Origin of the sequence: Sphingobium fuliginis (assembly GCF_004152845.1) — a bacterium.
GTDB lineage: Bacteria > Pseudomonadota > Alphaproteobacteria > Sphingomonadales > Sphingomonadaceae > Sphingobium > Sphingobium fuliginis.
The window spans coordinates 554,272-610,148 of sequence record NZ_SEON01000001.1; the positions used below are offsets into that span (position 1 = coordinate 554,272).

Consider the following 55,877-nt stretch of genomic DNA (forward strand, 5'->3'; position numbering starts at 1 on the left):
CGCGGGGCCGCTCGACATCCTCCTGCCGGTGCTGGCGACGCTGCTGGTGCTCGTCATCTGCGCGGCCAGTCCGGACCGTCCGGAACCGGCCGTGTCGCCCCTGCCGGCGGAGGTTCCCGACATCATCGCCCATCCCGATGCGCGCGGTCTGCTGGAGGGCATAGCCGACCCGCTGATGCTGATCGAACGGGGCCGCATCATCGCCGCCAACCGCGCCGCGCAGCGGCTGCTGGGCGCGCATATCGAGGGGGAGGACGCCCGCATCGCCATCCGCCATCCCGCCGCTGCCGAACGGCTCGCCAGCCAGGCGCCGCTGGCCGAACCGGTCATGATCGAGCTGGTGGGCCTGGGCACCCGCGACCAGCGCTGGCAGATGCGGATCGCGCCGGTGGGGGAGGACGGCCATGTCCGGCGGCTGGTCCATCTGGCCGATCATAGCGGCGCCCACGCGGCGGAGAAGATGCGCGTCGATTTCGTCGCCAATGCAAGCCATGAACTGCGCACGCCGCTGGCCGGCATATTGGGCTTCATCGAGACGCTGGCCGACCCCGACCTGGGCAAGGACGACGAAACGCGGCAGCGCTTCCTGAAGATCATGGACGGCGAGGCGCGGCGGATGCAGCGGCTGATCGACGACCTCATCTCCCTTTCCCGCATAGAGGCGGAGAAATATCGCCTGCCCGACAGCGCGGTCGACCTGTCCGGCCTGGTGGCCGAGGTGGTGGGCGTGTTCCGCACCAGCCATGGCGATCGGGGGCGGGAGGTGGAGATGGAGATCGCGCCCGGCCTGACCGACGTGCAGGGCGACCGCGCCCAACTGTCGCAACTGCTCCATAATCTGATCGGAAATTCGGTGAAATATGGCCGCGCGGGCACGCCGATCCACGTGTCCCTTTCCGACGGGCCGAGCGGCCTGTTGCGGCTGACCGTCGCGGATGAGGGCGAAGGCATCGGCCCCGATCACCTGCCGCGCCTCACCGAACGCTTTTACCGCGTCGATTCGGGGCGCAGCCGGGCGGTGGGCGGCACGGGACTGGGGCTGGCCATCGTCAAGCATATCGTGGAGCGGCATCGCGGCCGGCTGGACATCGCCAGCGTGCTGGGCAAGGGCACCACCATCTCCATCCTGCTGCCCCGCTTCGCCGTCGAGGAAAAGGCCGTCGCGGCAAAGGCTTGATCAAAAAAAGACAGCGACAGGCCGGGCTTCCGCCGTCAATGTCATAAAAGTGCAATCCCATTGTCACAAAGGCGCGACGTACCGCGGCTACGGCGCGTGCCCAGAGGGGGGCGGCGAGAAGCGAATCGCGGCCTTTGACGAAGGAGATTACCCGGTGAAGCATTTCGCTCTGATGGCCGCGACCGCCGCGGCGGCACTCACTCTTTCAGGCTGCGGCCAGCAGTCCGGCGGCGGGGCCGGCGGCACCCGCGACCAGATCCGCGCGGTCGGCTCCTCCACCGTCTATCCGTTCGCCACCGCGATTGCCGAGATGTTCGTTCAGGGCAATCCCGGCATGAAGTCGCCCATCGTCGAATCGACCGGCACCGGCGGGGGCATGAAGCTGTTCTGCGCGGGCGTCGGCGCCCAGCATCCGGACATCGCCGACGCCTCCCGCCGCATGAAGAAGTCGGAATATGAGGACTGCCGGAAGAATGGCGTCAAGGACATCATCGAAATCCAGATCGGCGTCGACGGTCTGGCCTTCGCGGAATCGAAGAACGGTCCGGGCCTGAAGCTGACCCCGAAGATCGTCTATGAGGCGCTGGCCGCCAATCCCTATGGCAAGGGTCCGAACAAGGCCCAGAGCTGGAAGGATGTCGACCCCAGCCTGCCCGCCACGCCGATCAGCGTCTTCGGCCCCCCGTCCACCAGCGGCACCCGCGATTCGCTGGCCGAACTGATCCTGACCAAGGGTTGCGAGACCGACCCGGCGATGGAAGCGCTCAAGAAGAAGAATGAGGACGAGTTCAAGGCCACCTGCACCCGCATCCGCGAGGACGGCAAATATGTGGATTCGGGCGAAAACGACAATCTGATCGTCCAGAAGCTGGGCGCCAATCCCAATGCGCTCGGCGTGTTCGGCTACAGCTTCCTGGAGGAAAACAAGGACACGCTGAAGGACGTTTCCATCAACGGCGTCGAGGCGACCTATGAAACCGTCTCCACCGGCCAATATCCCGGCGCGCGTCCGCTCTTCATCTATGTGAAGAAGGCGCATATGCAGGCCATTCCGGGCCTTCAGGCCTATCTCAACACCTTCGCCGCGAACTGGGACCCGAACGGCGCGCTGACCAAGCGCGGCATGGTCGCGGCGCCGGAAGGCGTGCGCAAGGCGAGCGCCGAGACCGTCAAGTCGCTGGCCGTGCTCGACGGTTCGCAGCTCAAATAAGACAGGCGATATGACAGGTCCTGCAATCCTTCTGCTGCTCGCCGGTCTGGGCGCCATCGCCTGGGTCAGCGCCCGCGCCCGCGCGATGCGGCTGCAAAGCGCCGCGCGGGCTTCGGGCCGCCGCGACGCCGTGCACAGCCTGCCGGGCTATCACGGCTGGTATGTCGCGCTCTGGACGCTGGTGCCCGCCGGCCTCTTCCTGGCGGTCTGGGCCAATGTCGCGCCCGGTCTCGTCACGCAGGACGTGCTGGGCAGTCCGGCGGCGCAGAGCCTGCCCGCCGACGATTTCTCACGCTCCGCCATATTGGGCGAGGCGCGGGCGATCGCCACGGGGATGCAGGCGGGGGCGTTCAATCCGCTCTCGCAGGGCCTGGTCGAACCCTATAGGGACGCCATCGGCCAATATGGCTTTGCCGGCGCCGCGCTGGCGCTGGTGCTGGCCTTTGCCGGCGGCGCCTATGCCTTCACCCGCGTGCGCCCGGATTTCCGGGCGCGCACGCGGGTCGAGCGGCTGGTGATGGCGACCCTGCTGATCGCATCGCTGCTGGCGATCATCACGACGCTGGGGATCGTCGCGTCGCTGCTGTGGGAAAGCTTCCGCTTCTTTTCCATGGTCAGCCCCGTCGATTTCCTGTTCGGCGCGAAATGGAGCCCGCAATCGGCGGCGCTCGGCTATGGCAATGACGACGCCTTCGGCGCGGTGCCGCTGTTCTGGGGGACCATCTTCATCGGCGCGATCATCGCCATGGCCGTCGCCATCCCGCTGGGCCTGATGAGCGCCATCTACCTGACCCAATATGCCAGCCCCACCTTCCGCAAGTGGATGAAGCCGATATTGGAGGTGCTGGCGGGCGTGCCGACCGTCGTCTACGGCTATTTCGCGGCGCTCACCATCGCCCCGGCCCTGCGGGATTTCGCGGTCATGATCGGCATCCACGGCGCCTCTTCGGAAAGCGCGCTGGCGGCGGGACTTGTGATGGGCGTGATGATCATTCCCTTCGTCTCCTCCATGGCGGACGACAGCATCGCCGCCGTGCCGCAGTCGATGCGCGACGGCAGCCTGGCCATGGGCGCCACCACCAGCGAGACGATCCGCCGCGTGCTGATCCCCGCGGCGCTGCCCGGCGTGGTCGGCGGCGTGCTGCTGGCCGTCAGCCGCGCCATCGGCGAGACGATGATCGTGGTGATGGCGGCGGGTCTGGCGGCCAACCTCACCTTGAACCCCTTTGCCAGCGTGACGACGGTGACGACGCAGATCGTCCAGCTTCTGACCGGCGACCAGGAATTCGACAGCGCCAAGACGCTGGCGGCCTTTGCTTTGGGGCTGGTGCTGTTCATCGTGACGCTGCTGCTCAACATCGTGGCCCTGCGGGTCGTGAAGAAATATCGCGAGGCTTACGAATAATGAGTGCCGAACGCCTTCCCACCGACTGGAAGTCGGACGCGATGCGCCGGCGGATCGCCCGTCGCTATGCATCGGAACGCCGCTTCAAGGCGGCGGGTCTGCTCGCCGTCGCGCTCTCCGCCGCGTTCCTCGCCTTCCTGCTGTTCAGCATGCTGGGCAACGGCCTGCGCGGCTTCACCCGGACGGAAATCGCGGTGAAGGTCGACTTCTCCGCCTCCCCGCTGCTGCTCGACCCCAATGCCATCACGGATCAGGCGCTCGCCAATGCGAACCTGCCGATGGTGACGGGGGCGGTCGTGAAGAAGGCGCTGGGCGCGGATGCCGAGGAATGGGTGTCGCCCACCGCCTGGACCGTGCTGCGCGACGCTATCAAGGCCGATCCGAAGATCCTCGCCCGGACCGTGACGGTCAAGCTGCCCGCCGCCACCGCCATCGACCTTGCCGCCAAGAGCAACGGTTCGCCCGAGGCGGAAGCGGCGGTAGCGCGGCTCGACAAGGCGGGCCTGCTGACTACCGGCATCAACTGGGGATTCCTGACCGCGAGCGACGGCACCGATCCGACGCAGGTCGGCATCTGGGGCGCGTTCAAGGGATCGCTGCTGACCATGCTGGTGACGCTGGCGCTGAGCTTCCCGGTGGGGGTCGCGACGGCCGTCTATCTGGAGGAATATGCGCGCAAGAACTGGCTGACCGACATCATCGAAGTGTCGATCAACAATCTGGCCGCCGTCCCCTCCATCATCTTCGGCCTGCTGGGCCTGTCGATCTTCCTGAACTTCCTGCACCTGCCGCGTTCGGCGGCGCTGGTCGGCGGCATGACGCTGGCGCTGATGACCATGCCGGTCATCGTCATCGCGGGCCGCAACGCCATCAAGTCGGTGCCGCCCAGCATCCGAGACGCGGCGCTGGGCATCGGCGCCAGCCCGGTGCAGGTGGTGTTCCACCATGTCCTGCCGCTGGCCCTGCCCGGCATCCTGACCGGCACCATCATCGGCATGGCCCGCGCGCTGGGCGAGACCGCCCCGCTGCTGATGATCGGCATGCGCGCCTTCATCGCCACGCCGCCGGGGGGGATCACCGATCCGGCGACCGTGCTGCCGGTGCAGATTTTCCTCTGGTCCGACGAAGTCTCCAGGGGCTTCGTCGAAAAGACTTCCGCCGCCATCATCGTCCTGCTGGTCTTCCTGCTCGCGATGAACGGCATCGCCATCTACCTGCGCAACAAGTTCGAAAGGCGGTGGTGACCGCGATGACAGCCATGATGCATGAACAACAGACGCTGACCCCTGCGGGCGAAACCAGGATGCCGGAAACGAAGATGACAGAAACCAAGATGACGGCCCGCGACGTCAAGGTCTTCTATGGCGAGAAGCAGGCGATCAAGGGCGTGTCGATCGATGTCGACATGGACAATGTCACCGCCTTCATCGGCCCGTCGGGTTGCGGCAAGTCGACCTTCCTGCGGACGCTCAATCGCATGAACGATACGGTCGCCTCCGCGCGGGTGGAAGGCACGATCACGCTGGACGGCGAGGACATCTACGCCCCCAGCATGGACGTGGTGCAACTGCGCGCCCGCGTCGGCATGGTGTTCCAGAAACCCAATCCCTTCCCCAAGTCGATCTATGAAAATATCGCCTATGGCCCGCGCATCCATGGCCTGGCCCATGCGAAGGCGGACCTGGACGTGATCGTCGAGAAATCGCTGCGCCGCGCCGGCCTGTGGGACGAGGTGAAGGACCGGCTGCATGACAGCGGCACCGCGCTTTCGGGCGGGCAGCAGCAGCGCCTGTGCATCGGCCGCGCCATCGCCGTCGAACCGGAAGTGATCCTGATGGACGAGCCCTGCTCGGCGCTGGACCCCATCGCGACGGCGAAGATCGAGGAACTGATCCACGAACTGCGCGGCCGCTACGCCATCGTGATCGTGACCCACAACATGCAGCAGGCCGCCCGCGTGTCGCAGCGGACCGCCTTTTTCCATCTGGGCGAGCTGGTCGAATATGGCGTGACGTCGGACATATTCACCAATCCCCGGCAGGAACGGACAAAGGATTACATCACCGGACGCTACGGCTGATCCGGGGGAGGAAAGACATGGCAGAACATACGATCAAGGCGTTCGACCAGGAAATGGACAAGCTCCGCGGTCTGATCGCGGAAATGGGCGGTCGCGCGGAATCCGCCATTGAGAAGGCGATGCTCGCGCTGCAACGCCATGACAAGGTGCTGGCGGCGGAGGTCGTGGCGGAGGACAAGCGCATCGACGCGATCGAGGCGGAGGTCGAGAAGCTCGCCATCGAGATCATCGCCCTGCGCGCGCCGATGGCCAACGACCTGCGCGACGTGATCGCCGCGCTGAAGATCGTCGGCGTGGTCGAGCGGATCGGCGATTATGCCAAGAACATCGCCAAGCGCGTGCCGCTGATCGCCGCCAACCAGCGGACGCAGGAGCCGATCGCGCTTCTTCCCTCCATGGGCCAGGTCGCGGGCGAGATGGTGCAGGACGCGCTGAACGCCTTTGCCGCGCGGGATGCCGACCTGGCCGTCGCGGTGGTGGAGCGCGATACGGTGGTCGACGATTTCTACAACAGCGTCTTCCGCACGCTCGTCACCTTCATGGTCGAAAATCCCAAGACGATCAGCGAATGCGCGCATCTGCTGTTCATCGCCAAGAATATCGAACGGATCGGCGACCATGCCACCAATGTGGCGGAGATGGTCTATTATGCCGCCACCGGCCAGACCCTGCCCGACCGCGAACGCGGCGGCGCGGCGGCGGAGGGCTGAGCATGGCGCGGGCCAAGATGCTGTTGGTGGAGGATGACGCGGCGCTGGCCGAACTGCTCATCTGGCATTTCAAGCGCGAGGATTTCGAGGTCGCGCACACGGTCGACGGGGAGGAAGCGCTGCTTCTGGCGCAGGAGAATGTGCCCGACATCGTGCTGCTCGACTGGATGGTGGAAAGCCTGTCGGGCATAGAGGTCTGCCGCCGCCTGCGCCGCATGAACGGCACGGCCAACGTCCCGATCATCATGCTGACCGCGCGCGGCGAGGAGGAGGATCGCGTGCGCGGGCTGGAAACCGGCGCGGACGATTATGTGACCAAGCCCTTTTCGCCCCGCGAACTGGTGGCGCGCGTCGGCGCGGTGCTGCGGCGCGTGCGCCCGGCGCTGGCCGGCGAGACGCTGACCTTCGCGGATGTCGAGATGGACACGGTCGGCCACAAGGTCCGACGCGGCGGTCAGGTGATCCCGCTAGGCCCCACCGAATTCCGGCTGCTCAAGCATTTCCTGGAACATCCCGGCTGGGTCTTCTCCCGCGAGCGGCTGCTGGACAGCGTGTGGGGGCAGGACAGCGACATCGAACTGCGCACGGTGGACGTGCACATCCGGCGATTGCGCAAGGCGATCAACGCGGACGGCCGCTATCACGACATCATCCGCACGGTGCGTTCAGCGGGCTATGCGCTGGATACGGACGGGGTCGCGTAAAAGGCGGTCGCGGACAGATGGGGTCCGGTAGCGGTCGTCACCCCGCTATGGACCGCGCCTCCCGCACGACCAGCACCGGGACGCCATCGCGCACCGGAAAGGCGAGCCCCGCCGCCTCGGACAGCAATTCGCCCTGTTCCGCATCCCAGCGCAGGGGCGTGCGCGTCACCGGGCAGACCAGCTTCGCGAGCAGCGCCGGATCGATCCTGCCGCTCATTGCATCGTCGCCCCGCCGTCGCGTTCGATCCGCCCGACGATCTGCATCAGCTGGATGATCCGGTCGGCCCGTTCGCCCAGCGTATCCGCCTCCAGCAGGGTCTGCTTGGCCGCCGGATCGAAGGGCACGATCTGCGCGATCCCGTTCACCAGCGCCATGTCGTCGAGCCGCGACACCGCCGTCCAGTCGACCACATAGCCCAGCGCATCGGCAAAGCGCCGCGATTCCTGCTCCAGCGCCGCCCGCTCCACGGCGGAGAGGATTTCATCCTCTTGCGCAATGGGCTCCACATCCGCCTCGATCTGGCGAAAGGCGGTGGGGACGTCCAGTTCCCGCACCACACGAAAGCGCGCAAGCCCCTTCAGCAGGATGTTGTACCGGCCGCCCTCCAACGCCTCGATATGGGTGATGTGGCCCAGGCAGCCCACATCGAACAGCGCGGGCTTCGTCCCTTCCTCCCGCGGCTGGATCATGCCGATGCGCCGGTCCCGCGCCATGGCGTCATGGATCATCGCCTGATAGCGCGGCTCGAAGATATGGAGCGGCAGTTCCATGCCCGGCAGCAGCAGCGCGCCCGGCAGGGGAAAGATCGAGACGCGCGACATGACGCCTGCGCCGGTCAGGAAAACAGGATCTGGGAAAGCTTGCGCCGCTGCCCCGCGACCCAGGGATCTTCCAGCCCCGTCGCCTCGAAAAGCTTGAGGAGCTGCGCCCGCGCCGCGCCGTCATTCCACGCCCGGTCGCGCCGCACCAGTTCCAGCAACTGCTCCGCCGCTCCATCGCGGTCGCCATTGGCCATCAGGCCGTTCGCCAGTTCGAAGCGCGCCTCATGATCGTCCGGATCGGCGGCGACCTTCGCCTCCACACCCGACAGGTCAGCCACCGGCCGGGCATCGCGCGCCAGCGCAATGGCGGCGCGTGCGCGCTCCACCGCCTGGTCCTTGGCCACATCGGCGGGCAGAGCGGCCAACGCCGCTTCGGCTTCGTCGAACTGTCCCAGCGCCACCAGCGCCCGCGCCGCGCCCGAAGCCACATCGGCATTGTCGGGCAGCATCTGATCGATCTGCCGGAACACGGACAGCGCCCGCTCCGCTTCGCCCCCGGCCAGCAATTCCTCGCCCATGGCGATCAGGGGCGCAATCTCCTCCAGCTGCGCCTTCTCCTCCGATTCGATCGGCAACTGGCCCAGCAACTGGTCGAGATATTGCTTGAACTGCCCCTCGGTCCGCGCCTGGCTGAGGTCGGCCACCGGCTGGCCCTGGAACACGGCATAGACGGTGGGGATCGACTGGACGCGGAACTGGGCGGCGATGAATTTGTCCTCATCGACGTTGATCTTGACCAGCTTGACGCCCTTGGCCGCATAGTCGGCGCAGACCTTCTCGATCACGGGCGCGAGCTGCTTGCAGGGGCCGCACCATTCGGCCCAGAAATCGACGATCACCAACTGGGTGCGCGAAGGATCCACCACATCGCGGCGGAAAGCCTCCACCGATGCCTTGTCGGCCTCGCTCAGTCCAAGGGTCGCCACTTCTCTTATCTCCTGCTGCAAACGCGGTTGCCAAGCCGCCCTCATACAGCGCCTTATGTGGGGCGTCACCCCATAGGAACAAGGGAGATCGGCCGGGGATCAACCGGAGATCAAAAGGTGTAGCCGACGCCGATCGCGCCGATCCACTGATTCCGGGAGCCCGCGACGGACACGATGGGCGAGGCGGCATAGTCGCCCAGGATCCGCGAATAGCTGGCCGCGGCGAAGATCGCCCAGCCATGGCGCAGGTCGCCCGACAGCGACTTGCCGCCCGCCAGGCTGAAATTCACCTTCTTGAATCCCGAACCATCGCCTGCCCCGCCATAGGCCGGCAGCCCCGATGCGGCAGCGCCCGCCGGATCGACGTCATAATAATAGCGGCCATATTTCCTGCCGACATAGTCCGCCGACACGCCCAGCCCGACGAAGGCCGTCTGCGACAGCGGCGTCATATATTCCACCGCGGGCGTGATGACATAGCTGCCATGCGCGCCCGCCACATCCCTGGTCACGGCGACGCGCGCCGACAGATTGTCATAGGCGCTGGTGATCACCCCGGTCTTGCCGATGCCGACGAAGCCGCCGACCTCCACCGCGATGTCGCGCTTGCCCAGCAGGCGCACGGCATCGTCCTTGATGTTCCTGCGGCTCGACCGGTCGAAGCGGACGTTGACCACCGGGCCGAGTTCGAAGTCGACGCCGTCGGGATCGCTGTTGGGGATCGCGTCGACATACAGGCCCGGACCGCGCGTCCAGAAGGCGAAGTCCTTCACCTTGCCGCGAAGCTGCGGGATGGGCAGCACGCGATAGTCGTCGGACCCTTCATAGCTCGGCGCGGCGGCCACGCCCACGCCGATGGTCAGGCTGCTGCGATCCTCCTGCTGGGCGAAGGCCGATGGCGCAAGGCAAATGGCCGCGACGGCGAACGCCGCGGAAAGGCGACAGCGATGATGCATGATGAGCCTGTTCAAAGAGATTGTCGGGCAAGATAATGTTTTTACGGCATTACCGTTCCGCACCGCGACATTCAGAGGAAATATTTGACCCTGATGTCCTGCCGCACCGCCGCCCCGGCCATGGCGAACTGCGCCGAGCGGAAGCTGGGCGCGCCGAAGCGGATCGCCGGATTGCGCGAAAAGCCCACCCCCTCGCGCGGAATGCCGGCCAGCGTGTCCAGCTTGCCATTACCATTCTCGTCATGAATGATGGCGATCGCATAGGTTCCCGGCTCCATCCGGCCGAGGGGCACGATACCGGCGGTCGCGGGGACGGTGAAATGCCGCCCGTCCGGATCGCCCCGGCAATCGGGGAAATGGTCCGCCTGCCGCGTCACGCAGATCAGGAAATTGCCCCTGGAGGACCGCAGGCCCTGCACGTCCATGCTGAGCGGCTGCGCCTGGTCGGCCACCGCCGCGCCCATGACCAGCGGGACCGCCGCCATCATCGCTGCCCTGCCCTTCACGCCCGTCCTTCCCTAAAAATGGCCCAATCCCCTGTCGGTCCCGCACAGCCGGTCCCAGATGCGGAAATACAGGCCGTAATTGCACGCATATTGTTCATGATGCCGCTGGTGATGGCTGGCGGTGATCAGCCAGCGGCCGGCCCGGCCCTGCACCATCCAGCGCGGAAACATCTCCCATCCCATATGGTTGCTGACGCCCATCACCGTCATGATCGTCAGCACCACGCCCAGCGCACCGACATGGATCGGAATCAGGAAGACCAGCGCCGGGATCACCACCGCGCCGGTCACCGCCTCCCATGGATGGAAGCTCATCGCGGCCCAGGCCGTCGGCGGGCGGCTGGCATGATGCACGGCATGGGCGATCCGGAACAGCCGGGGCCGGTGCATCCAGCGGTGGGTCCAGTAGAACCAGGCGTCATGGGCCGCAAGGTAAAGCAGCACGGACAGCGGCAGATACCAGAGGGGGAAGGCATGGACGTCGGCATAGACCCGCGTCCAGCCATGCGCCTGCCACCCCCAGGCGACGATGCCCGCCGGCACGCCGTAGATCAGTGCGGAGGCCAGCGACCAGGCGATTTCCCGCCGGACCTGCCGGTCCAGCCCGGCATAGAGGCCCGGCCTGCGATAACGGGTCGCCAGCGCGAAGGCGCCGCTCGCCAGCAGATAGCGCACGCCCACGATCACGCTCATGGCAAGGGCCGACAGAAGGATCGCGGTGAACATCGGCCCGACCATAAGCGGTCTGGAGCCCGCCGTCACGCCCGGGCGCTCAGGTGCGCGGCCGCGCCTGCCGGTAGCTGCCGAGTATCCGCACCCATTTGGTGTGGAATTCCAGCTCCGCCAATGCCCGGTCGATGGCCGGATCGCCCGGCATCCCCTCTATGTCGCAGTAGAATTCCGTCGCGGCGAAGCTGGCGCCGCGCTGATAGCTTTCCAGCTTCGTCATGTTGACGCCATTGGTGGCGAAGCCGCCCATCGCCTTGTAGAGCGCGGCCGGAATGTTCTTCACCTCGAACAGGAAGGTGGTCATCACCGGGCCCACCCCCGCCGCCGGCATCTTCGGCTCACGCGAGAGCACCAGGAAGCGCGTCATATTGTCGGCGCTGTCCTCGATATTCTCCGCCACCAGCCGCAGGCCGTAGAGTTCCGCCGCCAGATAGGGGGCGATGGCCCCTTCCCCGGCCACGCGGGTTTCCGCGACCAGCGCCGCCGCGCCCGCCGTGTCGGCATAGCTGACCGGCTGGATGCCGCGTTCCCGCAGATAATGGCGGCACTGGCCCAGCGCCTGCGGGTGGCTGACCGCGCTTTTGACGGGGGTGCTGTCGACCGCCATCAGGCAGTGCCGGATGCGCAGGAAATATTCGTCGACGATATGCAGCCCGGATTCGGGCAGCAGGAAATGCATGTCGGCCACGCGGCCATGCAGGCTGTTCTCGATCGGAATGATCGCCCGCGCGGCGCGCCCTTCCCGGACCGCATCGATCGCATCCTCGAACGCGAAACAGGGCAAGGGAACGCAATCGGGCGCATAATCCAGCGCCGCCAGATGCGAATTGGCGCCCGGCGCGCCCTGGAAGGCGACGGCGCGAACGGGATCGACGGCGGCCTTCGCGGCGAGGTCCGCGACCAGATCGCGGGCGGGGGCGGGATAGTTTTCCATGGGCGCCTGCGCGCTTATTCACTTCATCGCGCCCGCGCAAGCATCCTCTCCGGCCGCAAAGCCATGAAAAGCGTGCGCGATCCCGTTCAAGGCCGCTTGCACGTTCGCGCTTGCGCCATTATGGCAGCGCGCTAGAGGGGACGCGAACCAAGCGGCCAGAACAGAAATCCAGGGGAATCCGAGCGAATGGGCGATCGTTTCAACACCGCTGCCGGTTGGGCTTTGTTCGCGGGTATCATCGCACTGGGCGGTGCCATCGTCAGTTCCAAATTCTTCCATGAGGAACGGCCCGAGAAAATGGGCTACGCCATCGAGGGCGTCGAAGCGGAAGGCGAAGGCGGCGCGGCCAGCGGCCCCGGCCTCAACACCCTGCTCGCCAGCGCGGACGTCGCTGCGGGCGAGAAGGTGTTCGCCAAGTGCGCGGCCTGCCACACCGTCAACCAGGGCGGCGCCAACGGCATCGGCCCGAATCTCTACGCCACGGTCGGGGAACCGATCGGCCAGGGCAAGGGCGGCTTCGCCTTCTCCGACGCGCTCAAGAGCAAGGGCGGCAACTGGACCTTCGAGAATCTCGATCACTGGCTGACTTCCCCGCGTGAATTCGCGCCGGGCACCAAGATGACCTTCGCCGGTCTCGGCAACCCGGCCGACCGCGCGAACCTGATCGCCTGGCTGAACACCCAGGGTTCGAACCTGCCGCTGCCCGCCGCCGATGCGGCTCCGGCAGCCGGCGGCGACAATGCCGCGGCCGAGGGTGGCAATGCCGCCGCCAATGCGGCAGAGGCGCCCGCCGCCAACGCCGCCGCCAGCGAGTAAGAACTGGACGGCGAACCCATTCGGGTCGATGATCTGACGGGCGCGGCCTTGCTGGCCGCGCTCGACGCTTTGGCGGACCTGCGCATCACGGTCTTCCGCGCCTTTCCCTACCTCTATGACGGATCGGGCGAAGCGGGCCGCGCCTATGAGCGCGATTATCTCACCGCCTATGCGAACAGCCCCGGCGCGCTGATCGCCGGGGCTTTCGCGGGCGACCGGCTGGTCGGCGCCGCCACCGCCGCCCCCATGGCCGACCATGCCGCGGAATTCGCCGCTCCTTTCCGGGCATGCGGCATGGACATCGGCCAAATCTATTATTTTGGCGAATCGGTGCTGCTGCCGGAATGGCGCGGGCGCGGCATCGGCCACGCCTTTTTCGACCGGCGGGAAGCCAAGGCGCGGGAACTGGGATTCGCCATGGCCAGCTTCTGCGCGGTGATTCGCCCGCCGGATCACCCTGCCCGCCCCGCCGGCTATGCCCCGCTCGATCCCTTCTGGCGCGCGCGCGGCTATGCCCCGGTCGAGGGGCTGATCGGCCATTTCGACTGGAAGGATCTGGGCGACGACGCGGAAAGCCGCCATCCCATGCAATTCTGGGTGAAGCGTCTCATAGCCTGACGGGCGCGCTCGTCTGCCGTTCCTCCGTTTGAGATGCCCTTTTGGTCACCCCGGACGCGATCCGGAATCCTGCCTTTTTCTTTGACGGTGACTGAGAAGCAAGGGGGCCGGATCAAGTCAGAGGCGGCGAGCGCAGCAATGCCGGGTGTCAGCCGTTGCAAATCCCGATCACCCGCCGCATCTCGTCCAGCCTGATCGTCAGGTCCGCCCGGCCCGGCATCTCCTCCAGAATATGCTGGGTCAGCCGCTCATAATGCTGGACGAAGCGCGCAATCCGGGCATCCGGCATGCCGCCGCCAGCCTCCTTGCGCAGGTCATGCTCCTGCTGCGTCCGCCAGCGCCGGACGATCCCGAAGTCCGGCGCGGCCAGCAGCACCAGCCGGTCGAGCCGCGCGAACAGCGCCTGATAGTCCTCCGCCAGCGCCCGGTTTACAAAGGCGCGCCAGACGCCGTCCGCATCCTCCTCCCGCTCCAGGGCATTGACCGGCTCCACCAGCGCCGCCGCGCCCTGCGGCAGCGCACCGACGCACCAGCCCTCCAGCAGCAGCAACCGCGTGCCAGTCGCCGCCTTTTCCCATCGCCCTTCCGGCAAAGGATCGTCCGACGCCTTGTCGAAACGCGGCAGCAAGGTCGCCTCTCCCCGCTCCAACGCATCGATCACCCGCAACCCCAGCGCCACATCATGCGTCCCCGGCACCCCGCGCGTGCGCAGCAGCGGATGGATCGAACGGGCCATAGCCTCCCGCTCCGCCCGCGTGCGATACAGATCGTCGATGGAAAGGATCGCGGCCGGAATCCCGTCGCTCTGCAACCTCTGCCGCAAGCCCGCCGCCAGCGTCGACTTGCCGCTGCCCTGCGCCCCGCACAAGCCGATCACCAGCAGGCGACCGCCAGCCTCCTCCAGCGCCCGCCGCGTCAATCCCTCGACCGCGTCCAGCGCATCGTTCCGCATCCTATCGCTCCGCGATCAGCAGCTTGTCGATCTTGCGCCCATCCATATCCACGATCTCGAACCGCCAGCCCTGATCGTCGATGAAATCGCCCACTTCCGGCAAGCGCTTGAGCAGCCACAGCGCATGGCCGGCGACCGTCGCATAGTCGCGATCCTCCGGCAAGTCGATGCCGATCCGGTCCGCGAGCAGGTCCACCGGCATCTGGCCCGACACCAGCAGGCTGCCGTCCTCCCGCTCGACCAGGTCCGGCTCATCCTCGCTGTCCAGGTCGGACACGAAATGGCCTGCAATGGCGGAGAGCAGGTCGGCAGGCGTCGCAATCCCCTCGAAATGCCCATATTCGTCATGCACCATGACCATCGGCACCTCGGCCCGCCGCAGCACCTCCAGCGCGTCCATGGCGTCGACCTGATCCGGCACGACCTCCACCTTGCGCATCAGCCTTTCCAGGCTCAGCCCCTCGCCCCGGAACAGCGCGGTCATGATGTCGCGCGCCTGCACCACGCCGATGATGTCCTCCACCGTCCCCCGGCCCACCGGCAGGCGGGTGTGCGGCGTATCGAGCAGCTTGGCGCGAATTGCCTCCTCATCGGCATGGATGTCGATCCAGTCGACATCCATGCGCTGGGTCATCACCTCGCGCACCGGGCGGTCGGCCAGCCGCACCACGCCGGAAATGATGGCCCGCTCGCTCTCCTCGATCACGCCGGACCTGCTCGCCTCCGCCACGATCAGGTGCAGTTCCTCGGCCGTCACCTGATTTTCCGATTCGCGGGTCAGCCCCAGCAGGCGGAAGATGAGGGCGCTCGATCCGTCCAGCACCCACACGATGGGGGCGGTGACCTTCGCCAGCCACAGCATCGGCCCGGCGACCAGCACGGCGATGGGCTCCGGCGCGCGCAGGGCGAACTGCTTGGGCACCAGTTCCCCGACGATCAGCGAGGCATAGGTGGTAAGGCCGATCACCAGGGCGAAACCGGCATTCTGCGCGGCATGGGGCGACAGGCCCAGCATCGCCAGCCGTTCCCCCGTCGGCCCGCCAAGGCTGGCGCCGGAATAGGCGCCCGCGACGATGCCGATCAGGGTGATGCCGATCTGCACGGTGGAAAGGAACTTGCCGGGATCGCTCGCCGCCGCCAGGGCGGAGCGCGCGCCGCGCCGCCCGGCCTTTTCCATCGCCTGAAGGCGCGGCTTGCGGGCGGACACGATCGCCAGTTCCGACATGGCGAACAGGCCGTTCAGCGCGACGAGCGCCAAGATGATGACGAGGTCGACCCAGGGAAAGGGCGTCGGAGCGTGCGGGGGGATATTGGCCATGGCGGTCGGCGGCCACCTATAACCCTGATTCTTACAATTTCACAACCGCCGCATCATCTGCAGTTCAGTTCGCTTGTGGAACAAAGGCCTCCTCTCATCCATTGGGGGTGCATCCGCTCCGTTCGGGCGCACGAGAAAGGGAAATATATCCATGCGGAATTTTCATCGCATCATCGGCGCGGCCGGCCTGGCCGCCATGCTGGCGACCACGGCCTGCACCACCGATCCCAACACCGGCAACCGCACCATTTCCAAGGCCGCGATCGGCGGCATCGGCGGCGCGCTGGGCGGTTATCTGCTAGGCGATCTGGTCGGCGGGCGGCATGACCGCACCGAAAAGATCCTGGGCGCGGGCATCGGCGCGGTCGCGGGCGCGGGCATCGGCGCCTATATGGACGCGCAGGAAAAGAAATTGCGCGAAGAAACCGCCGGCAGCGGCGTGGACGTGATCCGCGATGGCGACAATCTGGTGCTGCGCATGCCATCGGGCATCACCTTCGCCACCGACAGTTCCGCCGTGCAGCCCCAGTTCCAGCCGACGCTGAACGACGTCGCATCCGTACTGGCGCAATATCCCAAGACCTATATCGACGTGTACGGCCACACCGACAGCGACGGCACCGATGCCTATAACCAGGCCCTGTCGGAACGGCGCGCCCAGGCAGTGGGCGATTATCTGACGAGCCATGGCGTGCAGTCGGCCCGCATCGCCACGCGCGGTTTCGGGGAAACCCAGCCGATCGCATCCAACGCCACGGCGGAGGGTAAGGCGTCCAACCGCCGCGTCGAAATCAAGATCGCTCCGGTGACGGAGCAGGATGTGCGTAGCTGAGACGGGCTGGGGGGGCCGGGAGGCCGGTCCCCGCCCGCTGTTCCTTCATGCCGCCCTATCCCTGCCAATCCAGGGCGAATTTCAGCAGCAGGGTGCGTTGGAAAAATTCGTGATTGTCGTCCGACGCGATCCAGACGATCCGGCGACCGCCTTCCCGGCTCAGGGCCAATCCTTCGAAATTGTCGGCCAACAGGGGCGGCGCCAGCCGGGCCAAGACGCGCGCCTTCAGCCGGTCGCCGGAGCGCGGCTCTTCCGGCAGCTCGATGATCGCCAGGGTCGCCGTGAACAGTTCCTGCAAGGTCAGCCGCCGGTTGAGGACCAGCACATGCCTGTCGTCCAGCGCGACCGCGTCGGTCGGGCGATAACCGCGCGGCGGCACATAGCGCAGGTGCATGGGCGCCGCCGTAGCGGCTTCGGCCGGGTCGCCCGCGAACAGCAGCGTGTCGTGGCTGCCGTCGGCGGTCATCCCCATTTCCGCCAGGACGAGGAAGCGGCCGCCGGGCAGCCGCGCCAGGGATTCGACCGATCCCGTTTCCGGCCAGGCCTCGATCTCCGGCCAGGTGCGGCAGGCTTCGACGCGGGCGAAGCCGGGGGAATAGCGGCAGATCATCTGTTGCAGTTCGAAGCCCACCCAATAGCGCCCTGTCGCCGGATCATGAGCCATCGCCTCCGAATCCCAGGCCCACCAGGGGCGCTCCCGATCCTGCGGGCGGATGGGAAGCGGGGCGATGAAGGGACGCCGTTCCGCCCTGCCCGGGCCGATGTGGAAACCCATCAGCGTGCCGGAATCGCTGAGCGCCAGAATCTGGCCGTCGGGTTCCGCCAGCAGCGAGGATATGCCGCCAAAGCCATGATGGGTGCTGCTGAGTTGCCATCCGCCCAGATAGTGCAGCATTCCAAGGTCGCGCTGGGCGGGATCGGCCGCGTTCAGGGACAAGGCGCGCGCCCGCACCAGCAATGGGCCGGGGCCGAAGGGTTCGGGCTTGTTCTTGTGCGGCGCGGGAAGCAGCAGGATCGCGAGCAGCAGGACGATCAGGATTCGGCGCATCGCCCTTGCCATAGGGGATAATCGGCCCCTGTGCAGGGTTTTTCGCGGCGCTGGCATCGACCGCCGAAAAGCGCGATAAGCGTTCCTGCCGGTTGCTCCAATGCTGAACGGCGGCTGACATCGCCATTCAGGCTTGGCTCAATGCGAATCGGGCAAAAGGGTCTCAATCGATGGTGAGTCCTCCGTGGAAGACCTGCCGTGATCGATGGCAAATGAGGAGCAACGCCATGAAGACGAAGTTTCTGATCAATCTGGGGGCGGCGCTGGCAATGGGCGCTGCCTCTCTGGCCGTCACCGCAACGCCGGCCATGGCCCGCGACGGCTGGGGCCGCCATTATGACCGTGGCGACTATTATCGCGGCGACCGCGGGTATCGCGGCTATCGCGGCGATGGTTATTACCGGGGCGGCGGCTATTATCGCGGCGACGGCTATTACCGGGGCTATCGCGGCTATCGCGGTGGCTATCGCTGCCGGGACAATGGCACGGGCGGCACCATCATCGGCGCGATAGCCGGTGGCCTGCTCGGCAATGAAGTCGGCAAGGGCAGCGGCCGCTACGGTCGCCGCGGCGACGGCACCACGGGCGCCATCATCGGCGCGGGCGTGGGTGCGCTGGCCGGGCGGGCGATCGACCGGGATTGCTGATCCACCGTTGAAGGATGAACGAAAAGAGGGCCGCTCCATCGGGGCGGCCTTTTTTTTGCCTTCTGACGCATCCTGTCCCTGCAACGCCAGGGCAGGCTCAGCCTGATGGAACCGACCGGCGCGAGTCAAAGAAAAAGGCCGCCCCGTTTCCGGCGCGGCCCATTCCAGACAATTCCCTTCTGGGAATTACATCGCGTTCGCGGCAGCGTTGCCGGCCGTGTTCGCAGCGTTCGAAGCGGCGTTCGAAGCATTGTCGGCAGCGTTCAGCGCGGCGTTCATGGCGTTGTCGGCAGCGTTCGAAGCGTTCTCCGCGGCATTGGCCGAAGCGTTGGCGGCATTTTCCGCACCGCCCGAGCAGGCGGCCAGGCCGAGCGACGCGGCGAGAACGAGCGAAAGAGCAATCGACTTGGTCATGGGTTAACCCCTCTCTGAGAATAATAACGGTGCAGACCACTCTCGGAGAAAAGTTCACCCCCCATTGCGTCTGCGCCGCGATTCGTAATGAATCCGGCGACTCATGGCAATCCCAATCATGCGTCAAGCCCGTGATTCGGGGCTGTCAGGGGTTGAACGGCGCGGTTCCGAACGACCATTGACGCATATAAAGATTTCTTTATATGATCCATGCATGAGCGCAGCAATCGACATTTTCCGGGCATTGGGCGACCCGACGCGGCTGCGCATCATCTATCTTCTGCGCGCCATGGAACTGGCCGTGGGCGAAATCGCGCAGGTCGTGGGGCAAAGCCAGCCGCGCGTGTCCCGTCATGTCCGCATCCTGGCCGAAGCCGGTCTGGTGGAGCGGCGCAAGGAAGGCAATTGGGTTTTCCTGCGGCTGGGCAAAGAGGCGGAAATCGGACCCTTTCTGACGCTTTTCGACCAACTCGTGCCGTCGGAGGGCGAACTGTTGTGGCAGAAGGCCGACCTCGCCCGGCTGGCGGCGGTACGGGCGGATCGCGCCCAGGCGGCGGAAAGCTATTTTGCCGAACATGCCGAGGAATGGGACGCGATCCGGTCCCTGCATGTGCCGGAGGGCGATGTGGAGGCGGCGATGACCGCCCTGCTGGGGGCGGAACCGATCGGCCATCTGCTCGACATCGGCACCGGGACCGGGCGAATGATCGAATTGTTCGGTCCGTCGGCGGAACAGGTGACGGCGCTGGACCGCAGCTCGGACATGCTGCGGCTGGCCCGCGCCAAGCTGCCCGAGGATGCGGGCGACAAATATGCGCTGGTGCTGGGCGATTTCAGCGCCCTGCCGCTGGAGCCGGGCAGCGCCGATACGGTGGTGCTGCATCAGGTGCTGCACTATGCCCAGGCGCCCGAGGCGGTGATCGAGGAAGCGGCCCGGGTGACGGCGGCGGGCGGCCGCGTCCTGATCGCCGATTTCGCGGCGCATGAACGGGAAGAGCTACGGCTGCGCGACCAGCATGCGCGGCTGGGCTTTTCCGACGGGCAGATCGAAAGCTGGTTCGCGGATGCGGGCCTGGAACTGGAGCGGGTGGAGGTGCTGCCCGGCCAGGAACTGACGGTGCAATTATGGCTGGGCCGCCGCCGTGGCGCGCGCGTCCTGCCTATCGAAGGACGACTTTCCGCATGACCTTGAGCTTTCCCTCCGTCGAAGAGGCCACGCGGGCTTGGCAAGCGCCGCTCTATGCCGATCTGACGGGAGACATTAATGTGAGCTTCGAATTCTTCCCGCCCAAGACGGAGAAGATGGAGGAGCAGCTCTGGTCCGCGATCCAGACGCTGACGCCGCTGGCGCCGAAATTCGTGTCGGTGACTTACGGCGCAGGTGGGTCGACGCGGGAGCGGACGCATAACACGGTGGCGCGGATCGCGAAGGAGACGCCCCTGTCGGCGGCGGCGCACCTCACCTGCGTGGCGGCAAGCAAGGCGGAGATCGACGGGGTGGCCGACGCCTATTGGGAAGCGGGCGTGCGGCATATCGTGGCGCTGCGCGGCGATCCGCCGGAAGCGGGCGCGAAGTTCGAGGCGCATCCGGACGGGTACAAGGGCGCGGCGGAACTGGTCGAAGGGCTGGTGAAGCGCCATCCCTTCGAGATTTCGGTGGCCGCCTATCCGGAGACGCATCCCGACGCCTTGAGCGCGCGGGGCGACATCGACAATCTGAAGCGCAAGCTGGATGCGGGCGCGACGCGGGCGATCACGCAATTCTTCTTCGAGCCGGATACCTTCTTCCGCTTCCGGGATACTGTGGCGGCGGCGGGGATCGACGCCGACATCATTCCGGGCATCATGCCGGTCAGCAATTTCGCGGCGGTCCAGCGCATGTCGGCCATGTGCAACACCGATGTGCCGGGCTGGATGGGCAAGCTGTTCGAGGGGCTGGACGACCTGCCCGCCGCGCGGCAGCTCGTGTCCGCGACGCTGGCGGCGGAACTGTGCCGCAAGCTTTATGCAGGCGGGGTGCGCGACTTTCATTTCTATACGCTCAACCGGGCGGAACTGAGCTATGCGATCTGCCATCTGCTCGGGCTGCGGCCGGCGACATTGGAGAAGACGGCATGACCGCCGAGGAACGCTTCCGCGCCGTGGCCGCGGAGAAGATCATGATATTCGACGGCGGCTACGGCACGTCGATCCAGAAACATGGGCTGACGGAGGCGGATTATCGCGGGTCGCTCGATCTGACGAAGGACCAGAAGGGCAATAACGACCTGCTCTGCCTGACCCGGCCGGACATCGTGGAGGGCATCCACACCGCCTATCTCGACGCCGGTGCGGACATGATCGAAACCAACACCTTCTCCTCCACCAAGATCGCCATGGCCGATTATGGCTGCGAACATCTGGTGCGGGAGATCAACATCGCCGCCGCCCGGATCGCCCGCAAGGCGTGCGAGGCGGCGAGCGCGAAGGATGGGCGGCCGCGCTTTGTCGCGGGGTCGATCGGGCCGACGAACAAGACGCTGTCGATCTCTCCGGACGTCAACGATCCGGCCTATCGCGAGGTCGATTACGATACGCTGAAGGCCGATTATCGCGAGCAGTGCGACGCGCTGATCGAGGGCGGCGTGGACTTCCTGCTGGTCGAGACCTGCTTCGACACGCTGAACGCCAAGGCGGCGGGCATGGCGGCGCGGGAGGCCGAGGCGGCGGCGGGGCGGCCGGTGCCGCTGATGCTGAGCTTCACCATCACGGATATGTCGGGGCGCAACCTGTCCGGGCATACGATCAACGCCTTCTGGTATTCGCTGCGGCATTTGAAGCCGCTGACCATCGGGGTGAACTGCGCCTTCGGGGCGGATCTGCTGCGGCCTTATCTGAGTGAGCTGGCCAAGAATGCGGATACGCTGATCCTGGCCTATCCCAATGCGGGGCTGCCCAATGAACTGGGACAATATGATGAGCTGCCGGAGACTACGGCGAACCTGATCCGCCAGTGGGTGGATGAGGGGCTGGTCAATATGGTCGGCGGTTGCTGCGGCACGACGCCGGCGCATATCGGCGCCGTGGCGAAGGCGCTGGCGGGGCACAAGCCGCGTCAGGTGCCGGAGCTGCCGGTGGTGACGCGGCTTGCGGGCCTCGAACCGATGCATATTGCCGCGTAAGATATAAATCCGTCATTCCCGCGAAGGCGGGAATCCATCTCCTGCCTTCTCCCCTGGTGCTATGTTGGGAGATGGATCCCCGCCTTCGCGGGGATGACGAAGAGAAGAGAAGCAGGGAATGACCCAATCGACCGCCACTTTCGTCAATATCGGTGAGCGCACCAACGTCACCGGATCGGCCAAGTTCAAGAAGCTGATCATGGCGGGCGACTATGCCGCGGCCATCGACATCGCCCGCGATCAGGTGGAGAACGGCGCGCAGATCGTCGACGTCAACATGGACGAAGGCCTGCTCGACGCCGTGGAGGCGATGACGACCTTCCTGAAGCTGATGACGTCCGAACCGGACATTGCCCGCGTTCCGGTCATGATCGACAGTTCCAAATGGGAAGTGATCGAAGCCGGCCTGAAATGCGTGTCGGGCAAGCCCATCGTCAATTCGATCAGCATGAAGGAGGGTGAGGAAGCCTTCCTCCATCACGCCCGCCTCTGCATGGCCTATGGCGCGGCGGTGGTCGTCATGGCCTTCGACGAGACCGGCCAGGCCGACACGAAGGACCGCAAGGTCGAGATCTGCGAGCGCGCCTACAAGCTGCTGATGTCCATCGGCTTCCCGCCGGAAGACATCATCTTCGACCCCAACATCTTCGCCGTGGGGACCGGGATCGAGGAACATAATAATTACGGCGTCGACTTCATCGAGGCCTGCCGCGAGATCAAGGCGCGCTGCCCCCATGTCCATATTTCGGGCGGCCTGTCGAACTTCTCCTTCTCCTTCCGCGGCAATGAGCCGGTGCGGCGGGCGATGCATTCGGTCTTCCTCTACCACGCCATTCCGGCGGGGCTGGACATGGCGATCGTCAATGCGGGCCAGCTCGACGTTTACGACGCCATCGACCCCGCGCTGCGCAAGGCGTGCGAGGATGTGCTGCTGAACAGCGATCCGGAGGCGGGCGAACGCCTGGTCGCGCTGGCGGAGAGTTTCAAGGGCAAGGATGCCGCATCGGAAAAGGCGGCGCAGGAATGGCGCGGCTGGCCGGTCGCCAAGCGGCTGGAACATGCGCTGGTCAAGGGCATCGACATGTATGTGGTCGAGGATACGGAGGAAGCCCGCCTCGCTGCCGCAAAGCCCATCGAGGTGATCGAAGGCCCGCTGATGGACGGCATGAATGTCGTCGGCGACCTGTTCGGCGCGGGCAAGATGTTCCTGCCGCAGGTCGTGAAATCCGCCCGCGTCATGAAGAAGGCGGTCGCCCACCTCCTCCCCTTCATCGAGGCGGCGAAGGAGCCCGGCGCCAAGGGCAAGGGCAAGGTCGTGATGGCGACGGTCAAGGGCGACGTCCACGACATCGGCAAGAACATCGTCGGCGTCGTGCTCCAGTGCAACGGCTTCGAGGTGATCGATCTGGGCGTCATGGTGCCGTGGCAGGACATCATCAAGGCGGCGAACGAAAATGACGCCGACATGATCGGTCTCAGCGGCCTCATCACCCCCTCGCTGGACGAGATGGTGACGGTCGCGGCGGAAATGCAGCGCGCGGATATGACCATGCCGCTGCTGATCGGCGGCGCGACCACCTCCAAAGTGCATACCGCGCTGCGCATCGATCCGGCCTTCACCGGGCCGGTGGTGCATGTGCTGGACGCCAGCCGGGCGGTCGGCGTCGCGACGGCGCTCGTCTCCGAAACCCAGAAGACCGATTTCGTCCAGAAGACCAAGGATGATTATGCCCATGTCCGCGCCGCCCGAGAGGGCAAGGGGCAGAGCAAGCTGCTCAGCATCGAGGAAGCGCGGGCCAATGCCTTCGAGATCGACGAGAGCCTGAAGCCCGGCAAGCCGCGCCTGCCCGGCGTCCACCGCTTCCCGGACTGGGATCTGAAGGACCTGCGCAACTATATCGACTGGACGCCCTTCTTCCGCGCATGGGAGCTGGCGGGCAATTATCCCGCGATCCTGGAGGACAGGGTGGTGGGCGAGAGCGCGACCAGCCTGTTCACCGATGCGCAGAAGATGCTCGACCGCATCGTGGACGAGAAATGGCTGACGGCGCGCGGCGTGGCCGGCCTGTGGCCCTGCCGCCGCGAAGGCGATGACATCATCGTCCATGTCGAGGATGAAAAGCATGTCCGCCTGCCGATGCTGCGCCAGCAGATCGCCAAGCGGGAGGGCCGGGCCAATATGTGCCTTGCCGACTTCATCAGCCATGATGGCGACTGGATGGGCGGTTTCGCCGTGTCGATCCACGGCATCGAGCCGCATCTGGCGCGGTTCAAGAACGCTATCGACGATTATTCGGACATATTGCTCAAGGCGCTGGCGGATCGTCTGGCGGAGGCCTTTGCCGAACGGCTGCACCATTATGTGCGCACCGCGCTCTGGGGCTATGCCGAGGGCGAGCAGCTTACCAACGAGGCGCTGATCAAGGAGCAATATCGCGGCATCCGGCCCGCGCCCGGCTATCCCGCCTGTCCGGAGCATAGTCTGAAGCCGCTGCTGTTCGACATGCTGGACGCGCATCACGCGACGGGCATTTCGCTGACGGAAAGCTTCGCGATGCTGCCGACGGCGGCGGTCAGCGGCTTTTACTTCGGGCATCCGCAGGCGGAATATTTCGGCGTGGCGCGGGTGGGGCGCGACCAGCTGGAGGATTATGCCGGGCGGCGCGGGGTGGATCTTGAGACGGCCGAGCGCTGGCTGCGGCCCAATCTGGATTGAATCCTACTCCGTCATTCCCGCCTTCGCGGGAATGACGGAAAGAAGACTAACGCGCCTCGTGGTTGGCCGCCACCGCCTTCGCCACCGCCTGCATCAACTGCCAGCGCGTCGGGATCGGTTCCGTCGTGCTGCCGATCATCACCGCGACCGCATAGCTGGTGCCGTCGGGCGCGGTCATGATGCCGATGTCGTTGAACCCGGTCGAACGCGCGCCCAGTTCCTGACCCGTGCCGGTCTTGTGCAGATAATGCCATCCCGCCGGCACGCCGCCCTTGATCCGCTGCGGCCCCGTCTTCGCCTCGCCCATGATCGAAAGCAGCAGTTGCGACGATGCCGGGGAAAGCATGTCGTTCTGCTTGAGCTTCGCCAGCGCCTGCACGATGGAGGATGGCGCGGCGCCGTCCGGCGGGCTGGCGAGATAATTGTCCAGCGCCTTCTGCCGCACCGATAGGGGCAGCCTGGCGCGGGCGGCGTAGAAGTTGCGGCCGATCGAATAATCCTGCCGCCATTCCAGGCCCGCCGTGGTGGATTGCAGCAGCCGTTCGCCGGGCCCGAAGCGGATGTCCCTGATATAGCGGCGCGCGAGATAGCTGCGCACCGCTTCCGGCCCGCCGACGGCGCGCAGCAGCGTGTCGTTGGCGGTATTGTCGCTCTGCGTCATGGCGCGGCGCATCAGGTCGGAATAGGTGGTGGTCCAGCCGGCATTGCCGACCAGGGCGGCGGTCGGCTGGTGGAAGAGGGTCAGGTCCTTCTTCGTGATGGTGGTGCTGTCGCTGAGGCGGATCTTGCCCCGGTCGACCGCGTCGAGGAAGGTCATGGACACCCAGAGCTTCGAAACGCTCTGCTGCGGGAAGAGCAGATTGCCGTTCCATGCAACGGTCCAGTCGCTGCCGATGCGGCGCACGGCGATGCCGACCTTGCCGTTGAAGCTTTGGCCCAGGTTGCGGATCACGCTGACCAGCGCGGGGGGCGGCGTTTCCCTTTGGTCGACCTTCAGCGCTTCGAAGGGCTTGGGCGGATTGGCGACCGGCTTGATCGGGAAGGTCGCGGTGGAAGGCTGCGGCCGCTGCTGGACCGCCGCATAGGGTTGCTGCGGCGCGCTGACGCAGGCCGAAAGCGCCGCCATCAACAGGACGAGCCGGGCCGAGCCGCTATTGCCGCCGCCATTTGGGCGCTTGCCGCGCCCTCCCTTGAAATTGGTCATCGAAATCCCCGCACTCTCCTTTCGCATTAGGGTTCAGACCCGCGCCGGGTGACAAGAATCATGCGATGAACGATTCCACAAATGCGATGTAAGGAGGCTGAACGAGGCGCGCCCTAGGCTCAGGACCCATTACGGCGGGTTCGAGGTTTGAGGCAAAATGGCTCAGGGCCAGAAGGCAAGGCGCAGGAATATGTCGATATTTCTAGCCTTGCCGACGCAGCACTGGGCCATTTTGGTCAAATCCCTGCGGGACGCCGAAATGGCTTCCATCTCGAACCGAAATGCGCTGGCAAAGGCAATGAGCCTTCGCGGCACGCATTTCGGCCCGATATGTTCGCCATTTCGACGCCTCGAACCCGCCAGTAAGGGGTCCTGAGCCTAGCTCAGTTGAGGTTCAGGCGAAGGACTGCAAGGAAGCGCCGATGAACCACATGCCGATGAACCACATGATGAACAGACGGACGATGATGCGGATGGCGACTGCGCTGCTGGCGGGCGGCATGTTGCCGGCACGGGCGTGGGCGGCGCCCTTCGCTTCGCGCCGCATTGCCGTGACGACTCGCGGCGCCGGTCGCGATGTCGTGCTGATCGCGGGGCTGGCGAGCGGGCCGGGGCTGTGGAACGGGGTGGTCGGCGCGCTTTCCGGTTATCGCTGGCACCTGGTCCACGTGCGGGGTTTTGCCGGCCTCGCGGCGGACGCCAATGCCAGCGGGCCGCTGGTCCAGCCGTTGGCGGACGAGATCGCCCGCTATATCGCGGCGGCGGGGCTGGAGCGGCCCGCCATCGTCGGCCACAGCATGGGCGGCACGCTGGCGATGATGCTGGGTTTGAAGGGGCTGGCGGGGCGGCTGATGGTGGTCGACATGCTGCCCGAAGGGGCGGCGATGGTCGGCGGCACGGCGCAGGGCATGGGATTTCTGGCCGATCAACTGGGGCAATATTTCACCGGAACCAGGGCGGGGCGCGCCTATCTGGCGCGGATGCTGGCGGAAATGCCGGGCGCCCGGGGCAGCGATCCGGATGTCGTCGCCAATGCGCTGCGCGATCTCGCCAATGTCGACCTGGGGCCGCAACTGGCGCGGCTGACCGCGCCGATGGAGGTGGTCTATGCCGTCGGCAGCGATGCGGCGCAGGTGGGCGAGATCGGCCGAACCTTCCGCGCCGCCTATGCCGCCAAGCGCGGCGTGCGGCTGGTGCCCATCGGCCCCAGCGGCCATGTCGTCATGGCGGATCAGCCGGCCCGCTTCAACGCGGTCCTCGGCAATTTTCTGAAGACGGTTTGACGCCGATCAAAGGCGCGGCGGGACAGCAGGGGTAAAAGCAATCCGACGCCTTCCTCCGCGTCACTCCTCGACTCATGGCGCAGCGCGATGGACGCTGCGCCACCTTTTTTCAGCTTCTTTCAGGGCGCCAGCACCGTATCGACCGCCTGCGGCAGCATCGCCGGATAATCGAGCGTATAGTGCAGCCCCCTGCTCTCCTTGCGATGCAGGGCGGAGCGGACGACCAGACGCGCGACCTCCAGCAGGTTGCGCAGTTCGATGAGGTCCGGCGTCACGCGGAAATGGCCGTAATATTCGTCGACTTCCTTCGCCAGCAGGTCGATGCGGTGCTTGGCGCGCTCCAGCCGCTTGGTGGTGCGGACAATGCCGACATAGTCCCACATGAAGCGGCGGATTTCCTTCCAATTATGCTGGACGATGACCTCTTCGTCCGAATTGGTGACGCGGCTTTCGTCCCAGGGGCGGATCGGCGGCGGCGCGGGCAGTTCGTCCCAATGGGCGCGGATGTGCCGGGCGGCGGCTTCCCCGAAGACGAAGCATTCCAGCAGCGAATTGGACGCGAGGCGGTTGGCGCCGTGCAGGCCGCTTTCGGTGACTTCGCCCGCCGCATAGAGCCCCGGCAGGTCGGTGCGGCCGTCAAGGTCGATGACCACGCCGCCGCAGGTATAATGCTGCGCCGGGACGACCGGGATCGGTTCCTTCGTGATGTCGATGTCGAGGTCCAGCAGGCGCGCATAGATGGTCGGGAAATGGGTGCGCACGAATTCCGGCGGCTTGTGGCTGATGTCGAGATGGACATAGTCGAGGCCGAGCCGCTTGATCTCATGGTCGATGGCGCGGGCCACCACGTCGCGGGGGGCGAGTTCGCCGCGCGGGTCGAACCGGGGCATGAAGCGTTCCCCGCCGCCGGGGACACCGGGGGGCAGCTTCAAATGACCGCCCTCCCCCCGAACCGCCTCCGTGATGAGGAAATTCTTGACCTCCAGATTGTAGAGGCAGGTCGGGTGGAACTGGTTCATCTCCATGTTGGAGACGCGGCAGCCCGCGCGCCAGGCCATGGCGATGCCGTCCCCGGTCGCGCCCCGGGGAGCCGTGGAGAAGAGATAGGTGCGGCCCGCGCCGCCGGTGCAGAGGATCGTCGCCTTGCCCAGGATCGCGTCGACATGGTCCGTCAGCCTGTTGAAGGCATAGACGCCCCATACATGCCCGTCGCCCGAATAGCGCTCGCCATGGCGGCTGGTGATGAGGTCGATGGCGACCCTGTCCTCCAGCAGCGTGATGTTGGGATTGGCGCGGGCGGCCTTCAGCAGCGCGACCTGCACGGCATGGCCGGTGGCGTCGTCGACATGGACGATGCGGCGGTGGCTGTGACCGCCTTCGCGGGTCAGGTGCCAGCGTTCGCCGAATTCCTCCCCTCCATTGAAGGGAACGCCAAGCTCCGCGAGCCGCTCTATCGCCGCAGGAGCCTCGGAGACGACGAATTCGACCGTGCTGCGGTCGTTCAGGCCCGCGCCTGCGACCATCGTATCCTCGATATGCGCCTCGAAACTGTCCCCGGCGTCGAGCACGGCGGCAATGCCGCCCTGCGCCCAGTTGGTGGACCCGCCATCCAGCGCGCCCTTGGCCAGCACCACGACCTTGCGGTCCTGCGCCAGGTTGATGGCGGCCGTCAGCCCCGCCGCGCCGGAGCCAATGATGACGACGTCATAGGTGGTGGTGGGCATATAGTCTTCTTACTCCCCTCCCGCAGGCGGGAGGGGTTGGGGGTGGGCTTGCGCGAGGGCTGCCATGATATGCGACAGCACGCCTTCGATATTCCCTATCACGTCGGCATTCTGAAAGCGCAAGACGGTAAAGCCTAGTTCGCGACAGTAGGCGTCGCGGCGGGCGTCATATTCCGCACTGTCGTCGTGGGTGGAGCCATCCAGTTCGATGATGAGCTTCGCCTCACGGCAGAGGAAGTCCGCGAAATAAGGGCCGATAGGGATTTGGCGGCTGAACTTGCGGCCGTCCAGTTGGCGGTTGCGCAGGCGCTGCCAAAGGAACCGCTCAGGCGGAGATGCCTCGTTTCTTAGCGACTTTGCGCGGGACGTATTCCTGCTTCTGAAAGGTCGCGCCAGCCCACCCCCCGGCCCCCTCCCGCCTGCGGGAGGGGGAGAGGCATCCCTCTCCCTCACGCCGCCGCGGTCAGGTTCAGGAACACATCCTCCAGATCAGGGTCGCGCGTCACCACGTCGACGATGGAAAGCCCGCTGGCCTGCACGGCGCTCAGCACCTGGCCCGCATTGGCGCGGTTCTTCATATAGGTGATCGTCAGCGTGCGCTCGTCCGACAGTTCGATCTTCTCGAAACTGGGGTCGGCGGGCGGCGTCACCACGTCGCGGTCGACCGTCACCTGCACGACCTTTTCCTGCGCCATGGCGATCAACTCGCGGGTCGGCTTGTCGGTGATGACCTTGCCATGGTTGATGATGCCGATGCGGTCGCACAGCTCCTCGGCTTCTTCGAGATAGTGCGTGGTGAGAACGATGGTCACGCCCTGCCGGTTCAACTCCCGCACATAGGCCCAGAGCTGCTGGCGCAACTGCACGTCGACGCCGGCGGTCGGTTCGTCCAGCACCAGGATCGGCGGGCTGTGCGCCATCGCCTTCGCCACCAGCAGCCGGCGCTTCATGCCGCCCGACAGGGTCCGGGCATAGGCGTTGGCCTTGTCCTCCAGATGCACGGCGCGCAGCAATTCCATCGAGCGGCGGCGGTCCTTGGGCACACCATAATAGCCCGCCTGATTCTCCAGCGTCTCGAACGGGGTGAAGAAGGGATCGAAGACGATCTCCTGCGGCACGATGCCGATGCTGTTCTTGGCGTTGCGGGGGTTCTGGTCGATGTCGAAGCCCCAGATTTTCGCCGTGCCGCTGGTCTTGTTCACCAGCCCGGCGAGGATGTTGATGGTGGTCGACTTGCCCGCGCCATTCGGCCCCAGCAGGCCGTAAATCTGCCCGCGCGGGATGGAGAGGTTGATGTTGTCGAGCGCCTGCTTGCCGCCCTTGTAAACCTTGGTGAGGTTGGCGATCTCTATGGCGGGAGTGGGGGAGGTGTCGGTCATGGCTGCCTATAGTGGGGTTGGGCCATTGGAAAGGAAAGAGCGGGGTTAAAATTCGTCGGCGGCGTCCATCAGGGCGGTGAGTTTGCGGGGCGCGACCTCCCGCCAGCTCCGCTCCAGCCGTTCGTTGATCTGGTCCCAGTCCGTGTCCCCCAGATCGAGCCGGATGCCGACCCAGCCATCCCCGAAATAGGCGGGGCGGTAATAGCGGGCGGGGTCGCTTTCGATCAACATCGCCTGTTCTTCCGGCGCGGTCGTCTTGACGAGGATGGCGATAACGCCGTCGCCATGACGATCCTGCGTGAAATAGGCGAATTTCTTGCCCTTTTCGATGCCGAAGCAGGGCATGCCGTGGGACGTGACCTCATCCGCCTGCGGCAGGGCCAGGGCGCGCTCACGGACTTTGTTCAGCAGCCATTCGGGCTGGCGCTCGCGGGTGACGAAATCCGCCAGCGTGCGCGGGTAGAGCTGATGTTCCGCCATCAATATGCGCGCGGCGAGGCTGTCGGCGGTGTCGCCGGGCAGGATCGCGACTTCGATCTGGCCAAGGACCGGCCCATCGTCCAGTTCCGCCGTGACGATGTGGACCGAGCAGCCGGCATGGGTATCGCCTGCGTCCAAAGCCTTCCGATGGGTGTCGAGACCCTTATATTTGGGCAGCAGGCTGGGGTGGATGTTCAGCATCCGGCCTTCCCAGCCGGCGACGAATTCGGGCGAGAGGAGGCGCATATAGCCGGCCAGCGCGACATATTCCGCGCCCGCCCCGCGCAACGCCTTGTCGATAATGGCGTCGAATTCGGCGCGCTTCAGGCCCTTGTGGCTCTGCGCGAAGGTGGCGATGCCCTCGGCGGCGGCGAGGGTCAGGCCGGGGGCTTCGGGATCGTTGGCGGCGACCAGCACCAACTCATAGGGGCAGGACGGATGCCTGGCGGCATAGAGCAACGCCGCCATGTTCGAGCCACGTCCGGAAATCAGAACGCCGACCTTTGCCTTCACTTGCAGTCCCCGTCCGGTTCGCGCGAAGTCGAGAACCCTTGTGACTTCGTTTCTCGACTTCGCTCGAAACGAACGGGTTTCAGTGACTTACCCCAGATGCGTGGCGGTCCAGTCGGCCCTGGCGCTCCATGTTTCCTGTGAGCCCTTGACCGTGCAGCCCTTTTCGCCCGCCTCCACGAGGCCGACGCGGACCACGGTTTCGCCCGCTGCTTCCAGATCCGCCGTCACGGCGTCCACCGCATCCGCATCCACCGCCAGCACCATGCCGACACCGCAATTGAAGGTGCGGGCCATTTCCTCCGGCTCGATATTGCCCTGCGCCTGGAGGAAAGCCATCAGGCGCGGCTGTTCCCAGCCGTCGGCGTCGATAACCGCATGACAGCCTTCGGGCAGCACGCGCGGGATATTCTCCAGCAGACCGCCGCCGGTGATGTGGGCCAGCGCATTGATCCGGCCTGCCCGGACCAGCGGCAGCAGCGACTTCACATAGATGCGCGTCGGCGCCATCAGCGCATCGATCAGCAGCACCTCATTATCGAAGATCGCCGGGCGGTCGAGCTTCCAGCCCTTGTCGGCGGCAAGGCGGCGCACCAGCGAGAAGCCGTTGCTGTGCACGCCCGAGGAAGTGAGACCCAGCAGCACGTCGCCCGCCTTGACCCGGTTGCCGGTCAGCGCCCTGGACCGCTCCACCGCGCCGACGCAGAAACCGGCAAGGTCATAGTCGCCCGGCCCGTACATGCCGGGCATTTCCGCCGTCTCTCCACCGATAAGGGCGCAGCCGGCCTGCTTGCAGCCCTCCGCAATGCCCGCGATCACGCGTTCGGCGACGCCGCTCTCCAGCTTGCCGGTGGCATAATAGTCCAGGAAGAAGAGCGGTTCGGCGCCCTGCACGATCAGGTCGTTGGCGCACATGGCGACCAGGTCGATGCCCACGCCGTCATGGGCGTTGTGATCGATGGCGAGCTTCAGCTTGGTGCCCACGCCGTCATTGGCCGCGACCAGCAGCGGATCGTCGTAACCGGCCGCCTTCAGGTCGAAGAAACCGCCGAAGCCGCCCAGTTCCGCGTCGGCGCCGGGGCGACGGGTGGCCTTGGCAAGCGGGGCGATGGCGCGAACCAGCGCATTGCCCGCGGCGATGTCGACGCCAGCCTTGGCGTAGCTGTAGGATTCGGTGTCGCTCATGGCTGTGGCCCCTAAGCATTTTCAAGTCAGATGGAAACATCTGACGGTTTAAGAAAATGCGGCAAGCCAAATAACGCACATTGTGCGCGAAAACGGAACGGGAAATGGGTTGCCGCTTGGCAGCGCAAGCAAATCTCGCCAAAAGGACGCGCGTGAACGTGCCTTCTGTCCTTCGTGGCCTGTCCCTCCGGCCTTTGAACCTGTTCCGCGCAGCGTCGCGCCCGATCCAGATACTGGGCGCGATCATGCTTGGCCTCGCCGCTGCGGCGCTGGTCGCGCAGATGGAGGGGGAGCGCGGCGTGCCCCCCATCGCCAGCGGCGGCGATTTCCAGGTGAGCCATGTGAAGGTCGACGTCTTCGCCAAGGATGCCGACAGCGCGCGCAAGGCCGGCTGGCGGCTGGCGCAGCGGCGGGCGTGGCAGATGCTGTGGACCCGGACCCATGGCGGCAGCGGCGCGCCGGCCCTGTCCGATTCGCAGCTTGAAGGCATGATTTCGGGCATCGAGATCGAATATGAGCAGGCGGGCCCCACCCGCTATGTCGCCACGCTGGGCGTCATGTTCGACCGGGCGCGGACGGGCCAGTTGCTGGGCGTGACCGGCAATGTCATGCGGTCCCCGCCCCTGCTGGTGATCCCGGTGCTGTGGGACGGCGGGTCGGCCGTGTCCTATGAGCGGATCAACGAATGGCAGCGGGCCTGGGCGCGTTTCCGCACCGGCGACAGCGCGATCGACTATGTCCGCGTGGCCGGGTCGATCGCTGATCCGATCCTGCTGAATGCGGGGCAGACCGGGCGGCGCGGGCGGCTGTGGTGGCGCGTGCTGCTCGACCAATATGGCGCGGCGGACGTGGTGATCCCGATCGCACGGCTCGACCGTCAATATCCGGGCGGTCCGGTGACCGGCACCTTCACGGCGCGCTACGGCCCCGACAATTTCCTGATCGGCAGCTTTTCCCTGCGCGCCTCCAACGACAGCGCGATCCCGCAGATGCTGGACCAGGCGACGCAGCGGATCGACCAGCTTTATACCCAGGCGCTGAATGACGGCCGCCTGCGTCCCGATCCGTCGCTGATCATCGAGGAGCCGGTCGATCCCAATGCGCTGGAGATCGAAAATGCCGCCGATCTGCCGGTGGAAACGCTCGACATGCCGACGCCCGCCGCCACCACGGGCAGCTACGCGATCCAGTTCGACACCCCGGACGTCGGATCGGTGGCGCAGGGCGAAGCCGCCGTGCGTTCCATCGCGGGCGTGCGTTCGGCGGCGACGAGCAGCCTGGCGCTGGGCGGCACGTCGGTCATGCAGGTGAGCTTCGACGGCACGGTAGACATGTTGCGTGCAGCGCTGGCGGCGAAGGGCTATAACGTCGCCGTGTCCGGCAATACGCTGCGCATCCGCAGGGGTGGGACACCGGGAGCCGGCTCTGCGCAATGAAAGGCGCCATGAGACAGATCAGCCTGCCGTTCGACCGGCCTGATCGGGCGAGCGGCGAGGATTTCCTGGTCAGCGACGCCAACCGCATCGCCGTCCGCCATCTGGAGAACTGGCGGGGATGGCCGCTGGCGATCAGCGTGCTGAGCGGGCCGCCCCTGTCGGGCCGTTCGACGCTGGGCCGCCATTTCGTCGCGCAGAGCGGCGGGACGATGATCGACGATGCACAGCGGCAGGATGAGCAGGCGCTGTTCAACGCCTGGAACGATGCGCAGACGGCGCAGCGCCCGCTGCTGCTGATCGCGGACGCGCCGCCCGCGCTATGGCAGGTGGCCCTTCCCGACCTGCGGTCCCGGCTGGCGGCGGCGCCGCATGTCGCGCTGGAGCAGCCGGACGAGGCGCTGGCCCGCGCCCTGATCGAGCGGTCCCTGGCGTCGGCCGGGGCAAGCTATGCCGCCGACCTGCCCGAATGGCTGCTGCGGCGGATCGAGCGCAGCTATGCCGCCATCGCCGCCGTGACGCGCCTGCTGGACGAGGCGGCTTTGTCATCGGGACGTAAGATTTCTACCGCTATGGCGAAAGATGTCCTGCAAGACGCGGGATTTTTGCCTATAGTCCCGGACTGATCCTCCGGTTCCGAACGATGAGAGAGATGTGGCCGAAGCCGACCCCTCCGCCAGCCTGACCCTGCCCAGCGACCGCTATTTCAACCGGGAACTGTCCTGGCTGGCCTTCAACCAGCGCGTGCTGGAGGAGGCGATGAACCGGGCGCATCCCCTGCTGGAGCGGCTGCGTTTCCTGTCGATTTCCGGCGCCAATCTGGACGAGTTCTTCTCCGTGCGCGTGGCGGGCCTGAAGGGGCAGCAATTGCAGGATGTCGACATGCGCTCCGCTGACGGGTTGACCCCGGCGCAGCAGCTTGCCGCCATCACGGATGAGACGGCGCGGCTGATGGGTGCGCAGCAGAAAGTGTGGGGGGCGTTGCACGGCGAGCTGGGGCAGGTGGGGATAGAGGTGATCGGCCCGTCCACCGCGCTCGACCCCTCCTGCGAGAACTGGCTGCGCGATCATTTCCTGACGCAGGTCTTCCCGATCCTGACGCCGCAGGCGCTGGACCCGGCGCACCCCTTCCCCTTCATCCCCAATCAGGGGCTGTCGATCGTCTTCGACCTGGAGCGGCTGTCGGACAAGGAGCCGATTCGCGAGCTGGTGATGATACCGTCCTCACTCGCCCGCTTCGTGCGGATGCCGGGCGAAACGGCCCGCTATATGGCGCTGGAGGCGGTGATCCGGCGCTTCTCGGCCGATCTCTTTCCCGGCTATCGCGTCCGCAACAGCGGCGTTTTCCGCATCATCCGCGACAGCGACATAGAGATAGAGGAAGAGGCGGAGGATCTGGTCCGCTATTTCCGCAGCGCCATCAAGCGCCGCCGCCGGGGCCGCGTGATCCGCATGGAGATAGAGGAACGCATTCCCGAGCCGGTCGAGGAGATGTTGCAGGACATGCTCCAGGGCCATGAGGCGATCATCGCGGAGGTGGAAGGGTTCGTCGGCATCGGCGACCTGTCCGGCGTCGTCGAGGAGGATCGGCCGGACCTGAAGTTCGAGCCCTATGCCCCCCGCTTCCCGGAACGCATCCGCGAATATGGCGGGGATTGCTTTGCCGCGATCCGGGCGAAGGACATCGTCGTCCACCATCCCTATGAAGCCTTCGACGTGGTGGTGTCCTTCCTGAAGCAGGCGGCGTCGGACCCCGATGTCGTGGCGATCAAGCAGACGCTGTATCGCGCGGGCAAGCAGTCCGCGATCATCCGCGCGCTGATCGACGCGGCCGAGGCAGGCAAGTCCGTGACCGCGGTGGTGGAGCTGAAAGCCCGTTTCGACGAGGAGCAGAACCTGATGTGGGCCGATGCGCTGGAGCGCGCGGGCGTGCAGGTGGTCTATGGCTTCATCGACTGGAAGACCCATGCGAAGGTGTCGATGGTCGTCCGGCGGGAGGGGGAGGCGTTCCGCACCTACTGCCATTTCGGCACCGGAAATTATCATCCGGTGACGGCGCGCATCTACACCGACCTCAGCTTCTTCACCGCCGATCCGGCCTATGGGCGCGATGCGGCGGCGCTGTTCAATTACATCACCGGCTATGTCGAGCCGCAGCGGCTGGAAAAGCTGGTGATGTCGCCCCGCGACCTGCGCAACCGCCTGTGCGACCTGATCGATGCGGAGATAGAGCATGTCCGCGCCGGGCGGCCGGGAACCATCTGGGCGAAGATGAATTCGCTGGTGGACCCGGCGATCATGGAAAAGCTCTATGCGGCGAGCAATGCAGGCGTGCAGATCGAACTCATCGTGCGGGGCATCTGCTGCCTCCGGCCGGGCGTGCCGGGCATGTCGGAAAATATCCGGGTGAAGTCGGTGGTCGGCCGCTTTCTTGAACATAGCCGGATCACCGTCTTCGGCAATGGCAAGGCGCTGCCCAATAATGGCGCGAAGGTGTTCATCAGTTCGGCCGACTGGATGCCGCGCAATTTCGACCGGCGCGTGGAGTTCCTGGCGCCGGTCGAAAATCCGACCGTGCACGACCAGATTCTGGACCAGGTGATGGTCGCCAACCTGATCGACACCGAACAGAGCTGGGTGCTGGACAGCGACGGCCATTACAGCCGCGTCGAGGCGGGCGACCGGCCGTTCAACCTGCACCGCTATTTCATGACCAACCCGTCCCTTTCGGGCCGTGGCGCCGCGCTGGACAGCGAAGCGGTGCCGACGCTGCGCCTGCGCGGGCGGGCCTGAACGGCATGAATTCCATGTTGAGCCAGGTCCGGGCGCTCGCCCCCGGCATGGCGACGTCCCCGCATCAGGCGAAGGCGCGCACGGCGATCATCGACATCGGTTCCAACAGCGTGCGGCTGGTCGTCTATGACGGGCCGCGCCGCATCCCCTTCATCCTCTTCAACGAAAAGGTGATGGCGGGATTGGGCGCGTCCCTGGGGAAGACGGGCCGGATCGAGGCGGAAGCCATGGACAGGGGGCTGCGCGCGATCGGCCGCTTCGCCCATCTCTGCCGCGAGATGGAGGTGCAGGAGGTGCGCTGCGTCGCCACCGCCGCGGTGCGGGACGCGGAAAATGGCGACGAGTTCATCCGGCGCGCCCGCGACATGGGGCTGGAGGTCGAGCTGCTGTCCGGCGGGCAGGAGGCGGTCGCCGCGGCCTATGGCGTGTTGTCGGGCATTCCGGGCGCGGACGGCATCGTCGGAGATCTGGGCGGCGGCAGCCTTGAGCTGGCCCGAATCCGCGACGGCGCCGTGCATGAAACGGTGTCCTTGCCGCTGGGCGTGCTGCGCCTGCCGCAAATCCGCGCCAAGGGGCCGGCCGTGCTGGAGCGAATGGTCAGGAAGATGCTGGCCAAGGCGGGCTGGGACGCGCCTGCCGGCCTGCCCTTCTATCTGGTCGGCGGGTCGTGGCGCGCGCTGGCCCGGTTCGACATGGAATTGACCCAGTTCCCGCTTCCCGTCGTGCACCAATATGAAATGCCTGCCGCGCGGGCCGAACAATTGACGCGCATCGTGTCCCATGTCGGCAAGGCGCGGTTCAAGGATATTCCCCAGATCACCGGATCGCGCGTGCCGACCCTGCCGGATGCGGCGGCGCTGCTGTCGGTGATCGTGCGCCAGTTGAGGTCGAGCAGGCTGGTCGTGTCGGCCTATGGCCTGCGCGAGGGGCTGCTGTTCAGCGATCTGCCCCCGGATATTCAGGCACATGATCCGCTGCTGATCGCGGCGGAGGCCGAAGGCGAAGCGCAGGCGCGCTTTACCGGCCATGGCGACATGATCGAGCGCTGGATCGCGCCGCTGTTCCTGGAGGACGGCAGCGCGTGGCGGCGGATTCGCCGGGCGGCCTGCCTGTTGGCCGATGTCGGGTGGCGCGCCAATCCCGATTTCCGGTCGGACCGGGGCGTCGAGATCGCGCTGCACAGCAATTGGGTCGGCATCAACGCGGCCGAGCGAGCCATGCTGGCCCAGGCGCTGCACAGCAATTTTGGCGGCGGCCTGTCGACGCCGCCCGGCATCGAGCGGCTGGCCCCGCCCGAAGCGCTTCAGCGAGCGACCTTATGGGGTCTGGCGATCAGATTGGGGCAGCGGTTGTCCGGAGGCGTGGAGGGGCCTTTGCTCGCCTCCCGCCTGGAGATGGAGGGCAATGTGCTCGAACTGCGGCTGCGCAGCGTGGACGCCGATCTGTTCGGAGAAGCGGTCGAGCGGCGGCAGCGGCAACTGGCCCAGGCCATGGGCGTGAAGTACCGGCTGGCCTGGTAGGGGGCTGACTGAATGCGGTCAGGGAGCGGAGCTTCTGCTTTCCCTGAAGGAAGCCTGCTCCTGCGCAGGCAGGCCCGGCCCTCCCTTCCGTGCATCATCGCCGCCCGATCCGGGCGCCTGCTTTCGCATGAGCATGCTGTGCCTTCAGGAAAGCGTCGCAATCGTCCGCTTCCGACCAGCCGAGCCAGCCGACCGGCTCAGGCAAAGATCAGCCGGGCCTCTTCGCCGGTCTGCTGCAAGAACCCCATCGGGCCGCCGACCTCAACGCCCTGCGGCAAATCATCGGCAGTCATTCCGCACAGCGCAAGTCCGCTCTGACAGGCAAGCAGGATCACGCCCAAGCCCAATGCCTCTTCGATCACCATCGCCAGCGAAGGCAGCCCCGATGCCCGATGCGCTTCGTCGCAGGGCGCTTCCGGAGGCGCTCGCAGCAAGCTCACCGCGTCCAGTTGCAGGAACAGCGCCGCGCCGCCGCCCAGCGCCGCCTGAGCCGCCGCGATCACCAAGGCTCCGCGCAGCCGTTCCGCATCCGCCGTCGCGACGATGATCCTCAGCTCGCGCATAGTTCCACGGCGCAACCCTGGCAGGCGGGATCCTTCGGCACCGCCACGGTCCGAAACCGCATCGACAACAGATCGGCCAGCAGCAAGCGCCCCGCCATGTCATCGCCGAAGGGCACAAGCGCGCGGATCACCTCCAGCGCCGCCAGACTGCCGATCACCCCTGTCAGCGCCCCGATCACGCCGGTTTCGGAACAGTTCCGCTCCGGCGCGTCCTGCGGCGACCCGACCAGACAGCGATAGCAGGGCTTGCCCGCCTCCCAACCGCGATATGTGGCCAATTGCCCCTCGAACGGCCCGACCGCCGCCGACACCAGCGGAATCCGCAGCTTCTGCGTGCAGTCCGCCACCGCCAGCCGCGTCGCGAAACTGTCGCAGCCATCCAGCACCACATCGGCATCCCGCAGCATCAGCGCGGCATTGCCCGCGTCGATGCGGGCGTTGATGGGGATCAGCTTCACGTCCGGATTGAGCCGCGCGACCGCCGCCATCGCGCTTTCGGCCTTGGGCGCTCCGATCTCGTCAGTGCCGAACAGCACCTGCCGCTGCAGATTGGAGAGGGCGACCGCATCGTCATCGATCACCCGAATCGTGCCCACGCCCGCCGCGGCGAGATAGAGGATGGCCGGGCTGCCGATCCCGCCCGCCCCCACGACGGCCACATCCGCCGACAACAGCCGCGCCTGCCCCGCGCCGCCGATCTCCTTCAGCACGATATGGCGGGCATAGCGCTCAAGCTGATCGTCCGTGAGGGCCAGGGGCGTCATTGGGATCGAACCCCCGTCGATCCGAATCCCCCTGCGCCCCTGATCGTCTCGTCCAGTTCCTCGACTTCGGCAAAGCGCGCCATCTGCACCGGCGCGGCGACCAGTTGCGCGATCCGGTCGCCCCGCGCGATCACAAAGGGTTCTTCGCCCAGATTGATCAATATGACCTTCAGCTCGCCGCGATAATCGGCGTCAATCGTCCCCGGCGTATTGGGCAGGCTGATCCCATGTTTCAGCGCCAGGCCGGAACGCGGCCGCACCTGCACTTCATAACCTTCGGGAATCGCCATGGCAAAGCCGGTCGCCACCGCATGCCGGCCGCCGGGCACAAGGATGATGTCCTCCGCCGACACGACGTCCATCCCCGCCGCATGCGCCGTGGCATAGGCCGGCGCCGGCAGGCCCGCGCCATGGGGCAGGCGCTTCAGGCGAATTTCAATGGGCGGAAGAGGAGAGGACATGGGCGACCTTTTCTATCAGGCGGGTGGCGACGGCGTCCTTGGGCAGATGGTCCCAGCTCTCGACGCCATCCTTCGAAACGATGTGCACGCTGTTGGAATCGCCGCCCATCACGCTTGAGCCGGGCGGCCCCGACACGTCATTCGCGACGATCCAGTCGGCGCCCTTGCGCGCCAGCTTCGCCTGCGCATGTTCAGCGATCTTCTGCGTCTCGGCGGCAAAGCCGACCAGCAGGGCGGGACGCTGCGCATGTTTGCCCAGCGTGGCGAGAATGTCCGGATTCTCGACCAGGGCCAAGGGCGCCGGCTTGCCCGATCCATCCTTCTTGAGCTTCTGATCCGCAGCGTCCGCCGTGCGCCAGTCGGCCACCGCCGCCACCATGATCGCCGCATGGGCGGGCAGGGCCGCCTCCACCGCGGCCAGCATCTCCCGCGCGGTTTCCACATCGACGCGGGTCACGCCGGCCGGCGTCGGCAGGTGCACCGGCCCCGCCACCAATGTCACCCGCGCGCCGGCCCGCGCCGCCGCCGCCGCTATGGCGAAGCCCTGCTTGCCGGAGGACCGGTTGGCGATGTAACGGACCGGGTCGATCGGCTCATGCGTCGGGCCGGCCGTCACCAGCACATGCCGTCCGGCGAGCGGCGCGTCGGCCGTTTCGAAGTCCGGCTGCCCGGCCAGCGGATCGGCGACGAGCGGCCGGGCGAGCAGCCGCGCCACCTCCGCCGCGATCGCTTCCGGATCGGGCAGGCGGCCCTTGCCGAATTCCCCGCAGGCCATTTCACCACTGTCCGGCTCCATCACATGCACGCCATCGGCCTTGAGCTGTGCGACATTCCGCCGGGTCGCGGCATGGTGCCACATCCGAACGTTCATGGCGGGAACGGCGAGCACCGGCTTGTCGGTCGCCAACAGCAGCGTCGTCGCCAGATCGTCGGCAATGCCGCCCGCCATCTTGGCCAGGATGTTCGCCGTCGCCGGCGCGACCACGACCAGATCGGCCTGCCGCGAAAGCTGGATATGCCCGATCTCGCGCTCTTCCTTGAGGTCGAACATGTCGCCATAGACATGATCCTCGGTCAGCACGCCCAGCGACAGCGGCGTCACGAATTTCTCCGCGCTTTCCGTCAGCACCGCCCGCACCGCGATGCCGCGCCTGCGCAGCAGCCGCACCAGTTCCAGCGACTTATAGGCGGCGATGCCGCCCGAAACGATGAGAAGGATGCGCTTGGTCATGACAGGCCCATCATTTGGGCAAGCGGCGGGCCCTTGTCCAGCCATTCCCATCGTCCCCATGCGCAATCATCGAAGGACGGCGAAACGGCCCGGCCGGAACCGATCCGCCCCTTCATGCGATTATTCCAGGAGAGCGGCGCAACCGTATCGAAGGGGCATGCATGGCAAGAAGCCGGACCGTACCGAGCCAGATCGACCTCATCACCCGCTATCGCGAGGTCAGGGCGCTGAGCGAAGCGCTTGCCGCGCCGCTGTCCGATGCGGACGCGACGGTCCAGTCCATGCCCGACGCATCCCCCGCCAAATGGCATCTGGCGCATGTAAGCTGGTTCTTCGAAACTTTCGTCCTGCGCGATCATGTGGCGGGCTATGTACCCTTCGATCCGCATTACGCCTATCTTTTCAACAGCTATTATGAGGCCGAAGGTCCACGGCATGCGCGGCCGATGCGGGGCATGCTGACACGGCCGACGCTGGAGGAAATCCGCGCCTATCGCGCCCAAGTCGACGAGGCGCTGACCACCGCCCTGCCGATGCTGATGCCCGATGTGCAGGCGCTGGTGTTGCTGGGCCTTCACCATGAGCAGCAGCATCAGGAACTGCTGCTGACCGACGTGCAGCATCTTCTGTCGCTCAATCCGCTGGAACCGGCGCTGTACGACGCGCCCAATGCGCTGCCTGCGCCCGTCCCCGGCCCTCTCCACTGGATCGAGGGCCGGCAGGGGCTGGTCGAGATCGGCGATGACGGCAAAAGCGATTTTGCCTTCGATTGCGAGACCCCCCGCCACAAGACGGTGCTCCACCCGCATGCCCTGGCGCACAGGCCGATAACCAATGGCGAATGGATCGCCTTCATCGAGGATGGCGGCTATGCCGACGCCGCCCATTGGCTGTCCGACGGCTGGGCATGGGTGCAGGCCGAACGGGTCGAGGCGCCGCTATACTGGCGGCGGGGCGAGCAAGGCTGGACGCGCTTCGGTCTGGACGGTCGCAAGCCGGTCAATACCGCCGCGCCCGTCAGCCATATCAGTCTTTATGAAGCGGATGCCTATGCCCGATGGGCGGGGGCGCGCCTTCCCACCGAGGCGGAATGGGAAAGCGCCGCCCTCAATGTCGCGCCGACCAGCGGGAACCAGTTGGACGGTCCGGCTTGCCCCCGCCCTCGCGCGGCGGATGGCGGCTCCACGCTGACGCAGATGTTCGGGGATGTATGGGAGTGGACGGGCAGCGCCTATCGCCCGCATCCCGGCTTCCGCGCGGCGGACGGCGCGGTGGGCGAATATAATGGCAAGTTCATGTCGGGGCAGTTCGTGCTGAAGGGCGGCAGTTGCGCCACGCCGCGCGGCCATATGCGGGCAAGCTACCGCAATTTCTTCTACCCCCATCAACGCTGGCAGTTCACCGGACTGCGGCTGGCAAAGGATCTTTGACGCGATGCTGCTGACCGAAGATGCCCCGCTGTCCCTGCGCGCGCCTGACCCGGCCTTCCGGCGGGACATTATCGAGGGCCTGTCCCGCGAGCCCAAGGCGACCCCGCCCATCTGGTTCTACGACCGGCGCGGGTCGGAACTGTTCGAAGCGATCACGGACCTGCCGGAATATTATCCGACGCGCACGGAAACCGCCCTGCTGGAACGGCATGGCGCGGATTTCGCCGCCGCCATCGGCGCGGGGCAGGCGGTGGTGGAGTTCGGTGCAGGCAGTTCGCGCAAGACCCCGCATCTGCTGCGCGCCATCGATCCAGCCGCCTATGTGCCGATCGACATCAGCGGCGACTTTCTTCGCGCTTCGAGCGCTGAATTGGCGTCGGCCTTTCCGGGGCTGCCGGTCTTGCCGGTGGTGGGCGACTTCAACGGCGAACTAGCCTTGCCGGCGGCGATAGAGGGGCTGCCGCGCCTCGGCTTCTTCCCCGGGTCGACCATCGGCAATATGGAACCCGATTCGGCGGTGGACCTGTTGCGGGCAATGCGGCGCCTGCTGGGCAAGGACGCGATGCTGCTGATCGGCATGGACCGGATCAAGGACCGTGACCGGCTGGTCGCCGCCTATGACGATGCCGCGGGGGTGACGGCTGCGTTCAACCTCAATCTGATCGCGCGCATCAATCGGGAACTGGAGGGCGACCTGCCGCTGGACGGCTTCCTCCATCGCGCCATCTGGAACGACGACAAGGCCCGGATCGAAATGCATCTGGAGGCGGTGCGGCCGCTTCACTTCCACGTCGCGGGCCAATGCTTCCGCATGGCCGTGGGCGAGACGATCCATACCGAAAGCAGCCACAAATATGGCGCGCGCGACGAAAGGCTGCTGCTGCGCGCCGGGGGATGGGAGCCGGTGCGCGAATGGAGCGATGCGGACGAGCTGTTCTCGCTGATATTGGCAGAAGCCTAAGGGGCGATTTCCAGGCGCGAAAAAAGAAGCCAGGGCGGCGGCACGGCGAATCGACAGGAAATTCCGGCCTTCAGTCCGTCACTTTGGCCGACCATGTGGTGATCCAGTGCCAGGCGCCGCGGCATTCCCCCATCGCACTCGCCTCTACCAGGCGGAAGCGCGAACCGTCCCAGACATAGGTTTCACTACCCCCGCAATCGCCCAGGCCCCGGCCCTTGGCATAGCTTTGCAAGGTGGAGGTCTCCGGCGCCCAGCCTGCATTGACCAGCATGGGATGGCCGGCCTCCTCGCTCCAGCCCGGCTGATAGTCGAAGCCGGCGAAGCGGAAGGTTCGGCGGCCGGGAATGCCGGTGGCGATCGCGGGGACGAATGTGAAATTATAGGCCCCGGCGCCGCAGGGCACCAGAACCAGCGTCTCGGTCTTCGACAGCCGGTGCAACTCGGGAGGAGAGGATGCGCCCCTCATCTCGTCGGCGCAACCCGTGAAGGTGCCGAGTGCCGTCAGTTCCTCCCGCCAGAGCGCGGGCGGCTGCGCGCCGCCGGGTACGGCTGCGCGCCGGATCGTGGGGATGGCAGGCGCGGGACGCACGGCGCTGCGTGCGAGCGGTCCCGTCGCGACGAGGGCCGCCATGGTGCCCGCCCTGCCCTGCTTCGCATCCATATAACGGAGCGCAGCGGTCAAGCCGGCGAGCGACGGACGGTCGATCGCCCTCGCGCCGGCGCGGATCTCCATGCGTCCGCCCTTCGCCATGGCAATGGCCAGTGCGGACGCCTGCGGCCCTTCCAGGCTGGCTTCGCCGTCCACGCTCGCCACGCGGGCAAGCTTTCGCCCGTCGATCAGGAAGTCCAGCGCCTCCCGGCCCTTTGCGTCCCGGCTGACCCGGATTTCGGGATCGGCGTCGGCCCCCGCCCCTCGCGCGATCCCCAGCATGACCGGCGCATCGGGCCAGTCGCCGCCTTCTGGCAGCAGCGAGACTGCCTCGCACCGGTTGCCGTTGTCGCAACCGATGGTCCAGTCCTTGTAGCTTTCCAGCCTGCCCGGCTTCGGCGCTTGCGCCCCAGCCGGCGCCGCTGCCATCACCACCGACAGCATGGCCGTCAGTCCGAATATGCGTTTCGCCCCCATGCGTTAACCATAGCCGATCCTGCCAGCGACGGGTAGAACTTTCGTTATAGAATCGGAACGATCATCGCAGGCTGAGCATCAGGCCCGCCAGCGCCGCGCTCATCAGATTGGCGAGGCTGCCCGCCACCAGCGCCTTTAGCCCCAGCCGGGCGATCACCGGCCGCTGGTTGGGCGCGAGATTGCCGGTGACGGCCATCTGGATCGCGATCGAACTGAAATTGGCGAAGCCGCAGAGCGCGAAGGTGACGATGGCGACGGTCGCCGGCGACAGCGCGCCCTGCGCCTGGCCGAGATTGATATAGGCGACGAACTCGTTGAGCACGACCTTGGTGCCGAACAGCCCGCCCGCGATCTGCGCCTCATTCCAGGGAATGTTGAGCAGATACATGACCGGAGAGAAGAGATAGCCGAGCAGTTGCTGGAAGCTGAGGTCGGGATAGCCGAACCAGCCGCCGACGCCGCCGAGGATGCCGTTCGCCAGCGCCACCAGCGCCACGAAGGCCAGCACCATGGCGCCGACCGCGACGGCCAGCTTCACCCCGGTCTGCGCGCCCTGGGCTGCGGCCATGATGAGGTTGGCGGGCTTTTCCTCGTCATGGGTGGCGGGCGGCATCGGTTCGCCCGGCGTTCCCCCCGGCAGCAGCGCGGCGGGGCCGGTGTCGCCGATCCGGCTTTCGGGCAGGACGACTTCGGGATGATCGCCCAGGGGGAGTTCGGGCTCGCGCTCCGGCTCGTCGGGCATCATGATCTTCGCCATCAGCAGGCCGCCGGGCGCGGACATGAAGCTGGCCGCCAGCAGATAGTCGATCTTGATCCCCATCGAGGCATAGGCGGCCAGGATCGTGCCCGCGACGCCCGCCATGCCGCTGGTCATGACGGCGAAGAGTTGGGGCGGGGTCAGGCCCGCCAGATAGGGGCGGATGACGAGCGGGCTCTCGCTCTGCCCCACGAAGATATTGGCGGCGGCGCAGAGGCTTTCGACCTTGGACACGCCCGTCACCTTCTCGATCGCGCCGCCGACCCAGCGCACGATCTGCTGCATGATGCCCAGATGATAGAGGATCGACACCAGGCTGGCGAAGAAGATGATGACAGGCAGCGCGGCGATGGCGAAGCTCGCGCCGCCGATCTCCGGTTTCGCGAGCGGGCCGAAGATGAAGTCCGTTCCCGCCTGCGCATAGCCGAGCAGATTGGCGACGCCGTGCGACATACCCGCGATCACGGCGCGCCCGGCGGGGGCATAGAGCACCAGCAGCGCAATGCCCGCCTGCAGCAGGAAAGCCGCGCCCACGACGCGAAGCCGGATGGCGCGGCGGTCGGAGGAAAGGGCGAAGGCAATGGCAAGGATCAGCGCGATACCGGCTAGGCCAATGAGAAGATGCATGAAAAGCTTTCGCGGGAAGAACGAACGGCGCGACCATAGAGACGCCGCAACGGCGAGGCCAGTAGCTTTACGCCAGTAACTTTACGATGGTGCAAATGCGTTTGGGCGAGATGTCCGGGTGGATTGCGGACATTCCCCCTCCCGCAGGCGGGAGGGGGTTAGGGGGTGGGCTGACGCGGCATCTGCGCTGTTTTGCAACGGCTAAGTCAGAAGCTCGCTACGCTCGCGCCCACCCCTAACCCCTCCCGCCTGCGGGAGGGGAATGTCTTGGATTGGCCATCGTCAGACTCCCGAAGCAAAAAGGGCCGGCGTCTCGCGACGCCGGCCCTTTTCTCATCCATCGAAATCCGGTCAGGCGGCAGCCTTGGCCCGCGACATGCGCTTGCGCTCGTTCGGGTCGAGATAGCGCTTGCGCAGGCGGATATTCTTCGGCGTCACCTCGACCATTTCATCGTCGTCGATATAGGCGATGGCCTGTTCCAGCGTCATCTTCCAGGGCGGGGTCAGGCGGATGCTGTCGTCCTTGCCCGAAGCGCGGAAGTTGGTCAGCGCCTTCGACTTCATCGGGTTGACTTCCAGGTCTTCCGGCTTGGCGTTCTGGCCGATGATCATGCCTTCGTAGAGCGCCTCGCCCACCCCGACCATCAATATGCCGCGTTCTTCCAGCGGGCCAAGGGCGTAGGCCACAGCCTCGCCCGCGCCGTTGGAGATCAGCACGCCATTCTTGCGGCCTTCGATATTGCCCTTGTGCGGGCCGTATTTTTCGAACAGCCGGTTCATGATGCCGGTGCCGCGCGTGTCGGACAGGAATTCGCCATGATAGCCGATCAGGCCGCGCGAGGGCGCCGAGAAGGTGATGCGGGTCTTGCCGCCGCCCGATGGGCGCATGTCGGTCATTTCCGCCTTGCGCTGGTTCATCTTGTCGACGACCGTGCTGGAAAATTCATCGTCCACGTCGATGACGACGGTTTCATAGGGTTCGGTCTTGTTGCCGTTCTCATCCTCGCCGAACAGCACGCGGGGGCGGGAGATGCCGAGTTCGAAGCCTTCGCGGCGCATGGTTTCGATGAGGACGCCAAGCTGGAGTTCGCCGCGACCGGCAACTTCGAAGCTGTCCTTGTCGGCCGATTCGGTCACCTTGATCGCGACATTGCTTTCCGCTTCGCGCATCAGGCGGTCGCGGATCATGCGGCTCGTCACCTTGCTGCCTTCGCGGCCCGCCATGGGCGAATCGTTCACCGCAAAGCGCATCGACAGGGTCGGCGGATCGATCGGCTGGGCCTTGATCGCGGTGTTGATCGACGGATCGGCGATGGTGTTCGCCACGGTGGCGACGGTCAGGCCCGCAAGGCTGATGATGTCGCCCGCCTTCGCCTCTTCCACCGGCACGCGGTCCAGTCCACGGAAGGACAGGATCTTCGAGGCGCGGCCGGTTTCCAGCACATTGCCGTCGGCGTCGATGGCGTGGATCGGCTGGTTGACCTTCAGCGTGCCGGAATTGACCCGGCCGGTCAGGATGCGGCCCAGGAAGTTGTCGCGGTCGAGCAGCGTCACCAGGAAGCTGAACGGCGCATCTTCGTCCAGCGCCGGAGGCGGCACATGGTCGACGATCTTCTGGAACAGCGGCTCCAGCGTGCCCGAACGCAGCGACGGGTCTTCATTGGCATAGCCGTTGCGGCCCGACGCATAGAGCACCGGGAAGTCGAGCTGCTCGTCGGTGGCGTCCAGCGTCACGAACAGGTCGAACACCTCGTCCAGCACTTCCTGGATGCGTTCGTCCGGGCGGTCGATCTTGTTGACGACGACGATGGGGCGAAGACCCAGGGCCAGCGCCTTGCCGGTCACGAACTTGGTCTGCGGCATCGCGCCTTCCGACGAATCGACCAGCAGGATCACGCCGTCGACCATGGACAGGATGCGCTCCACCTCGCCGCCGAAGTCGGCGTGGCCGGGCGTGTCGACGATGTTGATGCGGGTGCCGTTCCATTCGACCGAGGTGGGCTTCGCCAGGATGGTGATGCCGCGTTCCTTTTCCAGGTCGTTCGAATCCATCGCCCGTTCCTCGACGCGCTGGTTGTCGCGGAAGGTGCCGGACTGGCGGAAAAGCTGGTCGACGAGCGTGGTCTTGCCATGGTCGACGTGCGCGATGATCGCGATGTTACGCAGGGACATGCAACTGCCTTCGGGATTTAAGGTTTCCCGGCCGGCACCGCGCCTGCTCAGGACTATCGGGCGCGCCCCTACAGGAAATGACGCGCTGCGGCAAGGGCGGCGCGACGGCCGGCGGAAGCGTTCAGTGGTCCGACGCGGCGAAGGCGCCGATCCCCGTTTCCGCCCGCACCCGCTGCGCCGGATAGCCCGCCTTGTCCACCGCCGCGCGGGGCGAGCGGTCGAGCAGCGAGATCAGCCAGATCGAAAGGAAACCCGCCGGAACCGAAAAGATCGCCGCCGAGCTGTACGGAAAAGGCGCCGGTCCCAGATCGAAGGTGGCCGTCCAGACCGCGGGGGACAGCAGGGTCAGCACGAAGGCGGTCAGCAAGCCGATGGTCCCGCCCCATGCCGCGCCACGGGTGGTGCACCCGCTCCAGAGCAGCGAGAGGATCAGCACCGGGAAATTGCCCGACGCCGCCAGCGCGAAGGCAAGGCTGACCATGAACGCCACATTCTGCTTCTCGAACACCAGCCCCAACAGCACCGCCAGCGCGCCCAGCGCCAGCGTGGTCAACCGCGACACGCGCAGTTCGTCCGCCGAACCCGCCCGGCCATGTTTGAACACCGTGGCGTAGAGATCATGGCTGACCGCCGACGCCGCCGAGAGCGTCAGCCCCGCCACCACGGCGAGGATGGTCGCGAAGGCCACCGCCGAAATGAAGCCCAGAAAGGCATTGCCGCCGATCGCATGGGCCAGATGGATCGCCGCCATGTTGCCGCCGCCGCGCAGCGCGCCCTCCCCGTCCAGATAGCTGGGCTCCGTTCCCACCAGCACGATCGCGCCGAAACCGATGATGAAGGTCAGGATGTAGAAATAGCCGATCCACCCGGTCGCCCAGAGCACCGACTTGCGCGCTTCCTTCGCATCCGGAACGGTGAAGAAACGCATCAATATGTGCGGCAGGCCCGCCGTCCCCAGCATCAGCGCGAGGCCGAAGGAAATGGCCGAGACGGGGTCCTTGATGAAATTGCCCGGCGCCATGATGGACCGCCCCCGTTCCGCCGCTTCGGCCATGGTCGCCCCGCCGGACAGGGCGGCCTGGCGCTTCACCTCCACCGCGCGGGCGAACAGCGCTTCAAGGCTGAAGCCCATCTGCGCCAGCACCATCAGCGCCATGAAGCTGGCGCCGCCCAGCAGCAGCACCGCCTTGATGATCTGCACCCAGGTCGTCGCGCGCATGCCGCCGAACAGGACATAGAGCATCATCAGCGCGCCGACGATCACCACCGCCACGGCATAGGGCAGGCCGAACAATAATTTGATGAGCTGCCCCGCCCCCACCATCTGCGCGATCAGGTAGAAGCTGACGACCAACAGCGTGCTGACCGCCGCGAAGCTACGCACCGGCGGCTGGGCGAAGCGGTAGGAGGCGACATCGGCAAAGGTGAAGCGCCCAAGATTGCGAAGCCGTTCCGCCATCAGGAACAGCAGGATCGGCCAGCCGACCAGAAATCCGGTGGAATAGATCAGACCGTCATAGCCGTCGTTGAAGATCTGCGCCGAAATGCCGAGGAAGGAGGCCGCCGACATATAGTCGCCTGCCATGGCGAGACCGTTCTGGAAACCGCTGATCCCGCCCCCCGCCGTATAGAAATCGGAAGCGGTACGGGTGCGCGCCGCCGCCGCCTTGGTGATCCAGAGCGTCAGCCCGACAAAGGCGACGAACATGAGGATCGCGACCCAGTTGACGGGCTGGCGCTGCGCCTCCCCCTCCAGCGCCGCTGCGAACGCGGGGAGCGGGAGAAGCATGATGGAGGCGGTGGCAAGCGCGGCAAGCCAAGCCTTCATGCGACGCGATCCTGGAAGCCGTGGTCGATCAGGAGGGCCGCCATCCGGGCGTCATGGTGGCGGTTGGCATAGGCGACATAAACGCCGGTCAGCGCAATCGCGAGCAGGATGAGGCCAAGCCCGACCGGAATGCCGATCGACGTCACGCCCGGGCCGACGGGCATGCCCAGCAGCGCCTTGTCGAAGGCGATCAGCAACAGATAACCGACGAAAGCGAAGAAGATGATGGCGGACAACAGCCAGCCGATCTTCGCCCGACGCGCCACCAGCCGGGCATAGCGCGGATCGGCCGCCACGGCTGCGATCCTCTGTTCGTCCGGTCCGTCGCTCATGCGCCCTCCTTCGTCCTTTCGGCCATGCTAGCCGCGCGCCGGGCGATTGCAATGGCAAGCGCGGAGGCTTTATAGCTCGCATCATGGACTTGCGGGCCAACTGTTCTATGCACATATAACAGTTCGAACCGCCCTTGGCCCCTGGGAGATGACATGGCTTCGACCGCGCCGACCGCCACCGCCACGACCTCTGGCGACACGCTGAACCTGACGCCGCCCGACCCGGTGCCGCCGGTCGCGCCCGAAAAGGCCGCCGGGCTGGTGCCGCTGGATGACGAGAAACGGTCGAAGCTGGACGAGAAGGTCGATGCCTTCATCGACGATCTGGTCGCGCAGGACGCCAATTCGCCCGAATTCGGCCAGCGGGTCGACCAGCTCACCAATATGGGGCGCAAGGAAATCGCGGAGGCGGCCGGGCACAGCAACCGATTCCTCGACCGGCCGGTGCGGGCGATGGACAGCGACAACAAGGTCGGCGTCGACCTGGCGGAGCTGCGCCGGACCATCGAGGATCTCGACCCCGGCAAGCGCGGCAGCCTGACCGCGCCGAAGAAGCTGTTCGGCCTCATCCCCTTCGGCAACCGGATGCGCGACTATTTCGACAGCTACAAGAGCGCGCAGAGCCATATCAATTCGATCCTGGGCTCCCTCGCCAGCGGCAAGGACGTGCTGATCAAGGACAATGCCGCGATCGATGTAGAGCGGCAGAATATGTGGCAGACGATGGGCCGTCTGGAGCAGATGATCCACATCAGCAAGACGCTCGACGCCCGGCTGGAAGCCAAGGCGCTGGAACTGGATTCGACCGACGCCGCGAAAGCCAAGGCGATCCGGGAGAGCGCGCTCTTCTACATCCGCCAGCGCACGCAGGACCTGCTGACGCAGATGGCGGTGACGGTGCAGGGCTATCTGGCGCTGGACCTCGTCAAGAAGAACAATGTCGAGCTGGTGAAGGGCGTCGACCGCGCCAGCACCACGACCGTCGCCGCGCTGCGCACCGCCGTCACCGTGGCGCAGGCGCTGGTCGGGCAGAAGCTGGTGCTGGAACAGATCACCGCGCTCAACACGACGACCGCGAACATGATCGATTCGACCGGCGAGATGCTGAAGAACCAGACGGCGCAGATTCACGAGCAGGCCGCATCCAGCACCATTCCCATCGAGACGCTGCAACGCGCCTTTCAGAATATCTACGACACGATGGACAATATCGACACGTTCAAGCTGAAGGCGCTGGAGAATATGAAGACGACGGTGAACACGCTGTCGAACGAGGTCGAGAAGTCCAAGGGCTATATCGCGCGCGCCGAAGGGCAGGCGCAGGCGGCAAGCCAGGCCCGTGCCGACAATCCGTTGCTGAGTTCCATCGAGGCGTGAGGGGATGAGCCGTTCCGACCGCGTGCTGGCCGATGCGGAGGCGGTTCTGCGCCGCCATAGCGAGCGCGGGCAAAGCCTGTCGGCGCGGGCCCGGCAGCGGCGCAACGCGGCGCTGATGCGGAAGGTCAAATATGCCTTCTGGGCGGTGACTGCGGTCCTGATCGGCAGCGCAGTGGCGGGTTTCGTGACCCCGCTGGGCACGACCGGGGTGATGATCGCGCTGGGGGCGATGCTGGCGGCCCTGCTGCTGGTCGCCATGCTTCCCGGCGAAAAAAGGGTGCGGACAGAGGCGCTGGCGGATACGGCGCTCACCGCCCTGCCCCTGCAAACCGAAATCTGGCTGGAGAATCAGCGCAAGGCCCTGCCCGCGCCGGCCGTCACGCTGGTCGACAGCATCGGCGTCAAGCTGGAAACCCTGGCGCCGCAACTCGAACGGCTGGGCGATCAGGACCCGGCGGCGCAGGAAATCCGCAAATTGCTGGCCGATCACCTGCCCGAACTCGTCACCGGCTACCAATCCATTCCCGAGCCGCTTCGGCGGGAGGAGCGCAATGGGCGCGTTCCCGAACGGCAATTGATCGACGGACTGGGCGTGATCGACGCGGAAATCGCGCGGATGAGCGAAAATCTGGCGAGCGGCGACCTCGACAAGCTGGCGGTGCAGAACCGCTTCCTGGAACTCAAATATCAGGAAGCGAAGGAACTTGGGCAGGACTGACGTCTTCCTACAGTGATGATCCATTTGACGCTGATCATCGTCGATTTCCTCACCGGACTGCTGGCGGCCGGCGCCTGGGCGCTGGCGAGCGCGGGCGGAGCCATTGCGGCGCTTGTCGGCGGCGGACTGCTGGGCGCGTCGCTGTTCCGGAAATGGCGGCAAAAGGGCTGAAGGCAAGGGGTGTCAGACGCCTTCGATCAGCACATCCATGGCATGGCGGGTCAAAGGTTCGCTGAAACGTATGCCGAAGCGCTTGCCCTCGGCCCACATGACGCGACCGCTCGCCTGCACGCCCAATGCCTCGACCATGAGGTAGGTGCCGGTCGTCGGCGGGGTTTCGCAATGGGCCAGCGCGCCCGAGCTGGAAAGGTCCAGAAAATGGGCCCGCGCCGCCGTGCCGCCGAAACGCAGCGCAACCGGCCCGAACATCTTGTGGCGCGGGTCGAGCCGCCGCTGCCCCGCGGCGCCAGTCAGGTCTGTCATATCCTGCCCTCTCCCCAAGGCATCAGGTCGTCCAATGGTCAACGCATCATAGAATCGCTGGCAGCGCATTAACCATAATCCGCGCCAAGAAAAGCCTCCCGGCGACAGGAAGGTCAGGACCGAAGGGCGCAGGGAACGATGGAGGAAGGTTCGGGCCGGGCTGCGATGCGCTTGAACCGGGCGAAATAGCCCCCGGCCGTCGGCTTCGGGATGAGTTCCTCCAGCCGGAACCCCATGGCGGCCAGTTCGCAGGCGAGCAGGCGCGGCGGCGTTCCATGCTGGTCGGTCGGGCGGTTGGCGTCGACCACGATCAGTTCGCCATCCGGCTTGAGCGCGGGACTCAAATGCCAGAGAAAGGCGTAGGGCTCCGCGATCTCATGGTACATATGCACCATGAGGATACGGTCGAAGCTGTTTTCCGGCAGCTTCGGGTCCTCCGGCGCGCCCAGACGGACGCTGACATTGCGCCAGTCCTCCCGGGTGATGCGCCGGGACAGGGCCTCGATCACTTCGGGCATGATGTCCTCCGCCAGGACCCGGCCGCTGTCGCCCACCCTCCTGGCGAGGCGAACCGTATAATAGCCTTCGCCCGCGCCGATGTCCGCGACCGTCATGCCGGTGCGGATGCCGGCCCGGTTCATGATGTCCTCCGCCTCGTTCACCCGGTCGCGCGCCTCCTCGCTGGACCAGCGGGTGGACACGATCGGCGCGACCGGGCGGTCGGCGCGCGGAAAGGCGCGAGCGCCTGCCGGGCGGTCGCCATTGCCGTCCGACGAAAACGGGCCGCAGCCCGCCAGCAGGAACAGGCATGCTGTCAGTGTTCCGGCCGCCAGCGCCGGAGCTTTCATCAGTCGACGTCCTCCACATCGACCTTCTCGCCCGTCACCTTCTGGCTGAGCGCGGCGGCCATGAAGGGATCGAGCGCGCCGTCCAGCACATCGTCGGGCGAGGTGGAGGTGACGCCCGTGCGCAGATCCTTCACGAGCTGATAGGGCTGGAGCACATAGGAGCGGATCTGGTGGCCCCAGCCGATCTCCGTCTTGGCCTGATATTCGCCCGAGGCGGCTTCTTCGCGGCGGCGCAGTTCCGCTTCGTAAAGGCGCGCCTTCAGCATGTTCATGGCCGTGGCGCGGTTCTTGTGCTGCGACCGGTCATTCTGGCTGGCGACGATGATGCCCGAGGGGACGTGGGTGATGCGGACGGCGGAGTCGGTGGTGTTGACGTGCTGCCCGCCCGCGCCCGAGGCGCGATAAGTGTCGATCTTGAGGTCGCTTTCATTCACCTCTATCTCGATATTGTCGTCGATCACCGGATAGACCCAGACCGACGAGAAGCTGGTGTGGCGGCGCGCCGAACTGTCATAGGGGCTGATGCGCACCAGCCGGTGCACCCCGCTTTCGGTCTTGGCATAGCCATAGGCATTCTCGCCCTTGAACAGGAAGGTGGCGGACTTGATGCCGGCCTGATCGCCCGCCTGATAGTCGACCAGTTCGACCTTGTAGCCGCGCCGTTCCGCCCAGCGGCGGTACATGCGGCTGAGCATCTCCGCCCAGTCCTGGCTTTCCGTGCCGCCCGCGCCCGCGTGGATTTCCAGATAGGTGTCGCTGGCGTCGGCCTCGCCCGCCAGCAGCGCCTTGATCTTGTCCTCGTCCGCGCGGTCGGCCAGCGCCTTCAGCGACGCGATGGCTTCGGTCACCATATCCTCATCGCCTTCGGCGTCGGCCATTTCGATGAGTTCGGCGGTGTCGGTCTTCTCGCTCTCGATCGCGCGGGTGGCGCCGATGGCGGCGTCCAGCCGGGTGCGTTCGCGCATCACTTCCTGGGCGAGCTTCTGATTGTCCCAGAGGGTCGGGTCCTCGACGCGGGCGTTCAGTTCGTCGAGGCGGCGCAGGGCGCGGTCCCAGTCGAGGAAGCGGCGCAGCAGGTCCAGCGCGGCGTCGATGCGGTCGATATATTGCTGCGCTTCGGCGCGCATGGGAACTCTCCAGAATGTCGGGGCGCTTGGCCGTAGGATCGGCAAACGCATCAAGTGCCTGCCCCTATCCGAGGGCGGCGGATTTGGGAAGATTCAATCCTTGCCGGCGAATGCGCAAGGATCGGATGGAATCAGGCCGAATCCGCCGCTGTCGCAGCCCCGCCTGAAATCATCCCCGCCCATCACTCCGCCGCCATCGCATAGTTCGAGCGCGGCAGTTCATGCGCCAATGCATTCACCATGGCAGCCACCACCTGCTGCAAACGGGCAAGCCCCGGTCCCGGCTGGTCCAGCGAGACGTCCAGATAGAGGCTCCGGTCGCATTCCACCTGGATCGCATAACAGCCATGCGTCGGCCTGCCGTGGCGTTCGACCATATGGTCGCCCGCATAAGGATGATTTTGCGCGACGGCGATGCCGTGGGCGGCGGCGACATCCGCTGCCAGCGTCATCAGCCGAGCCGAGGCGCTGCGGCCGAATCGGTCCCCCAGCACGAGTCCGGGAGCAACCTGCCCCGCGGTGGGCGGGGGAAGCGGCGGCATGGAATGCAGGTCGATCAGGATCGCATGGCCATGGGCATCCCGCGCCGTCCGCATCAATCGCGCGAGCGTCGCATGATAGGGCCTGTGGAACAATTCGATCCGGCGTTCGACCTCCGCCCAGCCCAGCGAGCGCTGCCATAGCTCATGCGCGCCTGGCAAGCGGCGCGGGATCAGGCCAAGCCCGCCCCGCAATTTGGCGCTGCTCTGCAGGGGGACGTCGCGCGGAATGCCGCTGACCATGCCTGCGTCGATCTCCCGCTCATGCCGGTTGAGGTCGATCGTCGCTCGCGGCACCCGCGCCACCAGCACCGGAACGCCCCGTTCGATCAGCGGATAGG

At 66.1% G+C, this 55,877-nt stretch carries 55 protein-coding genes (2 of these 55 only partly in view); 25 read left to right on the top strand and 30 right to left on the bottom strand.

Going from position 1 to position 55,877, the window contains the following annotated elements; genetic code table 11:
* The 7 genes from EWH10_RS02875 to phoB all read left to right on the top strand — a co-directional run.
* Nucleotides 1-1,177 carry the 3' portion of an ATP-binding protein gene (locus tag EWH10_RS02875; protein ID WP_044660186.1) on the top strand. Its footprint begins 80 nt before the window's first position, so only the last 1,177 of its 1,257 coding nucleotides appear in the window; the start codon falls outside the window, past its left edge; it ends in the stop codon at nt 1,175-1,177.
* Nucleotides 1,178-1,331: 154 nt separating this feature from the next.
* On the top strand, nt 1,332-2,387 hold the full coding sequence (locus EWH10_RS02880) for a substrate-binding domain-containing protein (RefSeq protein WP_025548626.1): 1,056 nt from the start codon (nt 1,332-1,334) through the stop codon (nt 2,385-2,387).
* A gap of 10 nt (nt 2,388-2,397) precedes the next feature.
* Nucleotides 2,398-3,792, top strand: coding sequence for a phosphate ABC transporter permease subunit PstC (gene pstC / locus EWH10_RS02885; protein WP_044660187.1), 1,395 nt, complete (start codon nt 2,398-2,400; stop codon nt 3,790-3,792).
* Complete coding sequence (pstA, locus tag EWH10_RS02890) at nt 3,792-5,036, top strand: phosphate ABC transporter permease PstA (protein WP_044660188.1); 1,245 nt, start codon at nt 3,792-3,794, stop codon at nt 5,034-5,036. The genes pstC and pstA overlap by 1 nt, the downstream gene beginning before the upstream one ends.
* A 74-nt stretch (nt 5,037-5,110) precedes the next feature.
* On the top strand, nt 5,111-5,872 hold the full coding sequence (gene pstB, locus EWH10_RS02895) for a phosphate ABC transporter ATP-binding protein PstB (RefSeq protein ID WP_044662773.1): 762 nt from the start codon (nt 5,111-5,113) through the stop codon (nt 5,870-5,872).
* Nucleotides 5,873-5,889: 17 nt separating this feature from the next.
* Nucleotides 5,890-6,582: a phosphate signaling complex protein PhoU gene (gene phoU / locus EWH10_RS02900; RefSeq protein ID WP_025548630.1), complete on the top strand. Its 693-nt coding sequence runs from the start codon at nt 5,890-5,892 to the stop codon at nt 6,580-6,582.
* A gap of 2 nt (nt 6,583-6,584) precedes the next feature.
* A complete protein-coding gene (gene phoB, locus EWH10_RS02905; protein WP_044660189.1) occupies nt 6,585-7,286 on the top strand; it encodes a phosphate regulon transcriptional regulator PhoB in 702 nt (233 codons plus the stop codon).
* 37 nt (nt 7,287-7,323) lie between these two features.
* Here the strand turns inward: phoB and EWH10_RS02910 are convergent, their stop codons facing one another.
* The 7 genes from EWH10_RS02910 to EWH10_RS02940 all read right to left on the bottom strand — a co-directional run bounded on the left by EWH10_RS02910 (nt 7,324) and on the right by EWH10_RS02940 (nt 12,159).
* Complete coding sequence (locus EWH10_RS02910) at nt 7,324-7,503, bottom strand: Trm112 family protein (protein ID WP_044660190.1); 180 nt, start codon at nt 7,501-7,503, stop codon at nt 7,324-7,326.
* Nucleotides 7,500-8,108 (bottom strand): LON peptidase substrate-binding domain-containing protein, encoded by a 609-nt coding sequence (locus EWH10_RS02915; RefSeq protein ID WP_025548636.1) that lies wholly within the window; start codon nt 8,106-8,108, stop codon nt 7,500-7,502. Before EWH10_RS02915 ends, EWH10_RS02910 begins: the two co-directional genes overlap by 4 nt.
* Nucleotides 8,109-8,122: 14 nt before the next feature.
* Nucleotides 8,123-9,034 (bottom strand): tetratricopeptide repeat protein, encoded by a 912-nt coding sequence (locus EWH10_RS02920; RefSeq protein WP_044660191.1) that lies wholly within the window; start codon nt 9,032-9,034, stop codon nt 8,123-8,125.
* Nucleotides 9,035-9,144: 110 nt separating this feature from the next.
* The gene (locus tag EWH10_RS02925) at nt 9,145-9,990 is read right to left on the bottom strand and encodes a MipA/OmpV family protein (RefSeq protein WP_044660192.1); all 846 of its coding nucleotides are present in this window, start codon (nt 9,988-9,990) and stop codon (nt 9,145-9,147) included.
* 71 nt (nt 9,991-10,061) lie between these two features.
* Nucleotides 10,062-10,475 (bottom strand): DUF2141 domain-containing protein, encoded by a 414-nt coding sequence (locus EWH10_RS02930; RefSeq protein WP_371873074.1) that lies wholly within the window; start codon nt 10,473-10,475, stop codon nt 10,062-10,064.
* A gap of 33 nt (nt 10,476-10,508) precedes the next feature.
* Nucleotides 10,509-11,222, bottom strand: coding sequence for a sterol desaturase family protein (locus tag EWH10_RS02935; RefSeq protein ID WP_037482224.1), 714 nt, complete (start codon nt 11,220-11,222; stop codon nt 10,509-10,511).
* Nucleotides 11,223-11,268: 46 nt separating this feature from the next.
* Nucleotides 11,269-12,159 carry a prephenate dehydratase gene (locus EWH10_RS02940; protein ID WP_025548642.1) on the bottom strand — a complete coding sequence of 297 codons (891 nt, stop codon included), beginning with the start codon at nt 12,157-12,159 and terminating at the stop codon, nt 11,269-11,271.
* 186 nt (nt 12,160-12,345) lie between these two features.
* Between EWH10_RS02940 and EWH10_RS02945 the strand changes: the two genes are divergently transcribed.
* Nucleotides 12,346-12,975, top strand: a complete 630-nt coding sequence (locus tag EWH10_RS02945) for a c-type cytochrome (RefSeq protein ID WP_044660194.1) — start codon at nt 12,346-12,348, stop codon at nt 12,973-12,975.
* 33 nt (nt 12,976-13,008) lie between these two features.
* Nucleotides 13,009-13,593, top strand: a complete 585-nt coding sequence (locus tag EWH10_RS02950) for a GNAT family N-acetyltransferase (protein ID WP_083198987.1) — start codon at nt 13,009-13,011, stop codon at nt 13,591-13,593.
* Between the two features lie 148 nt (nt 13,594-13,741).
* Here the strand turns inward: EWH10_RS02950 and EWH10_RS02955 are convergent, their stop codons facing one another.
* Together EWH10_RS02955 and EWH10_RS02960 are read right to left on the bottom strand one after the other, a co-directional pair.
* Entirely contained in the window at nt 13,742-14,545 is an 804-nt protein-coding gene (locus EWH10_RS02955; RefSeq protein WP_044660196.1) for a kinase, read from the bottom strand.
* A gap of 1 nt (nt 14,546) precedes the next feature.
* Entirely contained in the window at nt 14,547-15,863 is a 1,317-nt protein-coding gene (locus tag EWH10_RS02960) for a hemolysin family protein (protein WP_025548648.1), read from the bottom strand.
* A gap of 151 nt (nt 15,864-16,014) precedes the next feature.
* Between EWH10_RS02960 and EWH10_RS02965 the strand changes: the two genes are divergently transcribed.
* Nucleotides 16,015-16,695 (top strand): YiaD family glycine zipper/OmpA-like lipoprotein, encoded by a 681-nt coding sequence (locus EWH10_RS02965; RefSeq protein ID WP_044660197.1) that lies wholly within the window; start codon nt 16,015-16,017, stop codon nt 16,693-16,695.
* A gap of 55 nt (nt 16,696-16,750) precedes the next feature.
* Here EWH10_RS02965 and EWH10_RS02970 read toward each other — a convergent pair whose 3' ends face one another.
* On the bottom strand, nt 16,751-17,743 hold the full coding sequence (locus tag EWH10_RS02970; RefSeq protein ID WP_025548651.1) for an esterase-like activity of phytase family protein: 993 nt from the start codon (nt 17,741-17,743) through the stop codon (nt 16,751-16,753).
* Nucleotides 17,744-17,970: 227 nt separating this feature from the next.
* On the opposite strand from EWH10_RS02970, the gene EWH10_RS02975 reads away from it, so the two are divergent.
* Nucleotides 17,971-18,390: a glycine zipper 2TM domain-containing protein gene (locus EWH10_RS02975; protein WP_025548652.1), complete on the top strand. Its 420-nt coding sequence runs from the start codon at nt 17,971-17,973 to the stop codon at nt 18,388-18,390.
* Nucleotides 18,391-18,576: 186 nt separating this feature from the next.
* On the opposite strand, the gene EWH10_RS02980 is transcribed toward EWH10_RS02975, so the two are convergent.
* The gene (locus EWH10_RS02980) at nt 18,577-18,804 is read right to left on the bottom strand and encodes a hypothetical protein (protein WP_025548654.1); all 228 of its coding nucleotides are present in this window, start codon (nt 18,802-18,804) and stop codon (nt 18,577-18,579) included.
* 214 nt (nt 18,805-19,018) lie between these two features.
* Here EWH10_RS02980 and EWH10_RS02985 point away from each other — a divergent pair, with 214 nt between their 5' ends.
* The 4 genes from EWH10_RS02985 (at nt 19,019) to metH (ending at nt 24,681) form a co-directional block, all read left to right on the top strand.
* A complete protein-coding gene (locus tag EWH10_RS02985) occupies nt 19,019-19,990 on the top strand; it encodes an ArsR/SmtB family transcription factor (protein WP_044660198.1) in 972 nt (323 codons plus the stop codon).
* Nucleotides 19,987-20,922 (top strand): methylenetetrahydrofolate reductase, encoded by a 936-nt coding sequence (metF, locus tag EWH10_RS02990; protein WP_044660199.1) that lies wholly within the window; start codon nt 19,987-19,989, stop codon nt 20,920-20,922. Before EWH10_RS02985 ends, metF begins: the two co-directional genes overlap by 4 nt.
* Nucleotides 20,919-21,965 (top strand): homocysteine S-methyltransferase family protein, encoded by a 1,047-nt coding sequence (locus EWH10_RS02995; RefSeq protein ID WP_044660200.1) that lies wholly within the window; start codon nt 20,919-20,921, stop codon nt 21,963-21,965. Before metF ends, EWH10_RS02995 begins: the two co-directional genes overlap by 4 nt.
* Nucleotides 21,966-22,083: 118 nt before the next feature.
* Nucleotides 22,084-24,681, top strand: a complete 2,598-nt coding sequence (metH, locus tag EWH10_RS03000) for a methionine synthase (RefSeq protein WP_044660201.1) — start codon at nt 22,084-22,086, stop codon at nt 24,679-24,681.
* Nucleotides 24,682-24,727: 46 nt separating this feature from the next.
* On the opposite strand, the gene EWH10_RS03005 is transcribed toward metH, so the two are convergent.
* Entirely contained in the window at nt 24,728-25,885 is a 1,158-nt protein-coding gene (locus tag EWH10_RS03005; protein WP_044660202.1) for a serine hydrolase, read from the bottom strand.
* A 446-nt stretch (nt 25,886-26,331) separates the two neighbouring features.
* On the opposite strand from EWH10_RS03005, the gene EWH10_RS03010 reads away from it, so the two are divergent.
* Nucleotides 26,332-27,168 carry an alpha/beta fold hydrolase gene (locus EWH10_RS03010; RefSeq protein ID WP_065846229.1) on the top strand — a complete coding sequence of 279 codons (837 nt, stop codon included), beginning with the start codon at nt 26,332-26,334 and terminating at the stop codon, nt 27,166-27,168.
* A gap of 119 nt (nt 27,169-27,287) precedes the next feature.
* Here the strand turns inward: EWH10_RS03010 and nadB are convergent, their stop codons facing one another.
* From nadB to purM, 5 genes are all read right to left on the bottom strand, one after another.
* Nucleotides 27,288-28,892, bottom strand: a complete 1,605-nt coding sequence (gene nadB / locus EWH10_RS03015; RefSeq protein WP_025548663.1) for an L-aspartate oxidase — start codon at nt 28,890-28,892, stop codon at nt 27,288-27,290.
* Nucleotides 28,893-28,901: 9 nt separating this feature from the next.
* Nucleotides 28,902-29,345 (bottom strand): endonuclease domain-containing protein, encoded by a 444-nt coding sequence (locus tag EWH10_RS03020; protein ID WP_229742378.1) that lies wholly within the window; start codon nt 29,343-29,345, stop codon nt 28,902-28,904.
* Nucleotides 29,342-30,271, bottom strand: coding sequence for an ABC transporter ATP-binding protein (locus EWH10_RS03025; protein WP_044660203.1), 930 nt, complete (start codon nt 30,269-30,271; stop codon nt 29,342-29,344). The genes EWH10_RS03020 and EWH10_RS03025 overlap by 4 nt, the downstream gene beginning before the upstream one ends.
* A gap of 45 nt (nt 30,272-30,316) precedes the next feature.
* Nucleotides 30,317-31,264 carry a phosphoribosylglycinamide formyltransferase gene (gene purN, locus EWH10_RS03030; RefSeq protein ID WP_076605802.1) on the bottom strand — a complete coding sequence of 316 codons (948 nt, stop codon included), beginning with the start codon at nt 31,262-31,264 and terminating at the stop codon, nt 30,317-30,319.
* Between the two features lie 87 nt (nt 31,265-31,351).
* Nucleotides 31,352-32,446 (bottom strand): phosphoribosylformylglycinamidine cyclo-ligase, encoded by a 1,095-nt coding sequence (gene purM / locus EWH10_RS03035; protein WP_025548666.1) that lies wholly within the window; start codon nt 32,444-32,446, stop codon nt 31,352-31,354.
* Between the two features lie 152 nt (nt 32,447-32,598).
* On the opposite strand from purM, the gene EWH10_RS03040 reads away from it, so the two are divergent.
* Genes EWH10_RS03040 through EWH10_RS03055 form a run of 4 tightly spaced genes read left to right on the top strand, consistent with a single transcriptional unit; the run spans nt 32,599 to nt 38,192 of the window.
* Entirely contained in the window at nt 32,599-33,882 is a 1,284-nt protein-coding gene (locus EWH10_RS03040) for a hypothetical protein (RefSeq protein WP_025548668.1), read from the top strand.
* 8 nt (nt 33,883-33,890) lie between these two features.
* On the top strand, nt 33,891-34,505 hold the full coding sequence (locus EWH10_RS03045; RefSeq protein ID WP_044660205.1) for a P-loop NTPase family protein: 615 nt from the start codon (nt 33,891-33,893) through the stop codon (nt 34,503-34,505).
* A gap of 28 nt (nt 34,506-34,533) precedes the next feature.
* The gene (locus tag EWH10_RS03050) at nt 34,534-36,672 is read left to right on the top strand and encodes an RNA degradosome polyphosphate kinase (RefSeq protein ID WP_044660206.1); all 2,139 of its coding nucleotides are present in this window, start codon (nt 34,534-34,536) and stop codon (nt 36,670-36,672) included.
* A 5-nt stretch (nt 36,673-36,677) separates the two neighbouring features.
* Nucleotides 36,678-38,192 carry a Ppx/GppA family phosphatase gene (locus EWH10_RS03055; RefSeq protein ID WP_025548673.1) on the top strand — a complete coding sequence of 505 codons (1,515 nt, stop codon included), beginning with the start codon at nt 36,678-36,680 and terminating at the stop codon, nt 38,190-38,192.
* A gap of 197 nt (nt 38,193-38,389) precedes the next feature.
* Here the strand turns inward: EWH10_RS03055 and EWH10_RS03060 are convergent, their stop codons facing one another.
* Genes EWH10_RS03060 through coaBC form a run of 4 tightly spaced genes read right to left on the bottom strand, consistent with a single transcriptional unit; the run spans nt 38,390 to nt 41,211 of the window.
* Complete coding sequence (locus EWH10_RS03060) at nt 38,390-38,755, bottom strand: DsrE family protein (protein ID WP_044660207.1); 366 nt, start codon at nt 38,753-38,755, stop codon at nt 38,390-38,392.
* Nucleotides 38,743-39,519, bottom strand: a complete 777-nt coding sequence (locus EWH10_RS03065) for a HesA/MoeB/ThiF family protein (protein WP_082166207.1) — start codon at nt 39,517-39,519, stop codon at nt 38,743-38,745. Before EWH10_RS03065 ends, EWH10_RS03060 begins: the two co-directional genes overlap by 13 nt.
* The gene (gene dut / locus EWH10_RS03070) at nt 39,516-39,980 is read right to left on the bottom strand and encodes a dUTP diphosphatase (RefSeq protein ID WP_025548678.1); all 465 of its coding nucleotides are present in this window, start codon (nt 39,978-39,980) and stop codon (nt 39,516-39,518) included. Before dut ends, EWH10_RS03065 begins: the two co-directional genes overlap by 4 nt.
* Entirely contained in the window at nt 39,955-41,211 is a 1,257-nt protein-coding gene (gene coaBC, locus EWH10_RS03075; protein WP_065846226.1) for a bifunctional phosphopantothenoylcysteine decarboxylase/phosphopantothenate--cysteine ligase CoaBC, read from the bottom strand. Before coaBC ends, dut begins: the two co-directional genes overlap by 26 nt.
* A gap of 161 nt (nt 41,212-41,372) precedes the next feature.
* Here coaBC and egtB point away from each other — a divergent pair, with 161 nt between their 5' ends.
* Nucleotides 41,373-42,641: an ergothioneine biosynthesis protein EgtB gene (gene egtB / locus EWH10_RS03080; RefSeq protein WP_044660209.1), complete on the top strand. Its 1,269-nt coding sequence runs from the start codon at nt 41,373-41,375 to the stop codon at nt 42,639-42,641.
* Nucleotides 42,642-42,645: 4 nt separating this feature from the next.
* Nucleotides 42,646-43,602, top strand: a complete 957-nt coding sequence (egtD, locus tag EWH10_RS03085; RefSeq protein ID WP_044660210.1) for an L-histidine N(alpha)-methyltransferase — start codon at nt 42,646-42,648, stop codon at nt 43,600-43,602.
* 70 nt (nt 43,603-43,672) lie between these two features.
* Here egtD and EWH10_RS03090 read toward each other — a convergent pair whose 3' ends face one another.
* The 5 genes from EWH10_RS03090 to EWH10_RS03110 form a co-directional block, all read right to left on the bottom strand.
* Entirely contained in the window at nt 43,673-44,728 is a 1,056-nt protein-coding gene (locus EWH10_RS03090; protein WP_044660211.1) for a DUF1176 domain-containing protein, read from the bottom strand.
* Between the two features lie 61 nt (nt 44,729-44,789).
* Complete coding sequence (locus EWH10_RS03095) at nt 44,790-46,112, bottom strand: NupC/NupG family nucleoside CNT transporter (RefSeq protein ID WP_044660212.1); 1,323 nt, start codon at nt 46,110-46,112, stop codon at nt 44,790-44,792.
* Between the two features lie 351 nt (nt 46,113-46,463).
* Entirely contained in the window at nt 46,464-48,284 is a 1,821-nt protein-coding gene (typA, locus tag EWH10_RS03100; RefSeq protein ID WP_025551654.1) for a translational GTPase TypA, read from the bottom strand.
* Between the two features lie 121 nt (nt 48,285-48,405).
* Nucleotides 48,406-50,112 (bottom strand): cation acetate symporter, encoded by a 1,707-nt coding sequence (locus tag EWH10_RS03105; RefSeq protein ID WP_044660213.1) that lies wholly within the window; start codon nt 50,110-50,112, stop codon nt 48,406-48,408.
* A complete protein-coding gene (locus EWH10_RS03110; protein ID WP_025551652.1) occupies nt 50,109-50,444 on the bottom strand; it encodes a DUF485 domain-containing protein in 336 nt (111 codons plus the stop codon). The genes EWH10_RS03105 and EWH10_RS03110 overlap by 4 nt, the downstream gene beginning before the upstream one ends.
* A 153-nt stretch (nt 50,445-50,597) precedes the next feature.
* Between EWH10_RS03110 and EWH10_RS03115 the strand changes: the two genes are divergently transcribed.
* From EWH10_RS03115 to EWH10_RS21635, 3 genes are read left to right on the top strand one after another with little or no spacing between them, the layout of a single operon-like run.
* Nucleotides 50,598-51,821, top strand: coding sequence for a toxic anion resistance protein (locus EWH10_RS03115; protein ID WP_044660214.1), 1,224 nt, complete (start codon nt 50,598-50,600; stop codon nt 51,819-51,821).
* A gap of 4 nt (nt 51,822-51,825) precedes the next feature.
* Complete coding sequence (locus tag EWH10_RS03120; RefSeq protein WP_025551648.1) at nt 51,826-52,539, top strand: hypothetical protein; 714 nt, start codon at nt 51,826-51,828, stop codon at nt 52,537-52,539.
* 24 nt (nt 52,540-52,563) lie between these two features.
* Entirely contained in the window at nt 52,564-52,710 is a 147-nt protein-coding gene (locus EWH10_RS21635) for a hypothetical protein (RefSeq protein ID WP_162492720.1), read from the top strand.
* A gap of 12 nt (nt 52,711-52,722) precedes the next feature.
* Here EWH10_RS21635 and EWH10_RS03125 read toward each other — a convergent pair whose 3' ends face one another.
* The 4 genes from EWH10_RS03125 to EWH10_RS03140 all read right to left on the bottom strand — a co-directional run.
* Entirely contained in the window at nt 52,723-53,022 is a 300-nt protein-coding gene (locus tag EWH10_RS03125; RefSeq protein WP_025551646.1) for a PilZ domain-containing protein, read from the bottom strand.
* A 113-nt stretch (nt 53,023-53,135) separates the two neighbouring features.
* Nucleotides 53,136-53,870 (bottom strand): class I SAM-dependent methyltransferase, encoded by a 735-nt coding sequence (locus EWH10_RS03130; protein WP_044660215.1) that lies wholly within the window; start codon nt 53,868-53,870, stop codon nt 53,136-53,138.
* Entirely contained in the window at nt 53,870-54,997 is a 1,128-nt protein-coding gene (gene prfB, locus EWH10_RS03135; RefSeq protein ID WP_044660216.1) for a peptide chain release factor 2, read from the bottom strand. The genes EWH10_RS03130 and prfB overlap by 1 nt, the downstream gene beginning before the upstream one ends.
* A gap of 182 nt (nt 54,998-55,179) precedes the next feature.
* A protein-coding gene (locus EWH10_RS03140) for an N-formylglutamate amidohydrolase (RefSeq protein ID WP_044660217.1) crosses the window boundary here: on the bottom strand, nt 55,180-55,877 show its 3' portion. Its footprint extends 196 nt past the window's final position; the window shows 698 of its 894 coding nt (coding positions 197-894); the start codon falls outside the window, past its right edge; it ends in the stop codon at nt 55,180-55,182.

What these genes read in the sequence shown, in the direction of transcription:
- EWH10_RS02965 (WP_044660197.1), top strand. Translation starts at nt 16,015, where the DNA reads ATGCGGAATTTTCATCGCATCATCGGCGCGGCCGGCCTGGCCGCCATG.
- EWH10_RS03125 (WP_025551646.1), bottom strand. Translation starts at nt 53,022, where the DNA reads ATGACAGACCTGACTGGCGCCGCGGGGCAGCGGCGGCTCGACCCGCGC.
- EWH10_RS03095 (WP_044660212.1), bottom strand. Translation starts at nt 46,112, where the DNA reads ATGCATCTTCTCATTGGCCTAGCCGGTATCGCGCTGATCCTTGCCATT.
- EWH10_RS02955 (WP_044660196.1), bottom strand. Translation starts at nt 14,545, where the DNA reads ATGCGGAACGATGCGCTGGACGCGGTCGAGGGATTGACGCGGCGGGCG.
- EWH10_RS02970 (WP_025548651.1), bottom strand. Translation starts at nt 17,743, where the DNA reads ATGCGCCGAATCCTGATCGTCCTGCTGCTCGCGATCCTGCTGCTTCCC.
- EWH10_RS03120 (WP_025551648.1), top strand. Translation starts at nt 51,826, where the DNA reads ATGAGCCGTTCCGACCGCGTGCTGGCCGATGCGGAGGCGGTTCTGCGC.
- EWH10_RS02940 (WP_025548642.1), bottom strand. Translation starts at nt 12,159, where the DNA reads ATGGAAAACTATCCCGCCCCCGCCCGCGATCTGGTCGCGGACCTCGCC.
- EWH10_RS03005 (WP_044660202.1), bottom strand. Translation starts at nt 25,885, where the DNA reads ATGACCAATTTCAAGGGAGGGCGCGGCAAGCGCCCAAATGGCGGCGGC.
- EWH10_RS02930 (WP_371873074.1), bottom strand. Translation starts at nt 10,475, where the DNA reads ATGGCGGCGGTCCCGCTGGTCATGGGCGCGGCGGTGGCCGACCAGGCG.
- EWH10_RS02915 (WP_025548636.1), bottom strand. Translation starts at nt 8,108, where the DNA reads ATGTCGCGCGTCTCGATCTTTCCCCTGCCGGGCGCGCTGCTGCTGCCG.
- metF (WP_044660199.1), top strand. Translation starts at nt 19,987, where the DNA reads ATGACCTTGAGCTTTCCCTCCGTCGAAGAGGCCACGCGGGCTTGGCAA.
- EWH10_RS02995 (WP_044660200.1), top strand. Translation starts at nt 20,919, where the DNA reads ATGACCGCCGAGGAACGCTTCCGCGCCGTGGCCGCGGAGAAGATCATG.
- EWH10_RS03110 (WP_025551652.1), bottom strand. Translation starts at nt 50,444, where the DNA reads ATGAGCGACGGACCGGACGAACAGAGGATCGCAGCCGTGGCGGCCGAT.
- EWH10_RS02945 (WP_044660194.1), top strand. Translation starts at nt 12,346, where the DNA reads ATGGGCGATCGTTTCAACACCGCTGCCGGTTGGGCTTTGTTCGCGGGT.
- nadB (WP_025548663.1), bottom strand. Translation starts at nt 28,892, where the DNA reads ATGCCCACCACCACCTATGACGTCGTCATCATTGGCTCCGGCGCGGCG.
- EWH10_RS03055 (WP_025548673.1), top strand. Translation starts at nt 36,678, where the DNA reads ATGAATTCCATGTTGAGCCAGGTCCGGGCGCTCGCCCCCGGCATGGCG.
- egtD (WP_044660210.1), top strand. Translation starts at nt 42,646, where the DNA reads ATGCTGCTGACCGAAGATGCCCCGCTGTCCCTGCGCGCGCCTGACCCG.
- EWH10_RS03065 (WP_082166207.1), bottom strand. Translation starts at nt 39,519, where the DNA reads ATGACGCCCCTGGCCCTCACGGACGATCAGCTTGAGCGCTATGCCCGC.
- phoB (WP_044660189.1), top strand. Translation starts at nt 6,585, where the DNA reads ATGGCGCGGGCCAAGATGCTGTTGGTGGAGGATGACGCGGCGCTGGCC.
- pstB (WP_044662773.1), top strand. Translation starts at nt 5,111, where the DNA reads ATGACAGAAACCAAGATGACGGCCCGCGACGTCAAGGTCTTCTATGGC.
- prfB (WP_044660216.1), bottom strand. Translation starts at nt 54,997, where the DNA reads ATGCGCGCCGAAGCGCAGCAATATATCGACCGCATCGACGCCGCGCTG.
- dut (WP_025548678.1), bottom strand. Translation starts at nt 39,980, where the DNA reads ATGTCCTCTCCTCTTCCGCCCATTGAAATTCGCCTGAAGCGCCTGCCC.
- purM (WP_025548666.1), bottom strand. Translation starts at nt 32,446, where the DNA reads ATGAGCGACACCGAATCCTACAGCTACGCCAAGGCTGGCGTCGACATC.
- EWH10_RS03115 (WP_044660214.1), top strand. Translation starts at nt 50,598, where the DNA reads ATGGCTTCGACCGCGCCGACCGCCACCGCCACGACCTCTGGCGACACG.
- EWH10_RS02935 (WP_037482224.1), bottom strand. Translation starts at nt 11,222, where the DNA reads ATGTTCACCGCGATCCTTCTGTCGGCCCTTGCCATGAGCGTGATCGTG.
- pstA (WP_044660188.1), top strand. Translation starts at nt 3,792, where the DNA reads ATGAGTGCCGAACGCCTTCCCACCGACTGGAAGTCGGACGCGATGCGC.
- EWH10_RS02975 (WP_025548652.1), top strand. Translation starts at nt 17,971, where the DNA reads ATGAAGACGAAGTTTCTGATCAATCTGGGGGCGGCGCTGGCAATGGGC.
- phoU (WP_025548630.1), top strand. Translation starts at nt 5,890, where the DNA reads ATGGCAGAACATACGATCAAGGCGTTCGACCAGGAAATGGACAAGCTC.
- EWH10_RS03010 (WP_065846229.1), top strand. Translation starts at nt 26,332, where the DNA reads ATGATGAACAGACGGACGATGATGCGGATGGCGACTGCGCTGCTGGCG.
- EWH10_RS02925 (WP_044660192.1), bottom strand. Translation starts at nt 9,990, where the DNA reads ATGCATCATCGCTGTCGCCTTTCCGCGGCGTTCGCCGTCGCGGCCATT.
- EWH10_RS02985 (WP_044660198.1), top strand. Translation starts at nt 19,019, where the DNA reads ATGAGCGCAGCAATCGACATTTTCCGGGCATTGGGCGACCCGACGCGG.
- EWH10_RS03130 (WP_044660215.1), bottom strand. Translation starts at nt 53,870, where the DNA reads ATGAAAGCTCCGGCGCTGGCGGCCGGAACACTGACAGCATGCCTGTTC.
- EWH10_RS03090 (WP_044660211.1), bottom strand. Translation starts at nt 44,728, where the DNA reads ATGGGGGCGAAACGCATATTCGGACTGACGGCCATGCTGTCGGTGGTG.
- EWH10_RS02910 (WP_044660190.1), bottom strand. Translation starts at nt 7,503, where the DNA reads ATGAGCGGCAGGATCGATCCGGCGCTGCTCGCGAAGCTGGTCTGCCCG.
- EWH10_RS02960 (WP_025548648.1), bottom strand. Translation starts at nt 15,863, where the DNA reads ATGGCCAATATCCCCCCGCACGCTCCGACGCCCTTTCCCTGGGTCGAC.
- metH (WP_044660201.1), top strand. Translation starts at nt 22,084, where the DNA reads ATGACCCAATCGACCGCCACTTTCGTCAATATCGGTGAGCGCACCAAC.
- EWH10_RS03060 (WP_044660207.1), bottom strand. Translation starts at nt 38,755, where the DNA reads ATGCGCGAGCTGAGGATCATCGTCGCGACGGCGGATGCGGAACGGCTG.
- EWH10_RS02980 (WP_025548654.1), bottom strand. Translation starts at nt 18,804, where the DNA reads ATGACCAAGTCGATTGCTCTTTCGCTCGTTCTCGCCGCGTCGCTCGGC.
- EWH10_RS03105 (WP_044660213.1), bottom strand. Translation starts at nt 50,112, where the DNA reads ATGAAGGCTTGGCTTGCCGCGCTTGCCACCGCCTCCATCATGCTTCTC.
- EWH10_RS03025 (WP_044660203.1), bottom strand. Translation starts at nt 30,271, where the DNA reads ATGACCGACACCTCCCCCACTCCCGCCATAGAGATCGCCAACCTCACC.
- coaBC (WP_065846226.1), bottom strand. Translation starts at nt 41,211, where the DNA reads ATGACCAAGCGCATCCTTCTCATCGTTTCGGGCGGCATCGCCGCCTAT.
- pstC (WP_044660187.1), top strand. Translation starts at nt 2,398, where the DNA reads ATGACAGGTCCTGCAATCCTTCTGCTGCTCGCCGGTCTGGGCGCCATC.
- EWH10_RS03045 (WP_044660205.1), top strand. Translation starts at nt 33,891, where the DNA reads ATGAGACAGATCAGCCTGCCGTTCGACCGGCCTGATCGGGCGAGCGGC.
- egtB (WP_044660209.1), top strand. Translation starts at nt 41,373, where the DNA reads ATGGCAAGAAGCCGGACCGTACCGAGCCAGATCGACCTCATCACCCGC.
- typA (WP_025551654.1), bottom strand. Translation starts at nt 48,284, where the DNA reads ATGTCCCTGCGTAACATCGCGATCATCGCGCACGTCGACCATGGCAAG.